We start from the raw sequence: 56,783 nt of genomic DNA on the forward strand, positions 1-56,783 counted from the left end.
CGCCCACGCCCAGCACGAGCCCGTCGCCGAGCCCGTCGCCGTCGCCGAGCGTGAGCCCGACGCCGTCACCCACGCCCACGCCCAGCACGAGCCCGACGCCGAGCCCGTCGCCGTCGCCGAGCGTGAGCCCGACGCCGTCACCCACGCCCACGCCCAGCACGAGCCCCACGCCGAGCCCGTCGCCGTCGCCGAGCGTGACCCCCACACCGTCACCGACGCCGTCGCCCAGCACGAGCCCGACCTCTTCGCCCGGTCCGACCGCGACGCCGTCGCCCGGTCCGACGGTGACGCCGAGCCCGTCGCCGTCCGGCAGCGCGGATCCGACACCGGCACCGAGCCCGACGCCGCCGGACGGTCCGGACGGCACTCCGTCGCCGGATCCCACGCCGTCGCCGGAGCCTCCGCTCGCCGCGACCGGCATCCCGCTGGGCCTCCTCATGGCGATCGCCGCGGCCGCGGTGGCGGCCGGGAGCGTCCTGCTGCTGGGGTTCCGCCGGCGCGACGCCTGAGGGCAGGGTGACGTCGGTCGCGGGGTTCCCGCGACCGGCGTCACCCGATAACCTCGCAGGTCAGTCCGCGTTGCTGTGGCAGAGTAGGCGCGTGGAACCCTTTGTCCTCGCCAACGAGTCCGTCCGGTTGTCCGTGCCCACGGTCCGTGACATCGACGCGATCATGCTGGCTTGCCAGGACTCCGCCATCGCGGACTGGACCGTGGTGCCGTCGCCGTACCGGCGCGAGGACGCGGAGGTCTTCGTGCAGCGGTTCGTCCCGGAGGGCTGGAGCCGGGGCAGCGCGTACAACTGGGCGGTCCGCGAGGCCGGCACGGCCGACGGGCCGCTGCTCGGGATGGTGGGCGTCCACTTCGAGGGGCGCGCGGGATCGCCCGATCACGAGCAGTGCGCCGAGCTGGGCTTCTGGACCGCGCCCGCCGCGCGGGGCAAGGGCCTTGCCACGGAGGCCGGCCGGCTGGTCGTGGACTGGGCCTTCGATCCGGAGGGGCTGGGGCTCGCCGTCCTGCAGTGGGTCGCGTACACCGGGAACTGGCCCTCGCGGCGCGTGGCCTGGAACCTCGGGTTCCGCGTCGAGGGCACGATCCGCCGGTACGGGCTGCAGCGCGGCAGGCGCCGTGACGCCTGGGTGGGCACGCTGCTGCCCGGGGACCCGCGGGAACCGAACGAGGAGTGGACGGGGCCGTCGGAGGCGCATCGTTCATTCGGGTGAAAAGGAATATTCACACTGATGCCGCGAGCGCAACACCATCTCATATCGTGAGATGTGCTCCCGTTACTGCTCTGCGCTCCAATAGGTTCCCTGAACGTGTTCAGTGAACAGGTTCAGCCGCAAGGCCGCGCGGCCCAGCGCGAGGCGACCCGGAGGCAGGTGCTCCTCGTCGCCGCGCGCCTGTTCGGCGAGCACGGCTTCGAGGGCACGAGCATCCGGCAGATCGCCACCGACGCCGGCGTCAGCGTCGGCACCGTCATGGCGATCGGCGACAAGAAGCACCTGCTCGTCGAGGTCTTCAGCGACTGGATCGCCGAGATCCACCAGAAGGCCGCAGAGCTGCCTCCGGTGGCGCCGCCGGACGACCTCACCGACGCGCTGTGCGCCGTCGTCGGCCCGTTCCTCGACATGTTCCTCGACAACGGCGAGCTGGCGCGCCACTACGGCGCCGCGCTCATCCACGCCGGGGACCGCACGCGGACGCTGAACCTGCTCGGCGACCGTCTCTGCGCCGAGGCACGCGCGGCGATGCTGCGGTTCAGCACCGACGCCGAGCAGGCCGACGCCGTCGCGGACCTGCTCTACCACCTGTACCTCGGCCACCTGTTCGCCTGGGCGATCGGGCGGTTCGGGGACGACGAGCTCCACCGGCGGATGCGCGGCTCGATCGAGTTCGTCGTCACCGTGCACCGCCCGGAGACCACCGTGCGGTAGCCGGCCCCCCAGACCGGATATCCGCACCCCAGCACCACCAACACCCCAGCACCACCGCACTTCCCCCCCCCAGCACCATGTGAAGCGGAAGGAAGCACTGCCCGATGACACCCCCCAAGAACATCGGCGTTCTCTACGACTGGCAGGCCGAACGCGGCCACCGGACCGTCGTCCACGCGGACCGCCCCGCCGACATCGCCCCCGGTCTCGGCACCTCGTTCGACGCCGCGGCGCTGGCGACCCTCGTGGCCGACACCTCCGCGTGGCTCGCCGCCGCCGGGGTCGAGCGCGGCTCGCGCGTCGGCATCGTCAAGGAGAACCACCTCGACATCCAGCTGCTCGCCGCGGCGACCGCCCGCATCGGCGGCCTCCCGGCGACGATCTCGGCCCTGAACCGGCCGGACGACATCGCGATCATGCTCGGCAAGCTCGAACCCGCCGTGGTGGTGATCGGCACCGGGGCCCTGGAGAAGATCAGCCGCGTCGAGAACTACCCGCTCGCCCACGTCCCGCACGTCGTGCTCGGCGCGGACCCGATCCCCGCGACGTCCGTCCGCACCGCCCGGATCGCCGACTTCTCCGGCGCGGCCACCCCGGCCGTGAACCTGCGCCCCGACGACGAGCCGATGATGGTCACCCACACCTCGGGCACGACCAGCACGCCCAAGCTCGTGGTGCACACCGCCGACACGAACCGGGCCGGGACGCGCGTCGAGCTGCTCCCGATCCCCGGCGGGGTCAGCAACCACCGCGACACCGTGCTGACCTCGATCTCGTTCGCGCACTCGCGTGCCTACCCGTTCATGATCGCCCAGTTCCGCTGGGCGCCCGCGAACATCGTCATGGTCGGCGACCACTCCGCGGCCGTGGCCGAGCGGATGTTCGAGCGGCACCGGCCCACCACGGTCGAGGCGACCCCGAACGTCTACCAGCACTGGGTGCCGATCGTGCGCCGCCGCCCCGAGCTGTTCGGCCAGGTGCGGATGTACATCAACACCTTCGACACCATGCACAGCTCCATCGCGCGCCCCTTCGTGGAGGCCTCCCGCAACCCCGCCCTCATGTGGGGGCACAGCTGGGGCCAGAGCGAGGTCGGCCCCATCGCGCTGGGCATCTACACCAAGCGCAGCCTCCGGCCCGGCGCCCAGGGCACCGGCACGCACATGAACCGGCTCGGCATCCCGTGGCCCGGCATCGCCAAGGTCAAGGTCGTGGACCCGGTCACGATGCGCGAGCAGCCCCGCGGCACGCCCGGCATCCTCATGGTCAAGGCCACCTCCGTCTGCGTCGACTACCTCGGCGACACCGACCGCTGGCAGGACAAGCGCGACGGCGACTGGTGGAACACCGGCGACTACGGCACCAAGGACCTCCTCGGCCGCATCCACTTCCTGGACCGCGGCGTCGACCGCATCGAGCACTCCAGCGCCATCGAGATCGAGACCACCCTCCTGGAGCGCATCCCCGACGCCGAGGAGGTCGTCGTCCTCGCGAACGGCGACGACGCCCCGCTCGCCGTCGTCGCCATGCGGGACGGCACCGCGTTCGACCGCGACCACTGGACCGAGATCACGCGCGACCTGCCCGCCCTGGCCGAGCCCGTCGTCATGCCCTGGGCCGACCTGCCGCGCACCTCGACCTGGAAGATCCGCCGCAACGAGCTGCGCGAGCTGCTCGGCGAGAACAAGGTCCTGGCCGCCCATGCGCTCGACCAGCGCTTCATCTGACCCGGACGCACACCCGGCTGCCTCACCCACGAGCAGCACACACGAAAGGGACGCCCCGCGTTGACCAGCCTCTACGACACCGCACTGACCGAATCGCTGCGTGCCATGCCGTACAACAGCGCGTCGCAGTTCCAGACGTTCGTCGCCGGAGACACGCCCGACCCACGGTTCGGCGCCGCCTGCCTCTTCCAGACGATCGACGCCGCCGACCGCGCCATCGCGGCCGGCGCCCCTGACCCCGTCTACCTCAAGTCGGGCCGCCACCTCGCCGCCGTCTTCGACGACGGCGAGTCCCTGGTGGTCCTCGACCCCTACCTGCTGCACCGCGAGCCGCTCGTCTTCGACCTCGCGGCGCTCCGCGAGGCCGGGGAGCTCACCGTCACGTCGCCGGCCGTCCAGACCCGGTACGACGACGACGGCGCGCGCAAGGACTCCATCCTGACCGGCACGGTGCGCACCCGCGACGACGGGTACGTCCTCGCCCTGGAGTACCGCCGGTACAGCCCCACCCGCCGGCACTACGTGGTGAACCGCTTCTTCGAGCTCGCCTCGACCGGGGCGATCTCGCGGGACCTGTCGGCCTTCGACGCCGACATCCACCTCACCCACCCCGAGCAGACCAGCCTGTCCATCCGCACCCTGAACCACGAGCTCACCGACACGGCCGAGGTCATCCTGCCGCTGCGCGGCTGGCAGGACACCGTTTTCGGGGTCGCGGACCTGTGGACCAGGGACAACCAGGGCGTCAGCCGCCCGGCGTCGTCGGACGCCTCAGGGCCGGTCTGGGAGAGCGTCACCGCGAACACCGGCCTGACCCGGATCGAGATCGAGGAGCACCTCGTCGAGGCGTCCGAGCTGTACCGGAAGAAGGCCGACCCGGCCGTCGCGATCGACCCGTACAAGCTGGACCCGGAATGAGCGGCCACCCGACCGGCGCCACGACCGGCGCCACGACCGGCCCCCGCGTGTTCGTCGCCGGCACCATGCAGGGCGCCGGCAACGGCCTCGACATCGCTGACCAGACCTACCGCGACGTCATCCGGGACGCCGTCCTCGCGCGCTTCCCGGACGCCGAGTGCCTCGACCCCGGCAGGCCCGTCCAGGAGCTCGTCGCCGGGATGGCGGCCCGGCCCGACGAGTTCGCGGCGCTCGCCGCGCAGCTCGGCGCCGAGCGCGTCGACCTCGACGCGCTCGGCGCGGACGTGCAGCGCATCCGCGGCGCGTTCCGGGAGATGACGGCGCTCGCGGCGGAGTGCGACCTGGTGATCGCCTATCTGCCGGGCACGACGCCGAGCATGGGCACCGCCATGGAGATGTACCAGGCGTACCTGGCGGGCGTGCCCGTGCTGGCGATCACGGAGCAGCGGATGAACCTGTCCCTGCTGTCGACGGCGACCTGGGTCATCTCCGGCCTCGGCGGCCTGGGGGCCTGGCTCGAGCGCCACGAGTTCCACGACGACGCACAGGAAGAGGACCAGGAAGGTGACGATGAGCGCTGAGCGCCTGACGCTGTTCGAGTACCTCAACGAGTACAACCCCGTTCGTTACGAGGCCGTCGACGCCGACAACACCGTCGTCGACTCCATGACCGCGCCCGAGCTGCGCGAGCAGTCCCTGCGGCTCGCCGCGGCCCTGCGCGAGGTGGCCGAGCCGGGCGATCGCGTCGTCATCCCGCCGCTGTCCGGGCTCGACTTCGAGCGAGCGTTCTTCGCGTGCGTCGCCGCGGGCATGATCGCGGTGCCGCTGCCGAAGATGCCCTCGGTGGCGTCCAACAAGCTGCGCCGCGTGGAGAGCATCCTGGCGGACTGCGACGCGCGCGTGATCGTGTCCCCGCCCGACGAGGTCGCCCTCGTCGCCGAGCGGACCGGGGTCCGCGCGCTGGACCCGGCCGTGGCCCGGCAGCCGGCCGGCGACGACGGGCCCGGCCCGGCCGAGCCGGTCGCGCGCGACCCGCACGACATCGTGCTGCTGCAGTACACGTCCGGCTCCACGGGGGACCCCAAGGGCGTGGAGATCAGCCAGGCCAACCTGGTGATCAACCAGCGCGAGATGGGCTCGCGGTGCGACGTGACCGCCAGCACCGACATCGTGGCCTGGCTGCCGTCGTACCACGACATGGGCCTGTGCTCGATGGTGATCCAGCCGGTCGTCACCGGCGCGCGCGTGGTCAAGATCCACACCACGGACTTCATCCGGCGCCCGCTGCTGTGGCTGGAGGCGATCTCGGGGCGCGGCGAGGTGTGGTCGGCCGCGCCGGACTTCGCGTACCGCACGTGCCTCCAGGCGCTGGAGCGCGCGGAGTCGTTCGACGCCGACCTGTCGGGCTGGCGGACCGCGGGCAACGCGTCCGAGCCGGTGCGGGAGTCGACGATGGTGGCCTTCGAGAAGGCCATGGCACCGTACGGGTTTCGCAGCACGGCGTTCCGGCCGGGCTACGGGCTGGCCGAGTCGACCGTCTGCGTCGCGGTGAACGCGCCGGTTCAGGCGCGCACGGTCCTGTCGGTGGACCTGGCCCAGCTCGCCCAGGGCGTCGTCGTCCCCGTCGAGCCGGCGTCCGGACGGGCGCCGCTGGTCGGCTGCGGCCGGCCGATCGACGACAGCGACGTGGTGATCCTCGCGCTGGACGACGCCGTGGTGCTCGGCGAGGACCGGGTGGGCGAGCTGGCGGTCGCCGGGCGCTCGAACGCGCGCGGCTACTGGAAGAAGCCGGAGGTCTCCGAGGCCACGTTCGGCACGCGGATCGACGGGCGCAGCTACCTGCGCACGGGCGACATCGCGTTCCTGCACGACGGCGAGGTCTTCATCTGCGACCGGCTCAAGGACCTCATCATCGCGGGCGGCGAGAACTACTTCCCGTCCGATCTGGAGGCCGACGTCACCGCTCGGGTGGCCGAGCTCGACGGCACGACGGTCGCGGTGTTCCAGGACGCCGGCGGGGACGTCGTGTTCGCGTTCGAGGCGGCGTCGTCGGCGTCGGCCGGGGACCTCGAGGCGCTGATCAAGAGCGTCGTGCGCGCGGCCGCGCAGACCTACCCGGGGCGGCTGCGCGGCGTCGCGCTGCGGCGCGGCCTCATCCCGAAGACGACCAGCGGGAAGGTGCAGCGCACGCGCTGCCGGGACCTGCTGGCGACCGGTTCGATCACGCCACTGCACACGTGGCCCGAGAGGGGATGACATGACCCAGGAGAAGGACATGACGGCCGCGCGGACGCGGGAGGAGCTCGAGGACCTGGTCGCCGGGCTGCTCGAGGACAAGATGATGGTGGCGCGGGGGCACGTCGACCGGGAGACGCCGGTCGGGGTGTACGGCGTGGACTCGGTCACCCGCACGTCGCTGATCTCGGAGATCGGTGGGAAGCTCGGGGTCGGGCTCGACATGTCGGCGTTCGGCGACAACCTGACCGTGCAGCAGATCGCCGCCCGCCTGCACGAGGCGCTCGGGGCCGGCGGCGAGGCCGACGACACGTACGAACCGGTGTGAAGCACGGTGCGAGAACAAGGGAGAGCGGCATGAGAGTTGCGGTCATCGGCGGGGGATTCTCCGGCGAGGCGTTCGAGCGGGCGCTGACCGAGCGCGGGGCCGAGGTGGTGCGGCTGTCCCGCGCGACCGGGTTCGACGTCCTGACGGACGACGCCGCCGCGTCGATCGGCGAGGCGGACGCGATCATCGAGGCCACGGGCCACTTCACGACCAGCAGGAAGGTCGCGGTGGACTTCTTCACGCGCTCGGCGCGGAACGTGGCCACGGCCGCGGGCAAGCTCGGCGCGAAGCACGTGCTGCTGTCGATCGTGAACTGCCACCTGCCCCTGGCCATGGAGTACGGCTACTTCGCGGGCAAGGCCGAGCAGGAGCGGGTCGCGCGTGAGGAGGGCACGAACCTCACGATCGTGCGCTCGACGCAGTGGTTCGAGTACCCGCGCCAGAACCTGGAGCGGATGAAGTTCGGGCCGATCGCGCTGGTGCCCGCGATGACGATCCAGCCGGTCGCGGTCGACGCGGTCGCGGGCGTGCTCGCCGAGGTCGCCCTGGGCAGCCGGGGCGGCGACGTCGTCGAGGTGGCGGGCCCCGGGACGACGACGCTGTGGGACATGACCAAGCCGCTGGAGAACAAGGGCGCGGCCCCGGTCCCGCTCCCCATCCCGGGCGCCATGGGCAAGGCCTTCCGCGACGGCCTCCTCACCCCGGGCCCGGACGCGGTCATCGCGGGCCCGGCCTACGGGGAATGGCTCGCGAGGCAGGCGTGACCCCCTCCGCGGGGTAGCGGGCACGGGGCAGGGCTCTCGGGAACGAGGGCCCTGCCCCGCCTTCGTGCGCCCTGCCCGGCGCCGGGCAGGGCCGGGCGCCGAGCCCTGCCGCGCGGCAGCACTACCCCGCGCCGCAGCCCCGGGTCTCCTGGAAGGCCTGCAGCAGGGCGCCGTCGTCGGTGCCGGGGCCGGCGTCGAGCATCCGGCCGCCGGTGAGGTCCGCGATGCGCGTGAGCTCGGCCGGGTCGGCGTCGCCGTAGCGGATGGTGTAGGCGGGGACCGCGCGGACCTCGGCGGGCAGGGCCTCGTACCGGCGGGTGAACGCCTCCGGCGTGGTCCCGGAGTTGTTCTCGCCGTCGGTCATCAGGACGACGGTGACCGGGCCGTCGCCCGCCGCGACCGCGTCCGAGGCGACCGCGTACGCCTCCTCGAGCGCCGACCAGACGGCGGTGCCGCCGTCGAACTCGTCGGCGGCCGCGAAGGCCTCGATCCCGGCCAGCGAGGCGGCGTCGTCGACGGCGAACTCCCGCCGTTCGAGCACGCCGCGGCCGAAGCGGAGCACGACGACGGTCTCGCCGCGGTAGAACCGCACGAACCGGCCGGTCGCGGACCGGTCCTGGCCCGCCAGCCCGCCGAGCGTGGCCCGCAGCTCGGCGATGCGCCCGCCCCGCATCGAGCGGGAGAAGTCGAGCGCGAGGACCGTGGTCCCGGGGCCGGCGTCGCGCGCGGCGGCGACGAGCTGGTCGACGACGCCCGGGTCGCCCGGGAAGTACAGCGCGTTGCCGAGCTCGCCCCGCAGCACGTCCAGGCGTGGCACCTCCGGGTCCACCGGGCGGCGCAGGGTGGTGGTCATGAGCTCGCGTTGCGTCCGCGGGGCGGTCAGGTGGCCGACGACGGCGTCGAACGCGGTGCGCCGCCGCGGGTCGAGCAGCATCAGCGGGTAGTCCGCCATGACGATGCCGTCCTGCGGCTGGATGATCTCCAGCGGTTCGGCGAGCTGCTCGTTCAGGCCCAGCAGCACGGACTCGTAGCCGATGAGGCCGTCCGCCGCGGCGGGGTCCGCGCGGTAGGCGTCGGCGAGCCGCCGCGAGTCCGGGGCCTCGAGCGTGCGGCCGGCGAGGAACCCGCCGAGCCGGTTGCAGGCGACGTCGTCGGCCCGCAGCGCGGTGCCCGTGCCGGCCGCCGCCGTGGCGACGCCCACCATCGCCGCCAGGCCGCTGAAGCTCCGGGCGGGGTCGGCCATGCCGTAGCTCAGCGTGCCGGCGGCGGCCTGGTCCGCGACGTCGGCCCACGACAGGTGGTCGGGGTCCGGCGCCGTCCGGCGCAGGGCGTCGGCGGCCTCCGGGCGCAGGCCGAGGACGACGGGCGTGCTCATGATCGGCTCGCGCAGGGGCAGGGGCCGGTCCTCCGGCCAGTCGCCGGAACGGAGCTGGAAGTACGCGTCCGAGGCGAGCCAGGCGGCGTCGTACCGGTCCGGCTGCTCCAGCACGACGCGGGTCGCCTCGAGCGTGCCCATGTACTCGAGGTCGATCCGGACGCCGGTGGCCTCGCTCAGGCCGGCCAGCAGCGGCTCCAGGTCGCTGAGCTCGGAACTGGCCACGACGTGCAGGGCGGCCTCGTCGCGTTCCAGGGCGGTGGTGCACGACGCGGCGGTCAGGGCCAGGGCGGCGGCGAGGGCGGCTGCGGCGGCGCGGGTGACGGCGGGGGTTGTGTGCGGGCGGATCCGTCGTGACCTCACCTCTCGACCTCCGAGTTCGTGGCGTTCTCGATGAGCTCGGTCAGCGCTCCGGTGTCGGCCGGGAACTGCGCCTGGGTCAGGCTCGCCGGGTCCGGCGGCACCGGGACGCCCTGCTGCTCGAGGTAGGCGTAGAGCTGGTCGGTCCCGCTCGCGCCGGCGGTCGCGTCGACGTAGACCCGGAACCCGAGCTCGGTCATCCGGTGCCGCAGCTCCGGGTCCTCGGCCAGCACGTCCTCGGCGAACGTCTTGCCGCGTTCGGTGAGGAAGACCAGCTCGGGGTCCGTGATGAACTCGCGGTCCGGGTAGAGCAGGACGCGCTCGCGGTCGAGCCCCTCGTTCCGGGCCTGGCCGACCTGCCAGTCGAAGTACTGGTGCTCGTAGATCACGGCCACCGGGGTCTGGCTCAGCCCCTCGTCGGAGAAGTACTTGGTGCGGATCCCCGGCTGCGGCAGGCCGGCCCCCTCGAACAGCGGCCGGATCCGGCGGCCCAGGCCCGCGACGTCTCCGGGGGTGGGGGCGGTGTCGCCGTTCGCCACGAAGGCCACGAGGGCGAGGTAGGTCGCGGCGGAGTTCGACCGGCCCGCGCCGGTGGTCTGCGCCAGCACCACGTTCCCGTTCTGCCGGCCCTCGCCGGAGGGGGTCCGGCCGAACCCGATGTCGTCCCACGTGCGGCCCTCGAGGCCCAGCTCGACGAACTTGTCGACGTCGAGGTCGTAGTAGAGCGGTTCGTCGTCCTGGCCCTCGCGGGGCGTGGCGACGCCGTCGGCCACCAGGGCCTCCGCGTACGGCCGGAAACTGGCCAGGACCAGCGGGCTGGTGAACAGCGACCGGCTGCCGACGAACAGGTCCCGGGAGCGGCGGTCCTGCGTGATCAGGTTGGCGGGCGGGCGGCCCGAGGGGAACGCGAAGTCGTACTCCCCGCCGCCGATGACCTCCTGCGCGACCTCGAAGGAGCCGCGGCGGGTCACGTCCACCCGGTAGCCGCGCTCCGCCAGGAGCCGGATCACCTCGGCGTCGTTGAAGTAGTCCTCCTTGGAGGCCATGATCCCGCTCACCACGGTCGGGCCCGCCCCGGGGGACGAGGGGCCGCCCGGGAGCGCGTCGCCGATCAGCACGCCCAGGGCGACGGTCAGCGCGAGCACCCCCGCGCCGATGGTCGCGGCGGCGACCTTCGATCCCGGCCCGCCCCGGAACAGGGCGAGATAGCGGGAGAACGCGTCCCGGACCGAGGCCCGCAACGCGCTGGGCCGGCTGAGGGCCGACCGCAGCGTCTCGTAGGGCAGCACCCGGGCGTCGCGGCGGCCGCCGCTGCCCGCGGTCACGAGCATGCCCACCACGTGGCCGCCGACGACGGCCGGGCCGCCGCTGAACCCCTGCTGCAGCGCGAGGGTGGCCTCCGGGGCGGTGTCCACCTGGACGAGGCCGCCGGCGACCCGGCCCCGGAGGGTCGCCGGGACCCAGCGGCCCCCGCTGTCGGCGGGCGGGTGCCCGAACATGGACACCTCGGCGTCGGCGACGTGGCGTCCGAGCCGGAGCGGCCGCACGCCCCGCGGCCGTCCCTCGCCGGGCAGCAGGTCGAGCCCGGCCAGGTCGTGCGCGGGGTCCCAGTGGGACACGCGGGCGTCCCGCGTCGCGGCCCGGGCCCCGGGCAGGTGGGCGAAGGTGACGGTCAGGATCTCGCCCGTCGCGCCCGTGGCGCGGTCCAGGCCCAGCGCGTCGCTGACGACGTGGGCGCACGTGATGATCCGGCGGCGCCCCGCGACGAAGCCCGAGCCGATCGCGTCCCCGCCGCCCGGCGGCGTGAACGCGACCATCGCGGACTCCCACTCGGTGCGTCCCCGCAGCCTCACCGGTCCGTCCGCCAGGTCATCGTCACCGCGAAGTTCACCTCGGAGGTGCCGCTGGTGATGACGGCCGACGTCGTCGCGCCGAGCCGCAGGCCGAACTCCACGGTCACCTCGTCGGGCCCGGCCTCCCTGGCCCAGCGGGCGACCGCGTGGGCGGTGGGGGTGACGGCGTCGAGCGCGGCGGCGACCGAGCGCGCGGCCCGGCCGACGGCGCCCGCGCCGCCGCTCGCCGGGGCCAGCTCCTCGGCGGGACCGGCCACCTCGACGAGGACGACGTCGGTGGTGCCGGCGTCGTCGTCGACGGGAAACTCCAGGACGCGGACGCCGTCCGTGCTCATGCGCGCGGGGTGGGGCGGGGGGCGGGGGAGGGGAGTGCAGGACGAGCGGGTCTCATGACGGATCTCCGATGCGGGACGACGAGTCGGGCCGGTGCGTCGAGCGGCTCGATCCTATGGCCGGCGGGCCTCGCGGGAAAGGAAAATGAGGGGGTATCAGCTCGCGAGGGGAGCCACGGGCTCGGCGACCGCGGTCTCGGCGCCCTGGGGGAGCGCCGAGGCCGGATGGCCGGGATGATGTCGACCCATCTGATACCCCACCCCGCGGATCGTGACGATCCAGTCGTTGGACCGCAGCTTGCGCCGCAGGCTGCGGACATGGGTGTCGATCGTGCGGCTCGGTATCGGCCAGTTCGTGCCCCAGACGCCGGCCATGAGTTCCCGGCGGCTGAGCGTGTTCCCGGCGTGCTGCGCGAGGGTGAGCAGCAGGTCGAACTCCTTCGCGGTGAGCTCGACCGGCTCGCCGGCGAGGAACACCTTGCGGGTGTCCGCGTCGATCTGCAGGGGCGACAGGTCGATGGCCTGCCCGGACCGCCGGTGCGGCGCGACCCGGCGGAGGATCGCCTCGATCCGCGCGACGAGCTCCCGGCGGCCGATGTTCTTGTCGATGCAGTCGTCGGCGCCCGCCTGGAGCGCCAGCACCCGGTCGAGCTCCGATCCGTCGCGGGCGATCGCGATGATCGGGGTGTCGCACGCGCGCCGGATCTCGCGGCAGAGCTCGATGCCGTCCGTGTCCGGGAGATCGAGGTCGAGCAGGACCAGCTCCGCGTCGTGGTGGTGCGCCGCCATGAGCTCGGCGCCGGTGCGGAAGACGTCGACGGAATGACCCAGGCGCTCCAGGTCCAGTGTCTTCGCCTCGGCCTCGCTCGGTTCCTCCACGATGAACACATGCATTGTTTGATCTCCTTTGACCGGACAGTGCTGCGACGAGGTCTTGAATTGTGGCGAGGTCGTTCGTGGTGCGAGGATGAATATGAGGCGTTGTCCTGGTGCGCGATAACGTGCTCCGGGTCCGTCGTGATGGCCGGACACCGGAGACCGTAAGCATTGATGGGGGACGGCGGAAGATTTTGCCATCTCCCGCCGCCCCACGATAGCTCAGAGCCATCTAGCCAACAAGACCCCTCTGACCTGCGATGACGAACACGGATGTGGCGCTTGTCACAGGCCTTGACGGCCATCCGGCCATGCGGTCGAGCGCCCCGATGATGCCGGGCGCGCACGTGAACCGAACCCGTTCCTCTTTCGCCGGACGGCGTCGAGGAACAGGTTCGGTTCGGCTGTTCAAGATGTTCGGGTATGAATCGCTGCGAAGGCCTCCGCGATTTATTCCGTCACGGTGGGACGTTTTGCGGGGAAAGCGTGCGCGCGAGCCGCCACGACCACCGCGACGACCGGCGCCATGAGGGCGACCACGCCCCACGGGAAGGACGCGGGCCCGAGCAGCCCGAGCATGATCCCGCCCACCGCGCCCCCGCCCGCCATGGCGGTGTTCCACGTCGTGACCAGCAGCGTCTGGCCGCGCTCGCCGCCGGCGTCCGTGACCGCGGTCTGCAGGAGCGTCGTGACGCCGCCCCACCCGAGGCCCCACATGATGACGGCCGTGTACACGAGGGCGGGGTTCCCGGCGAGACCGGTCAGCATCCCGGCGGCCGCCAGGAAGAGGCCGGAGCTCACGATGGTCAGGATCCGCAGCCTGCGGTCCACGAGCGCGCCGGTGACGAAGATGCTCACGACGGACGCGATCCCGAAGACGAGCAGCACGAGGTCGCGGTCCCCGTCCATCCCGTTGGCCTGGAGGAACGTGGCGATGTAGGTGTACAGGATGTTGTGGGCGAGCACGTACGCGGCCACAGTGAACAGCACGGGCACCACGCCGGGCAGCTTGAGGGCCGCGACGATCGGCTCCCGCTTGCCCGGGAGCTGGCCGGGGGCCTCGGGGACGGAGAGGCGGATCCAGGCCATCAGCAGCACGGAGATGACCGCGACCAGCCCGAAGGTGAGGCGCCAGCCGAACAGCTCGCCGAGGAACGTGCCCACCGGGATGCCGAGCGACAGCGCGAGCGGGACGCCCGCCATGGTGATGGCGATTGCCCGGCCCTGCAGGTGCGGGGGCGCCAGCCGCCGCGCGTACCCGACGAGCCCCGCCCAGACCACGGCGGCCGCGACGCCCGCCGCGAGGCGGAAGCCCATGGTCAGGACGTACGAGGGGGAGACGGCGGTGACAACGTTCGCGACCGCGAAGGTCAGGACCGCCAGGAGGAGCAGACGCCGCCGGGGCCACGTCGCCGTGGCGGCCACGACGGGGATGGCCGAGAGGCCCGTGGCGAGGGCGTAGATCGTCAGCGTCTGGCCCGCGGCGGACTCGCTCACGGAGAGATCACGTGCCATCTCGGGCAGGACGCCGGCCGGCAGCGCCTCCGTGAGGATGCCCATGAAGGCCGCCGTCGTCAGGGCCAGCAGCGGGGACCAGGGCAGGCCGCCGCCCTCGCGGGTCTGTGGATCTGGTGTGGGGCTTGTGCGAGTCGTGGTCACAATCAGCTACTCTCCAACCATCACATCAATGTGATGGTCAATCGGTGTGAGGTGAGGTGGGTCACATGCGGATCGGTGAGCTGTCAGCACTCACGGGGATCCCCCGGCGCATGCTGCGCTACTACGACGAGGCGGGGCTCCTGATCCCGGACCGGTCGGCGAACGGCTACCGGGAGTACGACGCGCAGAGCGTGGACCGGGCGCTGCAGATCCGGGGCCTGATCGAGGCCGGGCTGCCCACCCGCGTCATCAAGCAGGTGCTGCCCTGCCTCAAGCAGTCCCGGGACATCCTGGTCGCCGGCGCGACCCCGGAGACGCTCGCCCTCCTGGAGGGCGAGCGGGACGCCATGACCGAGCGGATCGAGCGCCTGACCCGGAGCCGCGACGCGATCTCCCGTTACATCGGCACGGTGCGGCGGATGCGGCTCCACGAGGTGTCCGTGGCCTCTTGACCGTAGCGGACGGGGTTCGCGAGCACGACGCCGTGGCTGGTGACGTCGATGACGATCCGGTCCCCGTCCTCGATGCGGAACCCGTCGTGGAAGCTGGCCTTGTCCGCCCCCAGGAGCAGGTAGTTCACCGTCCCGGGGTGCCGCAGGAGCGGGTAGGACAGCAGGTGGTCCACCATGTCCGGGATCCGCTGGAAGATCGAGTCCGCGCCGCACGAGAAGGGGCCCTCCCACGCCTTGGCGCCGTCCCGTTCGATGGTGACCCGCCCCGTGGCGGTCTCGGGCGGGTCCTCCAGGAAGAGGTGCGGCACCACGGAGGTCTCGCACAGCTTCGCGTACGGGGTCCAGGCCCACGGGTTCTCGCGGTGCAGCCCGATGTCGTTGAGGTCGTTGCCGAAGGTGTAGCCGGCGTAGTGGGGCACCCCGTCGTCGTCGTTCACCCAGACGAGCGTGACCTCCGGCTCCTCGAGCAGCCAGAGGGGCTCGTGCGGGACGACGAGATCCTCGCCGGGCACCCGCAGCCACGATCCCGGGCCCTTCAGGTAGTAGTTCGGGCGCGCGAACGGCTCGTCCGGCGCCGGCGGCCGGTCGAACTTCGAGCGGTGCGTCCCCATGAACCCGTTGACCAGGGAGTCGCCGGACGCGGGCGGCAGGAGCGGCGGCAGGAACCGCAGGCCCGCGCTGCCCGGGTCGACGGTGATCGTGTCGTGGATCTCCTCCAGCGCCGTGGCCAGCGCGGCGGGGCCCCCGCCCTCGAAGAGGGCCTTGCGGTACCAGCCGTCCTGGACGGGACGCAGGGTCAGGGGCGCGCCCGGCTCGGGGATCCCCGTGCCGGCGTAACGGCGTCCCTGGTACTCGCACTCGAAGATCGTCGTCATCGGTGTTTCCTCCTTGAGCTCGGGATCGTCAGGTCGTCAGGTCGTGCAGGGCCGTGGCGAGGTGGTCGAGCGCCCGGCCGATCCACGGCAGCCGGAGCGGGAGGTCGGCCGACAGGGCGGCGTTCCGCTCGGCCTCGGCCTGCCCGTACAGGCGGCTCGTGGACACCCGGACCGTCAGCGATCCGGCGGCCTCCCCGAAGAGGCTTCCGGGCAGGACGCCGATGCCGTGCCGCTCGACCAAGAGGCCGGCGAGGCCGGCGCCGTCGCGGACGCCGTGGACGGCCGCGAGCCGGCCGCGCAGCGGCTCGAGGTCCGGGTAGAGATAGCAGGTCGCGCGGACCGGCGGCACGGGGACGCCCGCGGCCCGGAACCGCTCGGCCGCCGCCCGGGCCACCGTCTCGTGGAGCCGGCGGGCCGCCCGCAGCCTGCCGACGACCTCGGGCGGTTCCCGGAACGCGCACGCGGCGGCGGCCTGGACGGGCGCCGCCGTCGCCGACCAGAGCTGGCTGGCGATCGCGACCAGGCGTTCGTGCAGCCGTCTCCCCAGCGGCCCGGCGGGCAGGCGGCAGACCCCGATCCGCCAGCCCCCGAGGGCCAGGTTCTTCGCCAGGCCGGTGGTGACCACCGTCCGCTCGGGGGCGAACCGGGCGGGTGAGGACGCCCGTGCCCGCTCGTCGTAGACCAGGTCGCCGTAGATCTCGTCCGACACGATGACCAGGCCGAGGTCGCGGCACACCTCGGCGAGCGCGCGGACGGTCTCCGGGCCCGCGACGGTCCCTGTCGGGTTGTCCGGGACCGTCACGATCACCGTCCGGGGGTCCCGGCCCCGGGATCTCGCACGGAGGACCGCCGCGCGGAGCTCCGCCGGGTCGGGGACCCCGCCCTCGCCGGGCGGCGCCGGCACGGCGATCGGCTCGCCGCCCGCGAGGATCGCGTGCTGGCGGTAGCTGACCCAGCTCGGGACAGGGACGACGACGTCGCCGCCGATCGCGAGCACCAGCGCGAACAGCAGCGGCTTGCTCCCGGGCCCGCAGACCACGAGGCCCGGGTCCGTCGGCAGCCCGCGACGCTCCCAGTAGCCGGCGGCCGCGGTCCGCAGCGCGACGGCACCGGCCACGGGCCCGTAGCCGTTCTCCGGCGCGGCGTCGGCCAGCGCCCGCCGGAGCAGGGGCAGCACCGGGAGCCCGATCTCCCCGCTGGTCAGGGAGAGCACGGGCAGCCCCTGCCGCCGGCGCGCGTCGAGCGCCGCGTCGGCGGTCAGGGTCGGGGAGACCTCGACGGGTCGCGCTTCCGTCGCGGTCATCGCACCGGGTGCAGACGTCGTAGCTCGGACTTGCGGACCTTGCCGGTGAGCGTCTTCGGCAGGCTCTCCACCACGGCGATCTCCTCGGGCAGGAACCGTGGCTCCACGCCGCCGGAGATCAGGTGGGCCCGGATCGCGCCGAGCAGCTCGTCCGGCAGAGGGGAGTCCTGGCCGGCCGGCGCGACGACGGCCCGGATCGGGTCGCCGGGGTTCCCGTCCGGGCCGAGCACCGCCGCCTCGGCGACGTCCGGGTGCGTGGCGATCCGGGCCTCGAGCTCCGCGACGGGGACGAACGCCCCGTCCCGGACCAGGGCGTCCTTCGCCCGGCCGAGGATCCGGATCCCGCCCCGCCCGTCCTCGTGGGCGACGTCACCGGTGTCGAACCACCCGTCGGCGTCGAGCGCCGCGTCGAACTCGGCCTGCCGGTGGAGGTAGCCGAGCGCCTGTGACGCGCCGCGGATCCGCAGCCGCCCGGCGGACGCGCGCCGGCCCGGGTCGTCGAAGTCGTCGATCCGGAGGGCCATCGGCTCGATGGGGCGCCCGTGGGACCGGCCGGCCTGCGCCGGGTCGTAGTCGAGCCGGCTGATGGTGACCGGCCCGAACTCCGACATCCCCCACAGCGAGCTGGTGCGGGTGCCGAGCGACTCCCGCAGTTCCTCGACGAGGTCGGGGACGACCGGGGCCGCCCCGGCGATCGTGTGGCGCAGCGCCAGGTCGCGGGGCGCGGACCGCTGGGCGGCGGCCACGCCCCGGAGGGTCGGCGGCGGCCCGTACAGGAGCGTCGCGGAGTGCCGCTCCATCAGGTCCAGCATGCCCGCGTGGTCCCGCCGGTCCTGGAAGAGCGCGGTGCCCCCCAGCATGACGGCCGCCAGGATCCCCTGGGCGAACCCCGAGTAGTGGATCAGCGGGGTGGTGATCGCGACCGTCAGGTCGTCGGCCCAGAGGAAGGTGTCGACGTATCCCCGGACGCCCGAGTGCACCGTGTTCTGGCTGTGCACGACGCCCTTGGGGAAGCCGGTCGTCCCGGACGTGAACAGGACGACGAACGGCTCGTCGGGCGTCAGGGCCCGGCTCGTGAGCTCCGGGCCCGTGAGCTCCTGGTCCGCGAGCCCGGGGCCGGCACCGAACAGCCGGTGGAAGCTCTCGCCGTGCTCCTCGCCGTGCCCGGCGTGCTCGCCGTGGGCGCCGATCACGAGCAGGCGTTCCAGCGGGAGCTCGTCGCGCATCCCCGCCGCCGTCGCGGCGAGCGGGTACCCGTCCCACTCGTCCATGGTCACGAGCACCCGGGCCCGGGTGTACGAGAGCCGGTGCCGCAGGTCCTCCGCCCGGCAGTCCGGCGCGATCGGGCAGATGACGGCGCCGGTGATCATGCAGGCGAACATCAGCGGCGCCAGCTCCCAGCGGTTGGGCAGCTGGACCGCGACGACGTCGCCGCGCTCCACGCCCAGGCCGAGCAGCCCGCGGGCGTACCGGTCCGCGAGCCGCGACAGCGCCGCGTAGTCGAGCGCCTCGGTCCGGGAGTCGCCCGTGCGCTGCCCGACGACGGCGAGCTTGCGGGGCCGCGTGCGCGCCTGCCGGCGCAGGTCGTCGAGGAACGTCTCGTCCCGCCACCACCCCTGGCGCCGGTACTCCGCGGCGGTCCGCTCGGGCACGGCCGGCGTCATCACAGCTCCCGCGCCCGGACGGCCAGCAGCTCGCCCAGGGCGTCCGCGGAGCCGCCCGCGATGATCTCCAGGAGCTGCCCGGTGTTGGCCCGGACCCGGTTCGCCACCCAGTCGAACACCCAGTCCTTGCGGGCCGCGGCGGACAGGTCGAAGGGCACCACGCGCGTCACGGCCAGCGCGGCCGCGGCGGCGCCGCCGATGTTGGCGATGACGCCGGGCACGAGGATCGCCCCGGCCGCGGCCGTCTTGGCCCGCGCCTCGTCGCTCGAGGCGAGGTTGGCCCCCTCGACGACGATCTCCGCCCGCAGGCGGTGCACGTTGCCCGCGTCGAGGGCGTGCTTCTGCGCCGCGAGCACCAGGACGTCGGCGTCGAGGTCCAGCCAGGCGTCCGGCTCGCCGGAGACGGTGACCGACCCGGGGAGCCGGGAACGGTCGATGTTGCCGTACTCGTCCGTGATCGCGATCAGGTCCCCGACGGGCAGCCGGTCCGCGCTGACGGTGCCCTGGACGTCGGCCACGCCCACGACCACGTGCCCGCGGTCCTCCAGGAATCCCGCGACCGAGCGGCCGACGGCGCCGAACCCCTGCACCACGACCCGCGCGCCCGTCGTGCCGCGCGCGTTCAGCGCGCTGACCACCGCGGTGCCGACACCGTAGCCGGTGACGTCGATCAGCGGCTCGTAGTAGGTGCGCCAGTCGACCGGCATGTCGGGCACCCCGGCGCGGTGGCGCGGGTCGTACCCCGCCTCGTCGAAGAAGATCGCGCGGTCCGCGGCCGTCACCCCCATGTCGATGCCGAGGTGGATGCCGCCGTGCAGGAGCGGCTTGACGGTACGGCCGAACGTGCGGAACGTCGCCTCGCGGTCCGACGACGTCCTGACGATCCCGGCCTTGGCGCCCCCGATCCGGAGGCCGGCGAGCGTGAACTTCTGGGTCATGTCCCGGGCGAGCCCGGCGACCTCCTCCTGCGTGACGTCCGCCGTCATGCGGGTGCCCCCCATGGCGAGGCCGTCGACGAGCGTGTCCGCCACGACCCAGCCCTGGAGGTCGCCGCCGCTGCCGTTGAGGTGGACGGTGAAGGCCGGTCGTTCGGCGTCGTGCGTGTTCATGTGCGGTGCCTTTCGACGTCGGGTGGATGGGAACCGGGTGGATGGGACGAGACCGGCCGGGAATCAGCCGTAGAGCCGTGCGAAGCCGCGCAGGATCGCCATGCCGTCGCCACGGAACTCGAGGTGGGCCTGCGAGCCGAGGATGCGGCCGTCGTCGGAGCGCAGGAACTCGACGGGCGCCGCCTCGGACCGCCCGATCGTGGTGAACCCGGGGGGCGCGGCCTCGAGGTAGAGCGTGTGCCGGTGGAACACGGTGACCGACTCGCCCACCTCACGGAACAGGGGTTCGCCCTGGTCCACCTGCGCGGTGTGCCCGCCGACGCGCTGGGGCCCGGGGATGAGCCGGCCCCCGGCGGCGACGGCGATGAGCTGCATGCCCCCGCAGATCCCCAGGACCGGGACGCCGGCGTCCCGGACGAGGTCGGTCAGCGGGCGGTAGAAGCCGGTGTCGTAGGCGCGGACCTTCGTGCCGCTGAGCACGACGGCCTGGTACCGCCCGCCGAGGCTGCGCGGGACCGAGGCGACGTCGACCGTCTCGGTCTCGGAGCCGAGCTTCTCGAACCGGGCGCGGAGCTGCGGGAGGGACAGGGTTCCGTTGTTGATGACGAGGACACGGGGACGTGCCATGCCAGGGCTCCTCACTTCTGGAAGACGACCGTTCCGGTGCGACCCGCGAGCAGGTCGGAGATCGGCGCGCTGCCGATGACGACGCGCTCGGCGCCGCGCTCCAGCGCCTCGCCGGCGGCGCGGAGCTTCTTGCGCATCCCGCCGGTCGCCCCGCGGTCGCGGAACGCGGCCGCGTCCCGCGCCGAGATCCGGTCCACCGGCTCGCCGTCGATCAGCAGATGGGACACGTTCGTCACCAGGACGAGGTCGCGGGCGCCGGCGGCTCCCGCGATCGCGGCGGCGGCCCGGTCGCCGTCCGTGTTGACCTCCTGCCCGGCGGCGTTCCGGGCCAGCGGCGTGACGAGCTGGGCGTGGCCGGGGCGCGGCCGCGGCAGCGCCGCCGGGTCGGCGCCCGTGATCGGGCCCACGAGGTTCTCGAGCTCCACGAGCTCCTTGCCGCGCCACCACCAGCGTTCCCCGGCGCCGGCGCGGATCAGGCCCTCGCTGCCGAGCACCCGCTCCGCGGTGATCCCGCCGCGGCGCAGGCGGTCCAGGATGTCGTCGCCCAGGCGGGCGCTGACGGTCTTGATGTCCCGGATCACCTCCGGCGTGGTCCACCGGCTCTGGTTCCCGTACCGGTCCCGGAGCATCGTGTCCGGCCGGTCGTGGCGCTCGCCGAGCTGCCGCAGCGGCTTCGACCAGCCGTGCACCAGGACCAGCGGGTGCTCCCGGCCCTGCCCGGTCAGGTCGTCCCACCAGCCGTCGGACAGGTCGTCGAGGCAGCTCCCGCCGACCTTGACGACGACCGGGACCGCGTGCGGGGCGCTCATGCGGGCATCACCGGCTGCATCGTCAGGCCCGTGGTCTGCGGGAGCCCGAACCGGAGGTTCACCGCCTGGATCGCCTGGCCGGCGGCACCCTTGACGAGGTTGTCGAGGGCGGCGAGGACGACGATCCGGGAGCCGTCGTCGTCGAGCAGGGGGGTCACGTCGCAGTAGTTCGAGCCGAGCACCGCCTGCGGGTCCGGGACGGGGATCAGCGTCTCGGTGTGCCGCCGCACCCGCACGAACGGCTGGTCCTTGTAGTAGCGCACGTAGGTGCGGTGCAGTTCCTGCGGGCTGATCTCCTGGTCGGTGAAGACGTAGCTGCTGGCGAGCAGGCCGCGGACGTGCGACACGCCGTAGGCCGACATCGCCAGCCGGCCGATCGCCTCCGACTTGCGCTGGGCGAAGAAGTCCCGGACCTCGGCCGCGTGGCGGTGCCCGGCCGGGGCGTACGGCGCGATGGCGCCGTCGCGCAGCGGGTGGAGGTCCGCCGTGCGCAGCTGGAGCCCGCCGCCGCTGGACCCGGTCTTGCCGTCCACGACGACGGTGTCCAGGCGCAGGCCCGCGTCGACCAGCGGCGCCAGGCCCAGGGTGATCGCCGTGGCGAAGCACCCCGGCAGCGAGATCAGCAGGGCGTCCGCCATCCGGTCCGCCACCAGCTCGGGGACCCCGTACACGAACCGGTCGGTCAGCACCGTGTCCCGCGCGACCCGGGGGTACCACCGGGCGTGCAGCTCCGGGTCGTGGATCCGGAACGCCCCGCTGAGGTCGACGACGGCGGCGACCTTGTCCGCGAGCAGACCCGCGAGCGAGGCCGAGACCGGTGCCGGCGTGGCCAGCAGCACGACGTCGCAGCGGTCCGCGACCTCGTCGGTGACCGGCTGGATCGTCAGCCCGCCGAAGGGCAGGCGCAGCCCGGGATGGAGCTCCGCGGGCCGCCTGCCGACGTTCGAGGACCCGCCGACGAAGGTCAGCTCCAGGTCCGGGTGCTGGCTGACCAGCCGGAGGAGCTCGCCTCCCGCCAGCCCGGAAGCTCCCGCGATGCCGACGCGGATCATGCCAGGACCTCCTTCACGTACTCGACGACGATCGCGGGGACGTCCGTCCCGGTGGCCTCCGTGACGCCCCTGAAGGCCGGCGCGTGGTTGACCTCGTTGACGACGTGCTCGCCGCCCACCCGGAACAGGTCGATCCCGTAGATCCCCGGGCCGATCACGTCGATCACGTCGTCGACGATCTTGGTGACCGCGGGGTCCGTGTCCAGGGCCGTGCGCCGGTTGCCGAGTGCGGCGTTGCTGCGCCAGTCCTCGCCGGCGCTCGCGAACTCGGCGGTGGCCACGACCTGGCGCCCGACCACGAAGCACCGGATCGAGGTCCCGGCCGCGAGATAGGGCTCGGCGAGCGAGGCCTGCTCGAACCCGTGGCCGAGGTCCTCGACGTAGTCGTAGACGGACTGCGCGACGTCGGCGCTCCGCACGAGCGTGACCCGCTTGCCCATCCCGCCGAAGATCGGCTTGAGGACGAACGGCGTGCCGAGCTCCGTGATCGCGCGCCGGTAGTCCTTGCGGGACAGGACGAGCCGGAAGTCCGCGACGGGGACGCCCGCGTGCCGCAGGGCGGTGCGCAGGTCGAGCTTGTTCTCGCAGGTGCGGATCGCCGACGCCGTGTTCAGCGTCGGGATCCCCGCGGCCTCGGTCAGGGTGGCGACCAGCCCGCCGCGGGTGTAGCTCCGGCTCCGGACGAGGACGGCGTCGAACCGGTGCAGGGGCGCGTCCTGGCCGCCGAGGCACAGCGACTCGTCGTTGACCCATTCGGCCGTGAGGCCCTGGCCGGCCGCCGCCTCGATCAGCCGGCGCTCCTCCCAGCCGATCCGGTCCGCGACGACGGCGACGCGACCGGTCACGCCGGGAGCGCCCCGGCCGGGGGCGCTCACTGGCCCCAGTCGCGGAGCTCGACCGCGACCATCTCGAGGGTGATCCGGCCCTGGTCGATCGTCTCGATGCGGAGGGTCAGCATGCACTCCGGGCAGGACAGCGTCTCGCCCTGGACCATCGGGGGCAGGGAGAGCTCGGTCTCGCACTCGGGGCACGTCCCGGTCAGGGTGGTGGTGGTCATGACGGAACTCCTTCTGGGGTTCGGTGTCGGGTTGCGGAGGTGACGGAGGCGGGGTGCTCAGGCCGCCGCGAAGTCGACGGCGGCCTTGCGGATCGCGTCCCGGTCGAGGGCGGGCCGCCCCTGCGCGTCCTGGCGCTCGGTGAGCCAGGCGATGAAATCGGGCACGTCGACGGTGTCCGCCAGCTCGTCGAGCGCCCAGGTGACCAGGGCCGGCGTGAACCGGGTCCGGACGCGCAGCCGGCGCTGGTTGCCGACCAGTTCGGGGGGCAGCGTCTCGTACGCCTCGGGGTGCGTGAGCTGGCCGGGGAGCTCGTAGGCGAAGGCGTGCGGCGTCGTCGGCCCGGACTGGAAGGCGTCGCCCATGCGGGCGCCCTTGAGCGCGAGCGCGGAGAGCTCGGTGAGGTGCCGCAGGTCGAAGCGGTCGTCGCCGTGCACGACGCGCAGCGCCGTGAGGATCTCGGCGAGCGGCGCGTTCCCGCCGCGCTCGCCGATGCCGCCGACGGTCGCGGAGATCCACCGCGCGCCCGCCCGGACGGCGGCCAGGGAGTTGGCGACCGCCATCCCGAGCATGTTGTGCGAGTGGATCTCGATCTCCGCCCCGTCGACGGCGGTGAGGTCCGCGATCAGGTCCTGCATCTGCCACGGGGAGAGGTAGGCCACGGTCTCGGCGAGGCGGAAGCGGTCCGCGCCGGCCTCGAACCCGGCCGTGACGTAGGGCACCAGGCGCTCCGCGGGCGTGCGGGCGCCGTCCTCCCCGCTGAACGTGACGTGGAACCCGCGCTCCTTCGCCTCCGAGATCGCGGCGCGGGCGACCGAGTGGAGCAGCTTGGCGCTGGGGGAGCCCAGCTTGAGGGCGGCGTGCGCCTCGGAGGTCGGGATGGAGTACATGACGTGCCGGACGCCGAGCCGCTCGGCCTCGTCCAGCGCCGTGGACACCTGGCGCCGGTCCCGGACGACCAGGAGGGTCATGCTCCGCTCCGGGCCGACGGCCTCGTGCACGGCGGTCACGAGGTCCGCGTCCTTCGAGTCCGGTCCGGACACCATGCCGACCTCGACCAGGTCGATGCCCGTGGCGACAAGGAGCTCGGCGATGGCGCGGGCGTCCCGGGGGCCGAACTCGACGCCGCCCATGTGGGCGGAGTCCCGCAGCGTCGCGTCGGACACGTGCGGCCGTGCGGCCGTCGAATTCTCGGGCGATTTCTCGTTCATTGTCGTCGCTCCTTCCGTAACGCCTGAAGATTCGAGATGAACGTGCGGCGACAGCGTATGGAGTTCGCGCGTGAAACAGCAATGCCCGTGCGTCAATCCTGTGTCAGGGATGTGTGATCGAATGTGAACCGCGGTGAAGGTCTGTGACGACGGGAAATGCCTGTCAATACTTCGCCCGGACGCTTTCGAAAGGGGATGGCGAGGGGTATGTTCGCTCCCGTCGGGAATCAGACCTCTCGAAAGTGGTGATCTGCGATGGGAACAACTGCCCGGTTGCCGGGGCTGGATCCGGAACTGTTCGACGCGACGGGGTCCCGGATCGAGACGTCGCACCTGATCGGCCCGCTCGTCCCGGTGGAGCTGGGCGGCGCCGGCCTCTCGGCCGCCGAGACCTCCGCCGCGCTGGAGGAGCTCGGCGCGGGGACCCGCGACCCCGGCCTGGCCCTTGCCGTCGTCGCGCACGCGGCGCTCGCCGCGGTGCCCGTCCGGGCGTTCGGGACGGCCGCCCAGCGGGAGCGCTACCTGCCGCGCATGGCCTCGGGGGAGTGGATCGGGGCGGTGTCGCTGCACCAGACGCAGGGGGCGGCCCTGGGCGTCCCGGTCACGGCGCGGCGGGTGCCGGACGGCTGGGTGCTGGACGGCGCGCTGGAGCTCGTCGCGGGCGGCGCGGCCGCGCACCATTTCGTGGTCGTGGCGGCGCATCCCGAGGGCGGCCGGACCGCCTTCGTCGTCGACCGCGACACCCCCGGGCTGCGGGTCGAGGAGTCCGGGCCCGGCGCGCTGCGCGGCTGCGGCTGGGCGCGGCTCCTGCTGGGCGCGTGCCCCGTGGCCGGCGACGCCGTGTTCGGCACTCCCGGCGGCGCGCGGACGGAGGTGGAGCCGCTGCTCATGGCGCTGGACGGCGTGTTCACGCCGGCGCCGTGGGTGGGCCTGGCGCGGGAGCTGCTGCGGGAGGCGTCCGACGGCGCCGGGCAGCGGGAACTCTTCGGCAGGCCGCTGCGGAACTCCCAGTCGGTGCGGTTCACGCTCGCGGACATGGCCACGAGGGTCGAGCTCGCGCGCGGCATGGTGCTCCGGGCGGCGGCGGACCTCGACGCCGGCGGCGCCCGGTCCGCGGCGAGCGCCGCCGCCGCGAAGCTGTTCGTCGTGGACTCCGTGTCCGAGATCGTCGCCGGCGCGCTGCGGCTCTCGCCCGCCTGGTCCGGCACGGAACCCGGGCTCGCCCAGCGGATCCAGCACGACGCCGCGTTCTTCTCCACCGCCGCCGGCACCACGGAAATACTGCGCTCCGTGCTCGCGGCATCCCTCTCCGAACTCGGCTGAATGATCCTGGAGGATTCATGAGCGTGATCACCGATTCACCGATCCGGTCGTCGGCCCGCCGGTTCACGGGAATCGCGGGCCGGGCGGGCCTGGCAGATTCCGCGTGCGCCATTCCGGCGCAGAACTGGCGTGAGGTCGCCGAGAGCGGGTATATCCGGTTGTTCCATCCGCAGGAATCCGGCGGCACCGGAGCCGGCGCCGACCTGATGGTCGGCCGGATGGAGGAGCTCGCGCAGGCGTGCCCGAGCACGTACTGGTCCGCGACGGTGTCCGGGCTGCTGTGCGCACGGCTGGTCTCGGCCTACGGGAACACCTCCGGCGCCGGAGCGCCCCACGAGGAGCTCCTGAGCTCCCTGGTGAGCGGCCAGCGGCTCGGCGCGTTCGCCGTCGCCGAGACCACGGCGGGCAGCGACGCCTCGACGCAGCGCACCACCGTACGGCGCGCGCCCACGGGCGGCGGTTACGTGATCAGCGGTGAGAAGTCGCGGATCGCGAACGCGCCGGCCGCCGACGTGGCGGTGGTCCTGGCCCGCCTGGGCGACCGGGCGGACGAGCGCTGGTGCCTGGTCTTCGTGGATCTCACGCAGCCCGGCGTGCACCGCTACGAACTGCCGCACCTGGGGCTGCGCGGGATGCCGTGGGGCGGGCTGGTGTTCACCGACACGCCGGTGCGGGCCCAGGACGTCCTCGAGGTGCCGCTCGGCGAGCTCTCGAACGGCATGACGTGGGGCTGGCTGCTGACCTCGGTGTCCGCGATCGGGATCGCGGAGGCCGCGCTGGCGGCCTCGGTGCGGCACGCGGCGCGGCGCGTGTCGTTCGGCCTGCCCCTGGCGCACATGGAAGGGGTGCAGGCGCAGCTCGCCCAGTCCCGCGCGGAGATCGACGCGGCGAAGCTCCTGGCCCGCCGCGCGGCCGCGGAACGCCTCGCCGGGTCCCCGGCGCGGGGCCTGATCGCCATGCTCAAGGTGTACGCCACGGAGCTGGGGGTGCGGGTCGCGCAGCGGGCGGTGCAGATCCACGGCGCGTTCGGCGTCACCACCGGCCACGAGGTCGAGCGCCTGTACCGGGACGCCCAGATGAACGTGATCGGGGCGTTCTCGTCGAACCGGCTGCGGGAGGTGATCGCGGAGGAGATCGGTCTCGGGGCCGCGGTCCACGAGCCGTTCGACTGGGTGCGTCCCGCGGGTCTCGCGAGCGACCCGGCCGGGCTGGACGGCCCGGCCGGATCGATCTAGGGCGCCGGCGGTACCCCGTGGCGCGCGGCGCTCAGCCGCGCGCCACGAACCGGTCCGCGAGGGCCTCCGAGCCGCGCGCCAGCAGGGCCACGTCGGCCCCCACCAGGGCGAACGAGGCGCCCGCGGCGAGGTAGGCCTCGGCCTGCGCCGGGTCGAACGAGTTCACGCCGGCGGGCGTGCCGGCGGCGCGGACCGTCTCCAGCGCGTGGAGCACCGCCGCGACGACGTCCGGGTGGGACGGCTGCCCGATCAGGCCCATGGACGCGGCCAGGTCGCTGGGGCCCACGAACACGCCGTCGACCCCGTCCACCGCGGCGATCTCGCCGGCGTTCCGGACGCCGGCGGCCGACTCCACCTGGAGCAGCAGGGAGACGTGCTCGTCGCCGTGGGCCAGGTAGTCCTCGACGCGGTTCCACCGCGCGGAGCGCGCCAGGGACGAGCCCACGCCGCGCACCCCGCGCGGCGGGTACCGCACGGCCCGGACGGCCGCCTCGGCCTGCTCGGCGGTGTCGATCATGGGCACCAGGAGGTTCTGCGCGCCCAGGTCCAGCACCTGCTTGATCGTCACGGGCAGCAGGCCCGGCACGCGGACCACCACGGACGGCGGGTACGCGGCCGTGGCCTGCAGCTGGCGCAGGACGCCCTCGATGCCGTTGGGCCCGTGCTCCATGTCGACGAGCAGCCAGTCCAGGCCGCTGCCGGCGCAGATCTCGGCGACCAGGGGGCTGCCGGAGCTCACCCACATGCCCGCCAGGGGGCGCCCGCCGTCGCCGGCCCGGGACTGCCCGGCGAGCGCCTCGCGGAACGTGGCCTTCAGCTGAAACGGCATGTGATCGTCCCCATCTCCCGGTAGTCGCAGAAGACGGTGTCGCCCGCAGCCACCCACATCGGCCGGGTGAACGACCCCGCCAGGATGATCTCGCCCGCCTCCAGCCACGCCCCGTGCGCCGCGAACTTGTTCGCGAGCCAGGCCACGCCCGTGGCCGGATGGTTGAGCACTCCCGCGGCGACCCCGGTCTCCTCGATGGTCTCGTTCCGGTACAGCAGCGCGGAGACCCACCGCAGGTCGACGTCGTCGGGCCGCCGGGGCGTCCCGCCGAGCACCATGCCGCCGTAGGCGGCGTTGTCGGCGATGGTGTCGACGATCGTGCGGCCCTCCAGCTCGACGTGCGAGTTGAGGATCTCCAGCGCCGGGGTGACGTACTCGGTGGCGCGCAGCACGTCGAACACCGAGCAGTGCGGCCCCGCCAGCGGCTCCTTGAGCACGAACGCCAGCTCCACCTCGATCCGCACGTTCGAGAAGTTCTCCGCGGGGATCGTGGCCCCGTTCTGCCACACGGTGTCGTCGAACATGACGCCGTAGTCCGGCTCGGTGATCCCGGTCGCGGCCTGCATGGCGCGCGAGGTCAGCCCGATCTTGCGGCCCACGAGCCGCCGCCCGGCGGCGAGCTGCCGGTCCCGCCACACGTTCTGGATCGCGTAGGAGTCCTCGACGGTCGCCCCGGGATGCCGCGCGGTGATCCGCGGGATCACGGTCCGGCGCCGGTCCGCGTCGGCGAGCTCGGCGGCGAGCGCGGCGACGGTCTCGGCCGAGAGGCTCACGCGGGATCACCTGCTTCGTCCGAGGAGGACGGCGCCGGCGCGGCGGTCAGCTTTGCCTCGCTGGCGCGGGACGACGTGCCGTCCGCCGGCACCGCCGCGGAGGTGAGGAGGGACGACGTCGTCGTCCGTGTTATCTGTTCGCGCGCCTCGAACCGGGCGCGCCACTCCGCGTTCATCGGGAACAGGCCCTCGATGTGGTGACCCTCCGCGACGCGTTCTGCGATCCAGGCGTCTTCCGTCTCGCGCGCGAGGGCGGCGTCGGCGACGTCGTCGGCGATCGACGGCGGGATGACGACGACGCCGTCGGCGTCGCCCACGAGGATGTCGCCCGGCTGGACCGTCGCGCCGCCACAGGCGATCGTCAGATCGCTGTCCCAGGGGACGTGCCTGCGGCCGAGGACCGCGGGGTGGCCGCCCGTGCAGTGCACCGGGATGCCGACGGCGGTGACGGCCGCGAGATCGCGGACGCCGCCGTCGGTCACGATCCCGGCCGCGCCGCGCGTGTGCGCCCGGATCGCGAGGATGTCGCCGAACGTCGCGGCGGTGGTCTCGCCGCGGGCCTCGATGACGATGACCTCGCCCGGCCCGACGGCGTCGAACACCTGCTTCTGGGCGTTGAACCCGCCGCCGTGGGTGGCGAACAGATCCTCACGGTTCGGCAGGAACCGCAACGTGCGGGCCGTCCCGACGAGCTTGGCGCCGGGATGGAGCGGGGTGAGGCCGTCGATATGGATGTTCTCCAGACCGCGGGCCCGCAGCTGCGCGGACAGAGCGGCGACGGGTGTCCGGAGGAGCTTGGCGCGGAGATCGTCCGCCAGGGGTGATGGCATGAGCGTCCTTGCTGCTGTGGGTCGGTGGTTACTTCTTATCACCTGCGACCCGGCCGCCGCGCTCTTGGGAAAATCCCAAGACCGGCGTAGTCTTGGCGTATGAACGAGGAGATCGGAAGGCGCGTCCGGGAGGTGCTGGCCGGGCTGACGCCGCCCCGTACACAGGCGTCCGTCGCGGAGACAGTCGAGATGACGCCTGACGCGTTCTCGCGTGCGCTGAGCGGGAAGCGCGGGTTCTCGTCCATCGAGCTCGCTCGCCTCGCCGAGTTGCTCGAGGTCGACATCTACTGGCTGATCACGGGAGCCGAGGACCCTCATCGACTGCGCGTGGCCGCCCGCCACGACTTCGATCCGACGACGGGTGGGCGGTCCACGCCGACCTGGGAGTCGGACCTCAGGGTGCTGGAGAAGGTGCGTCTGGCGTACCGGCAGGCTTACCCGGGTGCGTCGGAGGCGCCGTCGCGCCTGCCGTCGACCCCCGATGCGGTCCGGACCCTGCTCGGTGAGGATTTCGTTCGCCCGTTCGCCGCGCGGCTGGAACTCGAGGCCGGTGTCGATGTCGTCCGCGTCCATGAGATCGGCACCTCCTACCTGCTCAGGATCGGTGGTCGTCACGCTGTCGTGATGCCGACGACCGGAAGCTGGTTCCGCGAGAACTGGGCGCTCGCGCATGAACTCGGTCACCTCGCCCACCAGGATCTCGAGGACGATGTGCTGGGGCACAGCGCACCGAGGCCGGTGAGCGAGGAACGCGAACGTGCGGCCAACGCCTTTGCAGCGGAACTGCTGCTTCCCGAACCGGCGCTACGGCGGATCGACTGGCGGCGCGCCGGCCCGGACGTCGTTGCCGACGTCGTCTGGTCACGCGGCGTCTCCACGAAGGCGCTCGCGAACCGCCTTGTCTCTCTCCGGATCGCGGCCTCGCGTGACGTGTCGGATGTCCTGACCTGGCCGACACAACGAGTGCTCCGACAACATCCTCCGGCGGAACCCGGCGAGTTCGACCCGATAACGCTGCGTATGGAGCAGGCCGCCTCACGGCGATTCCCCGTGACGTTGCAGGAGCGTCATCGCGAGGGCATTGCGTCCGGACGCCTGGGCGCGGCCACCCTGGCCTGGATGCTCAACGTCTCCGAGGACTCGCTCGACGTCGACGAGCCCAACCCTGCCGACCCGGTGGAACCCGACGATCTCGCCGCGACGCTGGGCCTGGCGGTGCCGTGATCCAGTTCTTCCTTCCCGACAACACCGTCCTGAACAACTTCGCGATCATCGGTCGCATGGATCTCCTGGAGACCCTGCTCCGCGGCAAGGGCGCCTGGTGCGCCACGATCGCATCCGAGTGCGCCAAGGGCGCCCGCGTCCCTGGGCGCGAGGCGATGTCTTCGGCGCGCCACTTCCTCGGCGACCCCTGGTACCCCGAGACCGGTGCCGAGCGTGTGAGCGTCCAGCTGATCCAGGACGAGCTCCTCGGCCCGGGCGACCCGCGCACCGCCCACCTCGGCGAGGCCGAGACCATTGCCCTGGTTGAGTCGCGCGGGGCGGCGGCACGTTTCATCACCGACGACAAGGATGCCCGGCGCGTCGCCGAGGCGCACCAGATCGGGGTCGTCACCACCTTCGACCTGTTCCGCCTCGCGCTCAAGGTCCGCCTGGTGACGCCGGCAGAGGTGTACGGCTTCGCCCAGGCGCTCCACCGCGAACAGCGAGGCGTCCCGGTGTCGCTCCTCGGTGGTGTCACGGCGGTCGAGGTGTGGGCGGCCGCGGCGGCGTGAGAGGGAGCGTGGCGGATATCCTGGCGATGACAGTCCGTCTTGCCGTATTCCGTGACCGCGCCGCTCTCGACAGGGAGTGGGAGATGATGTTTCCCGGACCGGGGAACGCCCGGCGCGCCACGTGATGGCCGCCTCCCTGGACCGCGGCCGGCCGATCGATGCGATCCGCTCGCCGCGCCGCCCGGCGACGACACGTCGTCCTACGGCGGCAGGGCGGGTCCGCACACCCGCGAGACGAAGGAGTCCGAGCACCCATGACCGAGTCGCACCCGACCGGACCGCAGCTGACCGAGCGCGAGACCCAGCTCCTGGCCGCCGTCCCCGACGGCCTGTACGTCGACGGCCGCTGGCGCCCCGCGTCCGACGGCGCCACCCTCACCGTCACCGACCCGGCGACCGGCGCCGAGCTCAAGAGGATCGCGAGCGCGACGGTCGACGACGGCGTCGCCGCCCTCGACGCCGCCGCGGGCACCTTCGACGCCTGGGCCGGCACCCCCGCCCGCGAGCGCGCCGAGATCCTGCGCCGCGCCTTCGACCTCCTGATCGAACGCGCCCAGGACGCCGCCCTGCTCATGACCCTCGAGATGGGCAAGCCGCTCGACCAGTCCCGCACCGAGGTCGCCTACGGGGCCGAGTTCCTGCGCTGGTTCTCCGAGGAGGCGCCCCGCGTGACCGGCCGCTACGGCCCCAGCCCCGAGGGCACCGGCCGCGTCATCGTCACGCAGCACCCCGTCGGGCCCGCGTTCCTCATCACGCCCTGGAACTTCCCGCTCGCCATGGCCACCCGCAAGATCGCGCCGGCGCTCGCGGCCGGCTGCACCGTGGTGCTCAAGCCCGCGTCGCTGACGCCGCTGACCACGCTGTTCGTCGCGAAGATCTTCGAGGAGGCGGGGCTGCCCGCAGGCGTCCTGAACGTGGTCACGACGTCGAACACCGGGCCCGTCTCCGAGCGCATCATCCGCGACCCGCGCCTGCGCAAGCTCTCCTTCACCGGGTCGACGCCCGTGGGGCGCAAGCTCCTGGAGCAGGCGGCGGGCGGCGTCCTGCGCACGTCGATGGAGCTCGGCGGCAACGCGCCGTTCCTCGTGTTCGACGACGCCGACCTCGACAAGGCCGTCGAGGGCGCGCTGGTGGCCAAGTTCCGCAACATCGGCCAGGCGTGCACGGCGGCCAACCGCTTCCTCGTGCACCGTTCCGTGGCGGACGAGTTCGCCGAGCGGGTCACCAGGCGCGTCGCGGAGTTCCGCATGGGGCGAGGCACCGAGGACGGCGTGACGATCGGCCCGCTCATCGACGCCGCCGCCGTCGCCAAGTCCGCCACGCTCGTGGCCGACGCCGTCGGGCGGGGCGCGACGCTGCGGCTCGGCGGCACGCCGGCCGAGGGGGCGGGGACGTTCTTCCCCGCCACGGTGCTCACGGACGTGCGCCCCGGCAGCGACCTCCTGCGCGAGGAGATCTTCGGCCCGGTGCTCGCCGTCGTCCCGTTCGACGACGAGGACGACGCCGTCCGGCTGGCCAACGACACCGAGTACGGCCTCGTCTCCTACGTGTACACGGAGAACCTGGCCCGCGGCCAGCGCATGATCGAGCGCCTGGCCACCGGGATGATGGGCCTGAACGTCGGCGTCATCTCCAACGCGGCGGCCCCGTTCGGCGGCTGGAAGGCCAGCGGCCTGGGCCGTGAGGGCGGCGCGGAGGGCATCCACGAGTACCTCCAGACCAAGTACACGCTGACCCCGGACCCGCGCCTCTGACCGTCCGCCGGATCCGCGGCCGGACGCCGCGCGGGCAGGGGCGTGCCCGCGCGGCGTCCGCCTGACCGCTGCCCGCCGGCCCGCCGGGGCGGTGGCTCCCACCGGAGCCGCCGCCCCGGCGTCGTGCTGCCCGGGATCGTCCGCCTGGGGCAACTTCCTTTACCGCAGCGCTCTGACCTGTGATGATGTGGACGCGTTGCCGGATCCGGGCAACGCGGGAAAATCACCGACCTGACCGGCCTGACAGTTGCGTGCCCTGGATCGTCAATCTGAGTGACGGACCCAGTGACGTCCATCCTGCGCGGCCCTGACAACCCGGAGGTGCAACCCGAGATGACTCGTGGGATCGAGGAGGGCAACCCCCAACTCTCCACCGTCCACAGCGAACGCTCCCGGCTCCTCGGCGTGGCATATCGGCTGCTGGGGTCCGCCTCCGAGGCGGAGGACGTGACGCAGGAGACCTATCTGCGCTGGTACCGGCTCACCCCGGCCGAGCGGGACGCGGTCAAGGTCCCCGCCGCCTGGCGCACGCGGGTGCTGACCCGCATCTGCATCGACCACCTCCGCTCGGCCCGCGCCCGCCGCGAGGTGTACGTGGGGGAGTGGCTTCCCGAGCCGCTCCCGGACGCGGACCTCGCCCGGTCCACCACGCTGCCGCGCGAGTCCGCGGCGCACCGCGACCCCGTCGAGCGGGTCACGCTCGACGAGTCGGTCTCGATGGCGCTGCTCGTCGTCCTGGAGAAGATGACGCCGGCCGAGCGGGTCAGCTTCGTGCTCCACGACGTGTTCCAGTACTCGTTCAACGAGATCGCCGAGATGGTCGGCCGCACGCCGCAGGCCTGCCGCCAGCTGGCGTCGTCGGCCCGCAAGCGCGTGCAGGACGCGCGCTCGGTCACGACGTCCCCGGGCGAGCACCGGCGCGTCAACGACGCGTTCAAGGACGCCTGGGTCAGCGGGAACATCCGCGGCCTCATGGCCCTGCTCAACCCGGACGTCACCGCGGTGACGGACGGCGGCGGCGTCGTCAGCGCGGCGGTCGAGCCGCTCACCGGCCACGAGCAGGTCGCCCGGTTCTTCGTCGACGTCATGACGCGGCAGCCGGACCTGCGGGTGCGCGCGGTGACCGTGAACTCGGAGCCGGGCCTGGTCGGGATCGTCGGCGACAAGGTGCTCTCGGTCGTCTCGACCGTGGTGCGCGACGGGCGGATCGCGAGCATCTGGGCGGTCCGCAACCCGGAGAAGTTGTCCCTGTGGGAGACCGCGATCGCGAAGGAGACGTCCCTGTGATGGATCAGCCGGAAACCGCGGGTAGGGCTGCGGGCGGCCCGCGGCGCCGGATCGCCGTCGTCGGCGGCGGGATCGGCGGGCTCACGCTCGCCAACGCGCTGGACGAGTCGTTCCAGGTCGACGTGTTCGAGAAGCGCGCCACGGGGGCGCGCGAGGGCTTCGGCCTGAACGTGCAGCCCGCGGCCGTCGCCTGCCTGGACCGGATCGGCCTGGCGGCCGGGCTCGTCGCGAGCGGCATCGAGACGCGCGCGCACCGGTACGTCGACCATCACGGCACGCAGCTGCACGAGGAACCGCGCGGCATCGCCGCCGGGGAGGCGACGCCGCAGGTCTCGGTGCTGCGCGACGAACTGCGCGGCGCGCTGCTCGGCGGCCTCGGGCCGCACGTGCGGCTGGTCGGGGACCGTACGGTCGACGACGCCGAGGTGGCGCGGTGGGCCGGCCTGCCCGACGCCACGGGGACGACGCCTGAGGACCCCTCCGGGGACGCGGCCTACGACCTCGTCGTCGGCGCCGACGGGATCAACTCCGTCGTGCGCACGCACGTCGCCGGGCCGCGCGAGATCCGCTTCGGGCCCATGATCATGTGGCGCGGGATCACGCCGATGCCGCGGTTCGCGGACGGCCGCACGTTCCACCTGGTCTCGGACCCGCACGGACGCCGGCTCGTCATCTACCCCGTCTCCGCCGCGGCCGACGCCGCCGGCGAGAGCCTGCTGAACTGGGTGCTGCTGGTCCCCACCCCCGTGACGGACGACTCGGCGCTGGCGCTGTCCGACGACGACGCCCGGGACCACCTGACCGGCCTCGTGAGGGACTGGGACCTGCCGCAGCTGGACATGCCGCGGCTCGTGCGCGGGGCCCGCTACCTGCGGGCCGACCGGCTGCGCGACCTGGACCCGCTGGACGTCTGGTCCCGGGGGAAGTTCGTGCTGCTCGGCGACGCCGCGCATCCCATGTACCCGATCGGCGCCCAGGGCGCGTCCCAGGCGATCGTCGACGGGTGGGCGCTGGCCGCCGAGCTGAACGCGGGCCGCGACCGGGGTGAGGACCCCGTCGCCGCGGCCGCGCGCTTCGAGTCCGCCCGGCGGCCCGTCGTCGGCCGGATCGTGCTGGCGAACCGCGAGATGAACCAGCGCGAGCTGGTCTCCCGCGGGCTGGGCACGACCGAGAAATCCGCGGAGCTGGCCGAGACGGCCGCCCGCTACCGGCTTGCCGTAGCGGGCAAGGACGCACCGCGCTGAGCCGCCGGCGGCGGCCGGCGGAACCACAATCCGGGAAACCACTGGAGGGATCGAACGACTGATGAGTGACGCATCGCAGCACACCGACTTCGACGTGATCGTCGTCGGGGGCGGGGTGGCGGGGATCTACGCCGCGCACATCCTCAAGAACAAGCTGGGCAAGAAGGTCCTCGGGATCGAGCGGGGCACGGGCCTGGGCGGTACCTGGCACTGGAACCGGTACCCGGGGGTCCAGGCCGACACCGACGGCATCGTCTACCGCTACTCCTTCGACCAGGAGACGTCCTCGGAGTGGGACGAGCAGGCCCGGTACCAGAAGGGCGCCCAGATCCGGAACTACCTCAACGAGGTCGCCGAGCGGCACGGCGTCGACGAGGTGTACCGGTTCGGCCAGGCCGCCGCCGAGGCGCGGTACGACGACGCCACGGCGACCTGGCGGGTCGAGATCGAGGGCGGCGAGGCCTTCACCGCGCGGTACATCGTCAGCGCGGCCGGGGTCTTCGCGCGGCCCGTGTTCCCCGACATCCCGGGGTTCGACGACTTCGCGGGCGAGGTCATCCACAGCGCGCGCTGGCCCGAGGACGCGGTCCTGGACGACAAGCGGGTCGGCGTCGTGGGCACCGGCTCCACCGGCGGCCAGCTCATCGTGGCCGCGGCGAAGGTCGCCGACCGCCTGACCGTGTTCCAGCGCACGGCGCAGTACGTCGTCCCGGCGGGCCAGACGCGGCTCGGCGCCGACGAGGTGCGCGAGTACCAGGAGAACTTCGACGCGAACTGGGCCGCCTGGCGCCAGACGCGCCTCGCCTGCGGGTTCGACGAGCCGGAGGCCGGCGCGATGGACGTGCCGGCCGACGAGCGCGAGGCCGTCTTCGAGCGCGCCTGGGAGCGCGGCGGCGGCTTCGAGTTCATGTTCGGCACCTTCGCCGACCTCGCGTTCAACCGCGAGTCGAACGACGCCGCGGCCGAGTTCATCAAGCGCAAGATCCGGTCGATCGTCAAGGACCCGGACATCGCGGAGCGGCTGATCCCCAGCGAGCCGTACGCGAAGCGCCCCGCCTCGGTCGACGGGTACTACGAGACGTACAACAACGACAACGTCGAGCTCGTGGACGTCAAGGCCAACCCGATCACGCGCATCCTGCCCCAGGGCGTCGAGCTCGCCGACGGCACCGTCAAGGAACTCGACACGCTGGTGTTCGCCACCGGGTTCGAGGCGATCGAGGGCGCCTACCGGCACTTCGAGGTGGCCGGGCGCGACGGCACGCGGCTGCTCGACCAGTGGGGCGAGGCGCCGGCGTCGTACCTCGGCATCGCGACGCCGAAGTTCCCGAACTTCTTCACGCTGCTCGGCCCCCAGGGCGTCTTCTCGAACCTGCCCCCGGGCATCGAGGCGCAGATGGACTTCGTGGCGGACCTGATCACGTGGTCCGGCGAGAACGGCGACGCGCCCGTCGAGGTCTCGGCCGAGGCGCTCGCGCAGTGGCAGCAGATGTGCAACGAGATCGCGAACGCGTCGATCTTCGCGCAGGTGAAGTCGTGGATCTTCGGGTCCAACGTGCACACCGACAAGCCGCGGCCGCTGTTCTACTTCGGCGGGCTGGCCTCGTTCCGCGAGGTGCTGGACGGCGAGCGGGCCAAGGAGTTCGAGAGCTTCCGCGCCGGCTCGTGAACGCCGCCGTCACGTGGTGACGGGCACGGCCCGACAGGGAAAGCAGACACCGAAAGGAAGTCAGCCATGACCGAAGCATCCGACGCCCTTCGCAGGCGCAACCTCCAGACCGTCGAGACCTACATGGCCACCAAGGGCCAGGACCGCCTGCGCCGGCACGAGCTGTTCGTCGAGGACGGTGTCGGGGGCCTGTGGACCAACGACACCGGCCGCCCGATCGAGATCAAGGGCCGCGAGGCCCTCGAACGGCACGCGGTGTGGTCGCTCAAGTGCTTCCCCGACTGGGAGTGGTACGACGTCACGATCCACCCGGAGATCGACCCGGACCACTTCTGGGTCGAGTGCCAGGGCCGCGGCGCCATCCGCTTCGACGGCTACCCCGAGGGTCACTACGAGAACCACTTCCTGTTCTCGTTCGAGATGAACGACGGCAAGATCGTGCGCTGCCGTGAGTTCATGAACCCGGTGCGCCAGTTCTGGGCGCTGGGGATCGAGGTGCCGAAGATCAAGCGGGCCGGTATTCCCACCTGACGGACGGCCGGCAGCCGGCCGGCGGCCGGCTGATCCAGGCAGGTCCCTGCCGCACCACCAGCTCACCCGCGTGACGATGCCGGGTGGCCATGCTTCCGCGTGACCACCCGGCATTTCGGTGCCCTGATCCTTCGGCCGGGCTCCCGGCCGAACGTCACCCGCATCCTTCGGAGGTGTCAGATGTCCCATCCGTACGTCGTCGTCGACGCGTTCAGTGACCGTCCGCTCCTGGGAAATCCCGTCGCCGTGATCTTCGAGGCCGGTGATCTCGACGCTGCCACCATGCAGCGGATCGCCGCCGAACTGCAGCTGTCCGAGACGACGTTCGTCGACGACACCACGACACCCGGCGAGGTCCGCGTGCGGATCTTCACGCCCGTCAACGAACTGCCGCTCGCCGGCCACCCCCTCATCGGCACGGCGCGGGCCTGGCTCGACCGCACCGGGCACCCCGCGGCGCGGTTCGTCACCAAGCGCGGGCCGGTCGAGGCCCGCCGCGAGGCGGCCGGCTCGTGCGTCATGTCGGTCACCCAGCCCGCGCCGTTCGTCGCGGACTTCGACCAGCAGGACGTCGTGCTCGGCGCCCTCGGCATCACGGGCACGCCCACGCCGATCACCCTGTACGACGCCGGCGCGCGCCACCTGCTGGTCCAGCTGCCCACACCCGACGAGCTCCTCGCCCTGGTGCCCGACCAGCGGGCGCTGGCGGTCCTGGAGGACCTCGCGGTCAACTGCTTCGCCGTCGACGGCGCGGGCCTGATGAACCGGATGTTCTCGCCCGCTTACGGCGTCGTCGAGGACGCGGCGACCGGCTCGGCCTGCGCGCCGCTCGCCCTGCACGCGATCGAGCACGGCCTGCTGCCCGGCGACGAGATCGTCTCGATCTGCCAGGGCGAGCTGCTCGGCAAGGGCTGCGAGATGTTCGTCGACGTCGGTGCGGTGGCCGGCGGCGGCGCGGCGATCCTGTCCGGCGCGACCGCCGTGGTCGCCAGTGGCGTGCTGACCGTGTGACCCCGGCCGTTCCGTTCCCACCCGAGCCATTTGTGCAAGCCCACCACGCGAAAGGCGATCCCATGGCCAGAGGCATGTCCGAGACGCTCACCGGTTCCATCGAGGTCGATTTCCCCGAGTTCCTGGACCCGCCCCAGGACCCGATGGCGCTGCTGGCCGCCCGGGTCGAACGCGCGACCGCCCTGGGCGTGCGCGAGCCGCGCGCCCTGACGCTCGCCACGGTGCCCGCCAGCGGGCAGCCCTCGGCCCGCATCGTGGCGATCATCGGCCTGACGGCGCAGGGCCTCCTGTTCGCCTCGCACGAGACGAGCCGCAAGGGCCGCGAGATCGCGGAGAACCCGCGGGTCGCCGGCCTGCTCTACTGGCGGGAGACCAGCGAGCAGATCGCGATCGCCGGCGAGGCCGTGCTGCTCGACGAGGCGACGGCCGACGAGCGCTGGGCCGCCCGGCCGCCCGCGACGCACGCGATGTCCGCGGCGACGCGGCAGAGCCAGCCGCTGGACGACGTCGAGGACCTGCGCCGCACCGCCCAGGAGCTCGCGGGTCAGGCGCCCCTGCCGCGCCCGGCCCCGTATCGCGTGTACGAGATCCGGCCCACGGAGATCGAGTTCTGGGCCGACGGCCAGGAGCGGCTCCACGAGCGGCTCGTCTACCGGCGGGAGCCGGGCCGCTGGACGACCGTGCGGCTGCAGCCATGAGCGCCGCGGCGGGCCCCGTCGTCACCCGCGGCACGCCGGACGCGGCCGGCGTCGCCCGGTTCCTGGGCGACGCCATGCGCCGCCACTTCGGCGAGGCGACGGGTTCCCCCTTCTGGCTGAGCGTGGCGGGCGAGCTGGACTTCGACCCGGTGCGCGACGTCGTCGGCTGGCGCGACCTGGAGCGCTTCCGTCCCTGGGCGCGGCGCGCCCGCGCCGCCGCGCCCCGGGACCTCCTGGCGGCCGCCGGTACGGACGACGACGAGATCGTGGCACCCGAGCTGCCGTTGCCGCGCACCTGGCTGGAACAGGTCGTGGACTGGCGGGTGGCGCGGTACGCCCGCGGCCCCGGCCGGACCGTTGGGGACACGCTCGTGCTGCTGCCCGCCGGGTACGGGTTCGCCCGCGCGGTGAGCACGGCGCGGGCGGGCCGCCTGGGTTCCGGCGCGGTCTTTGCGAACCGGCCCGCCGAGGCCCCGCGGATCCTGGACCGGGGCGGCGTCGCGTACGTGGTGACCACCGTCGAGCTGCTCGAGGGACTGCTCGACCAGGCCCCGCCGCAGGCGCCCGTGTGGGGCCGGATCCGGCACATCACCCTGTACGACGCGCACCGGTGGCCCGCCCGGGCGCGGCGCCTGCGCGAGGTGCTCCCGGAGAGCTGCGAGATCAGCGCGATCCTCAGCTGCCCGGGCGTGCTCGCGGAGTTCCGGACCGGCCTCTTCGGCCGGGACGGCGGGCCGCTGGTCTACGAGGGGTTCGACCCGTACGTCCGCTGGGAGCTGGCCGACGAGACCGGCCGGCCGGCGGGCGGCCCGGGTGACACCGCGACGTCGTCCGCTCCGGGCGTGCTGGCGGTGTCCCACCTCAGCGACAGGCTCTTCCTGCCGTGGGCCGGCCAGCCGGTGCGGGCGGTCCCGGCCGACGGCGGCCGGCCGGGCCCGGGAGGTGTGCGCAGGTTCGAGATCCCCGGGTGATCCCAGCTGGTCCCCGGGCGGGAGCGGAACACGGCAGTGACGTATCCGCAGTGACACATCCGACGAGGGGCAGACATGTCGCAGGTCTTGGAAATCGATTCGGCACTTCTTTCCCGTGCGCCCGGCGATGTGCCCGCCATGGATGGGAGCGCTCCCGGGATCCCGCGCGGCGGGCGCGGCTCGCACGCGGGCCTCCTGCGCGAGCTGGGGCCGGAGCTGTTCCGTTCCCTGGAGCGCAGGGACCAGCAGACCAAGGCGATGCAGTACGTCCACGCCCTGCTCACGACGCCGGGCCGCAAGTCGGTGCGGAACATCGCGCGCGCGGTCGGGGGCGCCGCGGCGGCCCAGAGCCTGCACCACTTCGTGAGCCGGTCGCCCTGGGACTGGGGGCCGGTCCGGGCCGCCAGCGCGCGGCAGCTGGTCGAGGGCGTCTCGCCGCGGGCCTGGGTGGTCCACCAGACGGTGATCCCCAAGGCGGGCCGGAACACGGTGGGCGTGCAGCGGGCCTTCGACCCGGGCAGCGGGCGCACGGTCAACGGGCAGCGCACGCTCGACCTCTGGGCGGCGTCGGCGACGGCGTCCGCGCCCGTGGACTGGCACCTGCGGCTGCCCGACTCCTGGCTCGGCGACGCCGGGTCCCGGCGGGCGGCGGAGATCCCCGATCACGTCGAGCCGGTCGACGTCGCCGGGGCGGTGCTGGCGATGCGGGCCCGGCTGGTCGAGGAGTGGCGGCTGCCCGCGCTGCCCCTCGTGCTGGACTCCCGGGAGCTCGACTCGGCCTCGCTCCTGCCGCTGCTGGCCGCCCGGGGCATCGGGTTCGTGGCGCGGATCTCCCGCGACCTGCCGCTGCGCCTCGACGGGGTGGCGCGCACCGGCCCGCCGCGGCGCGCCCGCGACCTCCTGGCGGAGCAGGCCCGCCGCCGCCAGGTGATCGCGGGCGCCCCCGCCGGGGCCGGCGGGAAACCGGTCATGGCGGTGACGCTGCCCGTCCGGGCCGCGGTTCCGGCGGGTCCGGGCGGCGGGCCGGCGGGCACGGTGACCCGCGCGGGAGGCGGCCCGGGTCGCGTGGCCGCCGGCGTGCCGGGCGCCGGCACCCCGCTGATGCTCCTGGGCCTGGGCGAGCTCGGCGGGCCGTGGCCCGGCGAGGCCTGGCTGACCAACCTCCCGGACGCGCGGCCGACGACCCTCCACGCCTATACCCGCCTGATCGACCAGGTCGAACGCGACTTCGCCGCCGCGAGCCGCACGGTCGGCCTCTGCGACTTCACCGGCCGCACCTACGGCGGCTGGCACCGTCACATCACCCTGGCGTCGACGGCCTCGGCGATCATCCGCCTGAGCCGGTAGCCGTCGAGGGGCCGCCCGGCGGCGGGCGGCCCCTCGGTCAGCTGTCCGTGTCAGATGCTCGTGTCAGCTGTCCGTGTCAGATGTTCGTGTCCGGATGCCAGGCACGAAGCTTCTCCGGGTTGCGGACCACCCAGATCTCGTGGATCCCGGTGGCGTTCATCGAGATCGTGATGACCGCCATGATCCGGTCGCCGAGGTGGGCGACCAGGCCGAGGCGGCCGTTGACCGTCTCCGTGCGGACGGCGATCTCGGGTTCGCGGTGGAGCACGTCGAGGAACAGGTCCGCGACGGCCGGTGCGCCCAGGATCGGCGCGACAGGGGCGGAGACCAGCCCACCGCCGTCGGTCACCGCCTTCGCGCCGGGATCCAGGAGGGCGATCATCGACTCGACGTTGCCGCGCTGCCAGGCGTCCTTGAACGAGCGCACGACGGCGTCGTGCGACGCGCGGCTGACCCGCCGCGCCTGCCGCGGCGCCCTGCGCCGCGCGGACGAGGCCAGCTGACGGCACGCCTCGGGGGTGCGGCCGACGATCTCGCCGACCTCCCGGAAGGTGTACCCGAAGACGTCGTGCAGGACGAAGGCGACGCGCTCGGCGGGCGTCATGGATTCCAGTACCACCAGGAGCGCCATCGAGACGGACTCGTCGAGGCTGATCCTGTCGGCCGGGTCCCCGGCCGAGGCGTCGGCGGGCCGGCTGGTCCAGGCCCCGGCACCCGGCACGGGCTCGGGGAGCCAGTCGCCCACGTAATGCTCGCGGCGCACGCGTGCCGACCCGAGGATGTCGAGGCTGATCCGGCTCGCGGTCTTGATGAGCCAGCCGCGGGGTGAGAGGACTTCCTCCCGTTGCTCGTCGCTGAGCCGGTACCAGCGGATGTAGGTCTCCTGGACGGCGTCCTCGGCGTCGCTGAGCGAGCCCAGCAACCGGTAGCAGAGACCCAGGAGCGTGTCGCGCTCGGCGATCGCCTGATCGAGGCGAGGCGGTTCATCCTGATATGAGTCCATGTGTGACCGTTACTTTCCCCCCTGGGCCAGGTGAATCCCAGAGGTTGTCCGCCGGGATTCACGGGGCCGTGTGTTTGTCGCCTGCGAAAAGTCTCTTCCTGAAAGAGACGAGACAGCGAGCCGGGTTGTGAGGTCCGAGGTGAGAGGCGCCCCGGTGGGTGAACCTCACATCCGCAGCGGCTGTGTCGTCTAACAGGTAGGCGGCGCGAGAGTGCGGCGCCGGGAGCCCGGGCCCCGCCCGAACTCCAGTACTAACCGGAAAAAACGGAAGGACGCAACCGATGACTGCACCTGTCACCTTCGTGAACATCATCGAGGTGGAGCCCGAGAAGCAGCAGGAGGCGATCGAGATCCTCAAGGAGGGCACCGAGAAGGTCATCTCGCAGCAGCCCGGCTTCGTCTCGCTCGAGCTCCTCGCGAGCGCCGACGGGAAGCGCGTCCTGAACGTGGCCCGCTGGGAGAGCGTGGACGCCCTCAAGGCCGTGCAGACGAACCCCGAGGCCGGCGAGTACGTGAAGCAGCTCCTGGCCGTCGCCACCGCGACGCCGGGGCCGTACCAGGTCGTCGCCACCTACTGAGCTGACCTGCCCTCGGGGCCCGTCCCGGACGACCACGTCCGGGGCGGGCCCCGATTCCTGTGCGGCGGACCGCGGTTCCGGCGCGCGAATCCGGTGCGAGTTGCATACCTTCGCCATGTGATAGCACTATTCGAGGGTGGCTTGCTCGCCGCGACATTCGGCTGCATTCTCGCCAATGCGTTCGAGGTCGTGGCGAAGATCGTCAGGGCGCAGTTCGTGATGCGGAACTCGGCGGAGGTGGGGGTCGGCGAGAAATGGATTCCCTGCCTGGCTCTGCTGGAAGGCGCGGGAGTCGCCGGGCTGGTTATCGGGCTGGCCGGGATGCCGTTGCTCGGATTCGCCGCGGCCGGAGGTCTGGCGCTGTTCTTCGTGGGGGCGCTTCTCGCCCATGTGCGGGCGCGCGTGTTCCGTAACATCGCCTTTCCCGCGGCATTCCTCGTGCTGGCCGTGGCCTCGGCGGCGCATTTCGCCGCGCTGCTCGGCTGACCGGCGCGGGCCGGGCCCGCCAAGCCCTGGGCCCGGGCGAGGCGGTGCCAGGAGTCCGGCGCGGTCCGGGGGCGGCGTCGCGGAGATCGCGACGCCGGTCCCCTCGGAGCCCCGCCTGAGACCCCTGGCTCAGAGCCCCGCGTCAGGACCCGGCGTCGAGGCGCCGGCCGCCCGCGGACTCCAGGGCACCGGCCCCCTGCACGGGTGCGTGGGCCTCGATGTACCCGCCCTCCGGGGTGCGGATGATCCGGCCCGTCGGCATCCCGTGCTCGGCGATCTCCGCCTCCCTGCGCCGCAGCCCCGCGCACAGGAACCAGGTGACCGCGAAGCCCAGGAGCGGGCCGAGCAGCAGGGTGAGCTGCAGCACCTGGATCACGCGGGCGTTGCTGAGCTGGAACAGGAGCGCGATCACGTCCGAGCCCGCCGCGGCCCAGAGCGTGCCGTAGAAGACGATCGCGGCCACGCCCACGGAGGTCCGCACGGGGTGGTGGTGCGGCTTGCCGCCCGGCGCGCGCCGGGCGCGGCCGCGGGCGAACCGGGACTCGAGGAACGGGTAGGCCAGGGCCGCGACGAAGAACACGCCCACGAGCGTGATCGGCGCGAGGAGCGCGAGGACGACGGTCCGGTCGGCCACCACCAGCTCCCAGCCCGGCGGGACCAGGCGCTGGGCGCCGTCGAGGAACGCGAGGTACCAGACCGCGCCGGCGCCGGCCGCGGCGTTGCCCGGGTCGGCGGGGCCGTAGCTCCAGACCGGGTTGACCGAGACCGCCGCCGAGAACCCGGTCACGATCGCGAAGGTGATCAGGATGGTCCCGCCGGTGCGCGCGGCGATCAGGCGCAGCGGGCGCGGGCGTGCCGCGGCGCCGGGCCCCGCGGCGTCCTCGAGCACGTCCCCCCGCAGCACCGCGAGCCTGCCCGGCCGATCCGGCAGGCCCAGGTACGCGATCGCGGCGAACAGGACGGCCATCAGCGTCGGCAGCGCGTACAGGTGCAGCGGGTACATCGTGCCGATCGCGCCGCTGGGGAACTGGCCCTGGAACAGGGTGTCGGACATCCGCAGCCCGATCAGCGGTATCGCCTTCAGGATGCCGTCCAGGACGGCGAGGCTGCTGCCCGAGAGCATGTCGTCGGGGAGGATCGAGCCGGTCATCCCGGCGCCCATGGCGACGAACAGCAGGGCGAAGAGCGCGAGCCAGCGGAGCCGCGCCGGGGCGCGGAACCTCCCGGAGAAGTAGATGTGGAGAATGTGCACGATCAGCGTCGCGATCATCAGCGACGCGCTCCAGTTGTGGACCTGTCGCAGCAGCAGGCCGCCCTGTACCTCGAACGAGATCTGCAGGGTCGATTCCAGGGCGCGCGACATGCCGATCCCGTGCAGGGGCTCGTAGGGCCCCGCGTAGAAGACCTGTTCGGTCGACGGGTCGTAGAGCGTGGCCAGGAGAATGCCGCTGAGGCCGCAGACGACGAAGTTCGCGAGGGTGATCTCGCCGAGCAGCCCCGCCCAGTTGTCGGGGAAGATCCGTGCCCTCAGGGCGCGTATTCCCCGGGCCATTCCTGGTACCACCGTCGCGCGAATGTCCCGGATTCCGATCCGGTGCCGATCGCGGCGGGCTTCGTGAACCATCGTGTTCCCTCTTCGCCTCTCGTGAAGGTGCCCTTCGAGAACATGACGACGAAGCCCGCCGGAACGTGACCGGGTGACAGCGGATCGTGAGTGAACTCACGCCGGCCGTGCCTCGCGGGCGTCAGGCGGTGCGGCGGGTGCGGACGGCCTGGGCGAGGGTGTGCAGGAGGTTGTCGGTGGTGGTCCAGTCCATGCACTTGTCGGTGACGGACCGGCCGTAGGTGAGGGTGTCCAGGGGGCCGGGCTTCTGAGCGCCTGCCTCCAGGAAGGACTCCATCATCAGGCCGGTGATGCCCTGTTCGCCGTCGGCGAGGCGGGCGGCGATCTCGGTGACGACCTCGGCCTGGCGCAGGTGGTCCTTGCCGGAGTTGCCGTGGCTGGCGTCCACGACGAGGCCGTGTCCGACGGCGCCGCCGAGCCCGCTCCTGCGCGCCACCTCCAGCGCCGCGGCGACGTCGTCCCGCCGGTAGTTGGGCCCGCCCCGCCCGCCGCGCAGGATGATGTGGCAGTCCGGGTTGCCCGAGGTCTCCACCGCCGCCGCGCGGCCCGCGGGGTCGACCCCGAAGAAGGTGTGCGGGCTCGCGGCCGTGATCGCGCCGTCGACGGCGACCTGGACGTTGCCGTCCGTGGCGTTCTTGAACCCGACGGGCATGGACAGGCCCGACGCGAGCTGCCGGTGGACCTGGGACTCGACGTTGCGGGCGCCGATGGCGCCCCAGGTCACGGCGTCGGCGATGTACTGCGGGCTGGTAGGTTCCAGGAACTCGCACGCGGTCGGCATCTCGGCGTCGAGCACGCCGAGCAGCACCTCGCGGGCCAGCCGCAGGCCGTGGTGGACGTCGTGGCTGCCGTCGAGGTGCGGGTCGTTGATGAGGCCCTTCCAGCCGACGGTGGTGCGGGGCTTCTCGAAGTAGACCCGCATCACGATCAGCAGGTCGTCGGCGAGCTCGCGGGCGGTCTTGGCGAGCCGTCCGGCGTAGTCCAGGGCGGCGGCCGGGTCGTGGACGCTGCACGGCCCGACGACGGCGAGCAGCCGGTCGTCGGTCCCGGTCAGGACGTCGCGGACCTCCCGGCGGGAGGTGTCCACGAGGTCGCCGTACCGGGTGTCGAGCGGCAGCTCGGCGAGCACGTCGGCCGGGGCGGGCAGCGGTTCCAGGGCGCGGACCCGGGAGTCGGAGGTCGGGGCGAGGATCTCGGGGGACGATGGCAAGGGGGTCATTGCTCGGTCTCCTGTGGCTCGTTCACTTCCGGGGGCGGGGTGCGGGGTGTTCGACGTCGCGGGGCGGGGACGATCAGGGCACCGGGGCGGGCGACGTCGGCTCGAGCGTGCGCGCGACGCGTCCGGCCAGCTGGGCGATGATCCGGTCGCCGTCGATGGTGAGCACGGACTCGGCGTGGAACTGCACCGAGGCGAAGCCGGGTCCGTGCAGGGCGTGCACCTCGCCCGTGGCCGTGTCGCGGCAGACGTCGACGCGGCCGATGCCCGCCACGTCGAGCACGTCCGACGGCGCGACGGCCGCGAACGAGTTGTAGAAGCCGACCCGCTCGGTGCTGCCGAACAGGTCGATGGTGTGCTGCACGCCCTGGTTCGGGCGCTCCCGCCGGCGCACGGGCAGCCCGAGCTCCCGGCTGAGGACCTGGTGGCTGAGGCACACCGCCAGGAACGGCCGGCCGCTCGCGAGGAAGCGCCGGACCTCGCCGCGCAGGTGGCGCATCTTCGGCGAGCCGGGGTCGTTCGGGTCGCCCGGGCCCGGGCCGAGCAGGACCAGGTCGTGCCCGGCGTCGTCGTACGGCTCGTCGAACCGGCGCACGGTCACGTCCGCGCCCGTGGTGCGCAGCTGCTGCACCATCATGGCGGTGAAGGTGTCCTCGGCGTCGACCAGCAGGATGCTGCGCCCGGCGAGCTCGGGCATGGGGTCGCGGGTGGTGGCGGCGTCGAGCCAGAACCCGGACAGGTGCTCGTTGCGGCCCTCCAGCGCCCCGCGGACCTCGGGGTGCAGGGCGAAGCCGCGCCGCGGCCGCCCGCGCAGGGCCGTCAGCAGTCCCTCCGCCTTCGCACGGGTCTCGGCGGCCTCGCCGTCGGGATCGGAGTCCCGCACGATCGTGGCGCCGACGGCGAGGTCGAGGTGGCCGCGCGCGTCGATGTCGGCCGTGCGGATGAGGATGGCGGAGTCCATGGCCGGCGCGCCGTCGTCGTCCCGCCCGATGAGCGCGGCGACGCCGCTGTAGTAGCCGCGCCCCTCCGGCTCGTAGCGGGCGATGACGCGGCACGCGCTCTCCAGCGGGCTGCCGGTGACGGTGGGGGCGAAGAGCGTCTCGCGCAGGATCTCGCGCGGGTCGCGCGTGGTGCGGCCCGAGATGAAGTACTCGGTGTGCGCGAGCGCCGCCATCTCCTTCAGGTGCGGGCCGGACACCCGGCCGCCGTCGGGGCAGATGCGGGCCATCATCTTGAGTTCCTCGTCCAGCACCATGGCGAGTTCCCCGGACTCCTTGCGGTCGGCGAGGAAGCCCATGACCGAGGGCAGGTCGGCGCCGCCCGGCGGATAGCGGAACGTGCCGCTGATCGGGTTCATCACCGCGACGCCGCCCTCGAGGCTCACGTGCCGCTCGGGGCTCGCGCCCACGAGGTAGCGGTCGCCGGTGAACACGACGAACGTCCAGTGGGCGCCCTGCTCGTGCTCCAGGAGGCGGCGGAAGAGCGTCAGGGCGGCGGTGCGGCCGGTGTCGCCGGAGCCCTCCGCGGTCAGGTCCGTGGTCAGGTCGGCCGAGAACGTGCGGCGGAGCACGAAGTTCGCGCCCTGGCCGGTCGCGATCTCGTCCTCGACGACCCGCCGGACCCGGTCGGCGTACCCGGCGTCGTCGGGCGCGAAGCGCGATCCCGACAGCGCGACGGGGACGTCGGGGATGCGGTCGAGGATCTCGCCGAGCGGGACCCTGGCCTCCGCCCGGACGGTCAGGGCGACGAGCGGGGTGCCGTCGTCCGGGGCGTCGAAGCCGCGTTCCGCGAGCTGCCGGTAGGGCAGGAGGACCAGGACGTCGTGGGCGCGGCGCGCGGGCCCGGCCGAGGGCGCGGCGCCGGCGGGACGAGTGCCGCCGTCGCCGGCGTCGCCGGACGCCCCCGGGAGGACGACGCCGGACAGCGTGCCCGGGAACGAGACCTCGCCCGTGATCACGTCCACGACGTGCCGGCCGCCGGTCACGGGGCGGTGGAGCAGGGCGAACGGCCCGGGCGCGGCGCCCAGGACCTGTGCCAGGAGGTCGGTCACGCCAGCACCTCCTTCGCGCACCGCACCGTGGCGCAGCGCGCCGCGGCGTAGCCGAGGGCCTGGTGGTGCTCGGCCTCGGAGAAGTCCGCGGTGGCGTCGGCGACGAGGAACGTCTCGATGTCGTGCGAGAAGGACTCGATCGCCGTGGCGAGGATCCCGACGTGGGCGTACACGCCGCAGATGATCAGCTGGTCGCGGCCGGCCGCGCGCATCCGGTCCAGCAGGTCGGTCTTGAAGAAGGCGCTGTAGCGCCACTTGGTCAGGAGCCAGTCGTCGTCGGACGGCGTCAGTTCGCCGACGACGGCGCGCTCGGCCGGGGAGCGGTTCATCCCCGGGCCCCAGAAGTCCGCGAGCAGCCCGCGCTGCTCCGGCGTCATGGAGCCCGGCTGCGCGGTGTACGCGACGGGTACGCCCTGGGCGACCGCGCGTTCGCGCAGCAGCACCACGTTGTCGACGAGCGGGCGCCGGACTCCGTCCGGGAACGGATCGAGGAAGTACCGCTGCATGTCGTGGATCAGCAGGACAGCGCGGCCGGGGTGGGCGGTCCAGTCGGCGGTGTTGACCGGGAGATCGGACACTTCGGGTAGGACGTATTCGGCGATCTGAGGAATGCCAGCCATGACCCCTTCTCCGTGTGAGGTGAGAGATGCCGCACACGAGCCTGCCGGATGGCCTGGGATGTCCCAAAAAGTCGATTGCGAGTTTGTCAGGTCGCAGGTCAAGACGGAAATTGTCCGTCAGCCGCGAGCCGTGGCCCGGCGGCGATCCCGGCGAGGGCGGTGACGGCGTACGCCGCCGACGCGAGCGTGAGGTGGCGGTGCCAGCCGTCCGCGGTGCGGCCGGTGAAATCGCGGAGCCCGACCCGCGTGCACGCCGACCAGAACTCCTGCCGGGTCCGACCGGCCAGCTCGGTCAGGCCGTGCAGCTCGGGGAGCGTCAGGTGCGTGAGGTTGGTCAGCCAGGCGTCCGGCGGGGCGTTCACGGACCGGCGCAGGCCGAGCAGGCGCAAGGGCGGCTGATCCTGGGCGGGCTGCCCGTCGTGGAGCAGCACGGGGTGCGTCGTCCCGAGGACGACGGTCTGCGTGCCGCCGGAATGACTGACCAGGCGTCTCAGCGCTCCCCGGTCCGAGCCGAGCAGCTGCTCCGGGCTCGTCGGCCGGGCGCCGGCGGCGGGAACCCGCAGGCGGAGGCCGGCGTCGACCCTGAGCAGGAACGGGAGGCCGAGGGCCCGCAAGCGGGCGAGGAGCGGTGCGCTGTCGGCGAGGCGCAGGTCGATCACGAGTGGGCGGCGAGGGCCGGACTGCCTGACGGCGCGGTCGCCGAGCCGGGCGACGACCGCGGGCAGCTCGTCCGATCCGGTCTGCTCGGACGTGACCGCGGCGTCGTGCGGCGGCTGCGCCGGGTCCGGGGCGCCCGGCATGAGCAGGTGCCAGTCGGCCGGGACCCCGAACCCGGGCGAGGCGGCCCACACGCCGAGGACGCGCTGCCCGACCAGCGTCCGGCCGTGATCGGGGTCGTAGATGCGGTCGACCCCTGCCGACAGGCGCCCGGTCTTCGGGAACACCGACTGCTGGATCACCCACGCGCTCGGGGGCTGGAACCGCCCCACGGCGCGGACGACCGCGCGGCGCACGGGGATCCAGTCCCACGGCGAGACGTTGACGAAGTGATGAAATCGCTGGGCCGCGGCGGACTCGCCGACGGTGCGCGCGATGTTCCGGGCGGACTTCCGGCCGGGTGTCGACAGCAGGCCGGAGACGTAGAGGACGGCCGCGCGGCGCTGGTCGGCCCGCCGCAGCGAGGTGAAGAAGTCCGGGCCGATGTGCTCGAGGAAGGCCTGGGGCCCGGCGATGCCGTCGTCGGCGAGGGCCGGATCGGCGCGGCGGGACGGCCCGGGGGGCTCCGGGGCGCGGGCGGCCCGCCGCCCCGCCGTGACGCGGGGCGACGGACCGAGGGCCGGGGAGGAGGTGGTCACCCGTTCTGCCGGGCCGGCTGCGGGTCCGCCCGGGTGGCCGGCGGCGTCGTGTCGTCCTGTCCGGCCCTCGGGATCCAGCGGATCGCGAGGACCGCCAGCCCGAGACACGTGGCGGCGGCCACGACGGCGACGGCGTGATAGCCGGTGAGGAAGGCGGCCTGAGCCTCGGCGAACAGCGGGTCGCCGGTCCCGTGCTCGTCGATGAACTCGGCGATGCCCGTCGAGTCGCCGGGGAAGGTGAGCCGGAACACGACGGTGAGCAGCGAGCCGAGCAGGGCGATGCCCAGGGCGTTGCCGATCTCGTTGCTCGTCTCCGCGATCGCGCCGGCCGCGCCGGCCCGGGACTCGGGCACGGCGCCGACGGCGGTGTCCGCGACCAGGCTGAACGAGATCCCGAAGCCCAGGCTCGCCACGACGGTCGAGGCGATGTAGGCGGCCACCCCGGACTCCGCCCCGGTGAGCAGGAGCAGGAGGACACCGCCCGCCATCGACAGATGGCACAGGATGAGCGCGGTGCGGGGCCCGGTGCGCTCGACGAGACGCGGCGTGAACACGCTCGAGAGCGTCAGGACGACGGCGCCGGGGACCGCGTACAGCGCGGAGGCGAGCACCGAGTAGCCCAGGACGGACTGCAGGTAGGTCATGCTCAGGTAGGCGGCCGCGGACCAGACGAAGAGCGAGAGCAGGCCGGTGAGGATCGCGACCGAGAAGACGCGTTCCCGGAACAGCACGGTCTGGAGCAGGGGGTTCGGGATCCGCGTCTGACGCATCACGAAGGCCGTCAGGAGGCCGCCCCCGGCGACCATGATCAGGGCATGCGTCAGGTCGATGCCGTAGGTGGCCACGTGCTTGATCCCGTAGATCGCCAGGAGCAGCCCGCCCGCGGACAGCACGACGCTGGCGAGGTCGATCTTCCCGGGCCGGGTTCCCCGGACCTCCCGCAGCAGCACGGGCGCCGTGCAGAGGAACACGACCACGACCGGGAGGTTGATGAGGAACACCGATCCCCACCAGAAGCTGCTCAGGAGCAGGCCCCCGACGATCGGCCCGATGACGAAGCCCGCCGCGAACGTGGCGGCGAAGATGCCGATGGCGCGAGCCCGCTGGACCGGGTTCTCGAACAGCTCGCTGATGACGGCGAGCGCCGAGGGCAGGAGCGTCGCGCCGCCGAGCGCCATCAGGGCCCGGCACGCGATCAGGATCTCCGGGCTCGGCGCGAAGGCCCCGGCGAGGGAGCCGGCCCCGAAGACGGAGGCCCCCACGAGCAGCAGCCGCAGCCGCCCGAACCGGTCGCCGACGTTGCCGAACGTGATCAGCAGGGAGCCGACGACGAACCCGTAGATGTCCAGGATCCACAGGCTCTGGTCCGTCGTCGGCGCGATGGCCTCGTTGATGCTCGGCATCGCCAGGAAGAGCACGGAGCCGTCCATGGCGACCAGGAGCACGGGACCGAGGGTGACAAGGAGCCCGATCCAGGACCGCCGCGGTGCCGCGGGCGGGGTGTGCCGGGTTCGTTCGGCTGATGCGTTCATGTTTCCCATGCTGGAGGGGGCCGGTGAGGACAACAAGGACACTGCCGTGGGTATCCCGGGCAGGGGTACCCAGCGGCGGCAGGGGACTCAGCGGCGCAGCGTGCGCGAGAACGCCAGTTCGAGGTCGGCGAGCGACTTCTCGGCGAAGCCGGGGTCGAGGCTGCGGATCCGGTCCTGGTCGCCGTGCGCCCGCAGGTGCTCGGTGAACCTCTCCGCCGGGATCCTCGACCCGGGGATCGCGGGCTCGGGCGTGGCGAAGTTGTCCAGGAGCGGGAGCACGGACGCCCGCCGGTCGTCGTCCGCCAGGGAGCGCAGGCTCGAGGAGAAGCGCTCGAACCACTCCGCGTGGTCGGCGATCCGCGTGATCCGGACGCCGGCCTCGGCGAGCCAGTCGACCACGGAATCGAGCGAGACGCCGTCGTCGAGCGGATTGACGAGGTGGCAGACGGTGTGGCCGGCGCCGGCCGGCCGGCTGACGTCGACGATCGAGGCCGCCACCACGTCGACCGGCAGGCCGTCGTAATGGGCGCGCCGGCCCGTCCCGCCGGCGTAGAAGGACGCGGGGGCCACGCCGGTGAGGGCGAGGCTGTAGAGCAGCCGGGAGAAGGTGTCGGGGACGTTGATCTGGCCGCGGTAGGTGGAATGGGCGAGGATCATGCTCGCCCGGATCACGGTGACCGGGAGGCCGAGGTGTTCGTGGGCCTCCCGCAGGAGGACCTCGCCCGCCCACTTGCTGGCCGCGTAGCCCTCGACGTTGCCGCCCCGCGGGGCGATCCGTGCCAGGGCGTGCCGGATGTCGGCGTGCTCGTCGAGCGGCGGCCCGCCGGCGGCCAGCAGCGCCGTCGCGATGCTCGAGACGAAGACGACGGGCGTGCGGCGGGTCGTCGCGGCGAGCCGGATGATCTCCGCGGTGCCGCCGACGTTGGCGTCGAAGAGGTCGTGGTACGACAGGGCGTGGTTGACCATGGCGCCGGCGTGGTAGATGCGGTCGACGTCGCGGGCCAGGCGCTCCCAGGCCGCGGGGGCGAGCCCGAGGCCCGGCTCGGCGAGGTCGCCGGCGAGCACCTCGAGGTGCGGCGCGAGCCGGTCGATCTCGTCGGCCAGGCGGTGGTCGGTCGCGAAGACCTGACGGAGCCGGTGCCGGGCCGCGTCGTCGTCGTGCGCGCGCACCAGGCAGACGACCCGCCCGCCGGACCGCGCGGCGCGCCGGAGCAGCTCGAGGGCGAGGAAGCGGCCGAGGTACCCGTTGGCTCCCGTGACCAGCACGGTCTCGCCGGTGACGGCGGCGGCGTCGGCGTCGGCGACGGCGGCGCGGTCCGCGCTCGCGGGGCGGAAGTCCTGGCCGAGGAAGCGCGGCAGCGAGAGCTCGCTCGCCAGCAGGACGCCGTCCGGGCGGGTGTGGATCCCGCCGGGCGACACCGGGGCGTGCGCGGAACGACGACGCGCGTCGAGGACCCGGGCGATCCCGTCGATCGTGCCGGTCTCGCTCGTCAGCGTGTTGACCGGGACCCGGACGCCGAGGACCTGCTCCAGCAGCCGGGACAGCTCCACGGCGGTCAGGGAGTCGCCGCCGAGGTCCCGGAAGCGCGCCGCCGGCGAGATCTGGTCGAGGGCGCCGCCGAGGGTGATGCCGACGGCCGCCCGGACGGTGTCGAGGACCGGCGCGGAGGCCGCTGACTCCCGCAGGGCCGCGAGGCGGGCGGTGGCCGAGGAGCCGAGCTGCTCGTAGAGCGCCTCGAGGGCCGGCCCGTACTTCTTCGTGAGTGCCGGGCGCACGATCTTGCGGTGGTCGGAGAGCAGGCCGTTCGCCTCGCTGAAGGGTTCGGTCTCGACCACCAGGTCCCGGGGGATCTCGTAGGAGTTGAGCGACGTCTCCTGCGCGACCCTGCGGAACTCGGCGAGCAGCCGGTCGTGCAGGGCCGGGGTGTCGCCCCCGGTCTCGCCGACGAGTTCCGGGCTCGGGACCGCCACCGCCAGGGTGTAGGGGCGCGCGCTGTTGCCGTAGAGGAACACCTGGCTCAGCGCGGGGCTGCGCGACGCGTAGGTGGCCTCCAGCGAGGGGAGCGCGACGAACTCGCCCTGCGACAGCTTGATGATCGCGTTCCGCCGGTCGACGATGCGCACGGTGCCGGTGGCGTCGACGGCGGCGATGTCACCGGTGCGGTAGTAGCCGTCGGGGGTGAACACCCGCGCGTTCAGCTCCGGGCGGCGGAAGTACCCGGGAACCGTCGAGCGGCTCCGGACGAGGAGCTCGCCGCGGGCGTCGGGGAGGTCCGTGGAGTGGTACCCGAGTTCCGGGACGTCCTCCAGCCGGTAGTCGATCACCGGCGGGCTCAGGAAGGATCCGTCCGAGAGGACGCCGCCGATCTCGGTCGTCCCGTACAGCTCGTGGACCTTGATCCCGAGCAGGTCCTCCATGAATTGCTTCAGCTGCGGCGAGACGGGTGCCGAGGTGCAGCTGGCCCAGCCGACCCGCCCGCCGAAGACGTCGGTGCGCATCGCCGCGCGGACCGACGCCGCCGTCACCTCGTCGTCCCGCGCGCCGGCGTCGCCGTGGGCCTGCAGCCTGCGCTGGTACTCCTGGAAGATCAGCTCGCAGATCCGCGGGACCAGGGACAGCTCCGTCGGCTCGGCCAGCCGCAGGTCCTCGAAGAAGTCGGCCAGGTCGTGCGACGAGGCGAAGTGGGTCAGGCCCCCGCGCGCCAGGGTGCCGCGCACCGACGAGTGCCCCGCGACGTGGCTCATCGGCATGTAGTGGAAGTTGGAGACGTCGGACTGCATCGCGAAGAACTCCGCCCAGCCGTCCCCGCCCCACATGGCGGCGACCAGGTGCTCGGGGTAGATGGCGCCCTTGGGCGCACCGGTGCTGCCCGACGTGTACAGGAGCATGGCCGGGTGGTCGCCGCCGGGTGCGTCGCCGGGTGCGGCGGCGGTGAAGGGGGCCGGCGACAGGTCCAGCGTCTGCGGGACGATCCCGCGCTCGGCCCGGAAGCCGGCGAGCCGCCGCCGGTGCTCCTCGTCGCCGCCCCGGTGGTCGGTGACGAGCACCCGCTCGACCGTCGGGGTCGCCGAGGTCAGCACGGCCGCCCGGGCGAGCAGCGCGGAGGTGACGACGATCGCGCGGGGCTCGATCTCGTCCAGGATCGCCTGCTGGGTCTCGGCCGAGGCGCTCGTCTGCAGCGGCACCGTGGTGAGACCCGCCAGGTTGCAGGCGAGGTCCGCGGTGACGTAGTCGATGCCGGCGTAGCCGAGGAAGGCGACGACGTCGCCGGCCGCCAGCCGCGGCTCGGCGGCGGTGAGCTGGGCGGCGACCGATCGCACCCGCGCGGACAGCTCCGCGTAGGTGATCGCGTCGTAGTGGTCGAGCTGCCGGGCGTCGAGGCTCTGGACCTGCTCGTTGGTGCGGGGGACGGGCCGGCGTTCGGCGAGGGCTGGGCGTGCAGAGTACTGGTCGAATGCTCGTGTCATGAGGCGCGCGAGGTGCATGTGATGACCCTTCGGGCGTGGTGGTGAGCGTTCTTGGCGGGGGTGCGCGGCGGGTTCCCGCGCGGCGGGTCAGGCTGTGCCGCTGATCCGGCTCGGCAGGAGGCGGAGCGCGTCACGGGACGCGGCGTCGTTCGGCGTGTAGACCTCGAGGCGGTGATCGGTCGACTCGGGTTGCAGCCAGACCTGGTAGTCGATGTTCATGCTTCCCAGGGTGGGATGCGCCAGGAGCATCGTCCCGACGGTGCAGTCGGCGACCTCTCCGCGTGTCCACAGGTCGGCGAACTCGTCGCTCTTCATCGTGAGCTCGCCGATGAGCTCGGCGAGGCGTGCGTCCCGCGGGTGCCGCCCGGAGGTGAGCCTCAGGTAGGCGACATGCGTCCGGGCGAGTTCGTCCCAGTTCTGGTAGAGGTCGCGCGTCAGCGGGTCGAGGAAGAACGCGCGGGGGACGGACGGGCGTTGCTCGGGGTCCAGCGGCGCGTCGAACGGGGTGTGCTCCGACAGCAGCTCGTGGCCGGAGTGGTTCCACGCGAGGACGTCGCCGCGCCGGCCGAGGACGATCGCGGGGATCTTCTCCTCGAGGGACTCGAACAGCGCCAGCACGCGCCCGTGCGGGTGCTCCGGCTCGGGCCGGGTCATGCGCGTCGGGCGCCCGGAGCCCGCGAGGTTGAACAGGTGGGTGCGCTCGGCGTCGTCGAGCTGCATCGCCGTGACCAGGGCGTCGAGCACCTGGGGCGAGGCGGTTCCGGTCTGGTCCTGCTCGATGCGGGTGTAGTAGCCGACGCTGACGCCGGCGAGCCTGGCGAGCTCCTCGCGGCGCAGGCCGGGGACGCGGCGCGCGGCGCCGTCGGTGTCGATCCCGATGAGCCGGGGATCGGTCCGGTCGCGTCGGGTCTTCAGGAAGCTTCCCAGGCTTTCGGCGGGCACCCTTTCGACGTTAGGCGCCGCTGCGGCGTGCGGGTAGTGGTGAGGGTGACCCTGTGAGAGGTAGTCGGTGTGCGTCCGGTCTGCCACGGCGTTCCTCCTTCCTGGCCCGATGC

General features: G+C 73.1%; 50 protein-coding genes and 2 pseudogenes. 24 read left to right on the forward strand and 28 right to left on the reverse strand.

What is annotated here, in order from left to right; translation table 11 throughout:
- Positions 1-439: pseudogene (locus tag ABD208_RS05075) on the reverse strand (hypothetical protein); the annotation flags it as partial.
- A 161-nt stretch (positions 440-600) separates the two neighbouring features.
- Here ABD208_RS05075 and ABD208_RS05080 point away from each other — a divergent pair.
- The 8 genes from ABD208_RS05080 to ABD208_RS05115 all read left to right on the forward strand — a co-directional run bounded on the left by ABD208_RS05080 (position 601) and on the right by ABD208_RS05115 (position 7,907).
- Positions 601-1,221 carry a GNAT family N-acetyltransferase gene (locus ABD208_RS05080; RefSeq protein WP_344100200.1) on the forward strand — a complete coding sequence of 207 codons (621 nt, stop codon included), beginning with the start codon at positions 601-603 and terminating at the stop codon, positions 1,219-1,221.
- Between the two features lie 96 nt (positions 1,222-1,317).
- On the forward strand, positions 1,318-1,935 hold the full coding sequence (locus ABD208_RS05085) for a TetR/AcrR family transcriptional regulator (RefSeq protein WP_344100202.1): 618 nt from the start codon (positions 1,318-1,320) through the stop codon (positions 1,933-1,935).
- Between the two features lie 104 nt (positions 1,936-2,039).
- Positions 2,040-3,662 carry a class I adenylate-forming enzyme family protein gene (locus ABD208_RS05090; protein ID WP_344100204.1) on the forward strand — a complete coding sequence of 541 codons (1,623 nt, stop codon included), beginning with the start codon at positions 2,040-2,042 and terminating at the stop codon, positions 3,660-3,662.
- Positions 3,663-3,722: 60 nt separating this feature from the next.
- A complete protein-coding gene (locus ABD208_RS05095; protein WP_344100206.1) occupies positions 3,723-4,580 on the forward strand; it encodes a hypothetical protein in 858 nt (285 codons plus the stop codon).
- Positions 4,577-5,161 (forward strand): hypothetical protein, encoded by a 585-nt coding sequence (locus tag ABD208_RS05100; RefSeq protein ID WP_344100208.1) that lies wholly within the window; start codon positions 4,577-4,579, stop codon positions 5,159-5,161. The genes ABD208_RS05095 and ABD208_RS05100 overlap by 4 nt, the downstream gene beginning before the upstream one ends.
- Positions 5,151-6,836, forward strand: a complete 1,686-nt coding sequence (locus tag ABD208_RS05105) for a fatty acyl-AMP ligase (protein ID WP_344100210.1) — start codon at positions 5,151-5,153, stop codon at positions 6,834-6,836. Before ABD208_RS05100 ends, ABD208_RS05105 begins: the two co-directional genes overlap by 11 nt.
- Before the next feature lies 1 nt (position 6,837).
- Entirely contained in the window at positions 6,838-7,143 is a 306-nt protein-coding gene (locus ABD208_RS05110; protein WP_344100212.1) for an acyl carrier protein, read from the forward strand.
- A gap of 29 nt (positions 7,144-7,172) precedes the next feature.
- Positions 7,173-7,907 carry an SDR family oxidoreductase gene (locus ABD208_RS05115; RefSeq protein ID WP_344100214.1) on the forward strand — a complete coding sequence of 245 codons (735 nt, stop codon included), beginning with the start codon at positions 7,173-7,175 and terminating at the stop codon, positions 7,905-7,907.
- A 121-nt stretch (positions 7,908-8,028) separates the two neighbouring features.
- Here the strand turns inward: ABD208_RS05115 and ABD208_RS05120 are convergent, their stop codons facing one another.
- From ABD208_RS05120 to ABD208_RS05140, 5 genes are all read right to left on the reverse strand, one after another.
- Positions 8,029-9,645: a vWA domain-containing protein gene (locus ABD208_RS05120; RefSeq protein ID WP_344100216.1), complete on the reverse strand. Its 1,617-nt coding sequence runs from the start codon at positions 9,643-9,645 to the stop codon at positions 8,029-8,031.
- Positions 9,642-11,495 (reverse strand): S1 family peptidase, encoded by a 1,854-nt coding sequence (locus ABD208_RS05125; protein WP_344100218.1) that lies wholly within the window; start codon positions 11,493-11,495, stop codon positions 9,642-9,644. Before ABD208_RS05125 ends, ABD208_RS05120 begins: the two co-directional genes overlap by 4 nt.
- Positions 11,492-11,830 (reverse strand): CU044_2847 family protein, encoded by a 339-nt coding sequence (locus ABD208_RS05130; protein WP_344100220.1) that lies wholly within the window; start codon positions 11,828-11,830, stop codon positions 11,492-11,494. Before ABD208_RS05130 ends, ABD208_RS05125 begins: the two co-directional genes overlap by 4 nt.
- Positions 11,831-11,983: 153 nt before the next feature.
- Positions 11,984-12,721 carry a response regulator transcription factor gene (locus ABD208_RS05135; protein ID WP_344100222.1) on the reverse strand — a complete coding sequence of 246 codons (738 nt, stop codon included), beginning with the start codon at positions 12,719-12,721 and terminating at the stop codon, positions 11,984-11,986.
- A 432-nt stretch (positions 12,722-13,153) separates the two neighbouring features.
- Positions 13,154-14,362, reverse strand: a complete 1,209-nt coding sequence (locus ABD208_RS05140) for an MFS transporter (protein WP_344100224.1) — start codon at positions 14,360-14,362, stop codon at positions 13,154-13,156.
- A 65-nt stretch (positions 14,363-14,427) separates the two neighbouring features.
- Between ABD208_RS05140 and ABD208_RS05145 the strand changes: the two genes are divergently transcribed.
- Entirely contained in the window at positions 14,428-14,814 is a 387-nt protein-coding gene (locus ABD208_RS05145) for a MerR family transcriptional regulator (RefSeq protein WP_344100226.1), read from the forward strand.
- On the opposite strand, the gene ABD208_RS05150 is transcribed toward ABD208_RS05145, so the two are convergent.
- From ABD208_RS05150 to ABD208_RS05195, 10 genes are all read right to left on the reverse strand, one after another.
- On the reverse strand, positions 14,760-15,689 hold the full coding sequence (locus ABD208_RS05150) for a hypothetical protein (protein WP_344100228.1): 930 nt from the start codon (positions 15,687-15,689) through the stop codon (positions 14,760-14,762). The genes ABD208_RS05145 and ABD208_RS05150 overlap by 55 nt on opposite strands.
- Before the next feature lie 28 nt (positions 15,690-15,717).
- A complete protein-coding gene (locus ABD208_RS05155; RefSeq protein WP_344100230.1) occupies positions 15,718-16,992 on the reverse strand; it encodes a pyridoxal phosphate-dependent aminotransferase in 1,275 nt (424 codons plus the stop codon).
- On the reverse strand, positions 16,989-18,656 hold the full coding sequence (locus ABD208_RS05160) for an AMP-binding protein (protein ID WP_344100232.1): 1,668 nt from the start codon (positions 18,654-18,656) through the stop codon (positions 16,989-16,991). Before ABD208_RS05160 ends, ABD208_RS05155 begins: the two co-directional genes overlap by 4 nt.
- Entirely contained in the window at positions 18,656-19,765 is a 1,110-nt protein-coding gene (locus ABD208_RS05165; protein WP_344100234.1) for a Glu/Leu/Phe/Val dehydrogenase dimerization domain-containing protein, read from the reverse strand. The genes ABD208_RS05160 and ABD208_RS05165 overlap by 1 nt, the downstream gene beginning before the upstream one ends.
- Before the next feature lie 63 nt (positions 19,766-19,828).
- Positions 19,829-20,392, reverse strand: coding sequence for a type 1 glutamine amidotransferase (locus ABD208_RS05170; protein WP_344100236.1), 564 nt, complete (start codon positions 20,390-20,392; stop codon positions 19,829-19,831).
- Between the two features lie 11 nt (positions 20,393-20,403).
- The gene (locus ABD208_RS05175; RefSeq protein ID WP_344100238.1) at positions 20,404-21,201 is read right to left on the reverse strand and encodes an amino acid kinase family protein; all 798 of its coding nucleotides are present in this window, start codon (positions 21,199-21,201) and stop codon (positions 20,404-20,406) included.
- Complete coding sequence (argC, locus tag ABD208_RS05180; RefSeq protein ID WP_344100240.1) at positions 21,198-22,253, reverse strand: N-acetyl-gamma-glutamyl-phosphate reductase; 1,056 nt, start codon at positions 22,251-22,253, stop codon at positions 21,198-21,200. Before argC ends, ABD208_RS05175 begins: the two co-directional genes overlap by 4 nt.
- Complete coding sequence (locus tag ABD208_RS05185; RefSeq protein ID WP_344100242.1) at positions 22,250-23,098, reverse strand: ATP-grasp domain-containing protein; 849 nt, start codon at positions 23,096-23,098, stop codon at positions 22,250-22,252. The genes argC and ABD208_RS05185 overlap by 4 nt, the downstream gene beginning before the upstream one ends.
- A gap of 26 nt (positions 23,099-23,124) precedes the next feature.
- The gene (locus ABD208_RS05190; protein WP_344100244.1) at positions 23,125-23,310 is read right to left on the reverse strand and encodes a hypothetical protein; all 186 of its coding nucleotides are present in this window, start codon (positions 23,308-23,310) and stop codon (positions 23,125-23,127) included.
- 57 nt (positions 23,311-23,367) lie between these two features.
- Entirely contained in the window at positions 23,368-24,519 is a 1,152-nt protein-coding gene (locus ABD208_RS05195) for a hypothetical protein (RefSeq protein ID WP_344100246.1), read from the reverse strand.
- Positions 24,520-24,774: 255 nt separating this feature from the next.
- Between ABD208_RS05195 and ABD208_RS05200 the strand changes: the two genes are divergently transcribed.
- Positions 24,775-25,842 (forward strand): acyl-CoA dehydrogenase family protein, encoded by a 1,068-nt coding sequence (locus ABD208_RS05200; protein ID WP_344100248.1) that lies wholly within the window; start codon positions 24,775-24,777, stop codon positions 25,840-25,842.
- Between the two features lie 23 nt (positions 25,843-25,865).
- Complete coding sequence (locus tag ABD208_RS05205; protein WP_344100250.1) at positions 25,866-27,077, forward strand: acyl-CoA dehydrogenase family protein; 1,212 nt, start codon at positions 25,866-25,868, stop codon at positions 27,075-27,077.
- A 31-nt stretch (positions 27,078-27,108) separates the two neighbouring features.
- On the opposite strand, the gene ABD208_RS05210 is transcribed toward ABD208_RS05205, so the two are convergent.
- The 3 genes and pseudogenes from ABD208_RS05210 to ABD208_RS05220 form a co-directional block, all read right to left on the reverse strand.
- Positions 27,109-27,906, reverse strand: coding sequence for an HpcH/HpaI aldolase family protein (locus ABD208_RS05210; RefSeq protein WP_344100252.1), 798 nt, complete (start codon positions 27,904-27,906; stop codon positions 27,109-27,111).
- Complete coding sequence (gene hpaH, locus ABD208_RS05215; protein WP_344100254.1) at positions 27,891-28,679, reverse strand: 2-oxo-hept-4-ene-1,7-dioate hydratase; 789 nt, start codon at positions 28,677-28,679, stop codon at positions 27,891-27,893. The genes ABD208_RS05210 and hpaH overlap by 16 nt, the downstream gene beginning before the upstream one ends.
- A gap of 143 nt (positions 28,680-28,822) precedes the next feature.
- Positions 28,823-29,497 (reverse strand): annotated as a pseudogene (locus tag ABD208_RS05220) (RraA family protein); the annotation flags it as partial.
- A 144-nt stretch (positions 29,498-29,641) separates the two neighbouring features.
- Here ABD208_RS05220 and ABD208_RS05225 point away from each other — a divergent pair.
- From ABD208_RS05225 to ABD208_RS05275, 11 genes are all read left to right on the forward strand, one after another.
- The gene (locus ABD208_RS05225; RefSeq protein ID WP_344100256.1) at positions 29,642-30,733 is read left to right on the forward strand and encodes a helix-turn-helix domain-containing protein; all 1,092 of its coding nucleotides are present in this window, start codon (positions 29,642-29,644) and stop codon (positions 30,731-30,733) included.
- Positions 30,730-31,284, forward strand: coding sequence for a PIN domain-containing protein (locus ABD208_RS05230; protein WP_344100258.1), 555 nt, complete (start codon positions 30,730-30,732; stop codon positions 31,282-31,284). Before ABD208_RS05225 ends, ABD208_RS05230 begins: the two co-directional genes overlap by 4 nt.
- A 254-nt stretch (positions 31,285-31,538) precedes the next feature.
- Complete coding sequence (locus tag ABD208_RS05235) at positions 31,539-33,038, forward strand: NAD-dependent succinate-semialdehyde dehydrogenase (RefSeq protein WP_344100260.1); 1,500 nt, start codon at positions 31,539-31,541, stop codon at positions 33,036-33,038.
- A gap of 333 nt (positions 33,039-33,371) precedes the next feature.
- On the forward strand, positions 33,372-34,325 hold the full coding sequence (sigJ, locus tag ABD208_RS05240; RefSeq protein ID WP_344100263.1) for an RNA polymerase sigma factor SigJ: 954 nt from the start codon (positions 33,372-33,374) through the stop codon (positions 34,323-34,325).
- Positions 34,325-35,569, forward strand: coding sequence for an FAD-dependent monooxygenase (locus ABD208_RS05245; protein ID WP_344100265.1), 1,245 nt, complete (start codon positions 34,325-34,327; stop codon positions 35,567-35,569). Before sigJ (ABD208_RS05240) ends, ABD208_RS05245 begins: the two co-directional genes overlap by 1 nt.
- A 61-nt stretch (positions 35,570-35,630) precedes the next feature.
- A complete protein-coding gene (locus ABD208_RS05250) occupies positions 35,631-37,238 on the forward strand; it encodes a flavin-containing monooxygenase (RefSeq protein WP_344100267.1) in 1,608 nt (535 codons plus the stop codon).
- A gap of 66 nt (positions 37,239-37,304) precedes the next feature.
- Positions 37,305-37,769: a PhzA/PhzB family protein gene (locus tag ABD208_RS05255; RefSeq protein WP_344100269.1), complete on the forward strand. Its 465-nt coding sequence runs from the start codon at positions 37,305-37,307 to the stop codon at positions 37,767-37,769.
- A 180-nt stretch (positions 37,770-37,949) separates the two neighbouring features.
- A complete protein-coding gene (locus ABD208_RS05260) occupies positions 37,950-38,780 on the forward strand; it encodes a PhzF family phenazine biosynthesis protein (RefSeq protein ID WP_344100271.1) in 831 nt (276 codons plus the stop codon).
- 62 nt (positions 38,781-38,842) lie between these two features.
- Positions 38,843-39,478 (forward strand): phenazine biosynthesis FMN-dependent oxidase PhzG, encoded by a 636-nt coding sequence (phzG, locus tag ABD208_RS05265; RefSeq protein WP_344100273.1) that lies wholly within the window; start codon positions 38,843-38,845, stop codon positions 39,476-39,478.
- Entirely contained in the window at positions 39,475-40,449 is a 975-nt protein-coding gene (locus ABD208_RS05270) for a hypothetical protein (RefSeq protein WP_344100275.1), read from the forward strand. The genes phzG and ABD208_RS05270 overlap by 4 nt, the downstream gene beginning before the upstream one ends.
- Before the next feature lie 138 nt (positions 40,450-40,587).
- Positions 40,588-41,796, forward strand: coding sequence for an IS701 family transposase (locus ABD208_RS05275; protein ID WP_344100277.1), 1,209 nt, complete (start codon positions 40,588-40,590; stop codon positions 41,794-41,796).
- Positions 41,797-41,872: 76 nt separating this feature from the next.
- Here ABD208_RS05275 and sigJ (ABD208_RS05280) read toward each other — a convergent pair whose 3' ends face one another.
- Positions 41,873-42,799: an RNA polymerase sigma factor SigJ gene (sigJ, locus tag ABD208_RS05280; protein ID WP_344100279.1), complete on the reverse strand. Its 927-nt coding sequence runs from the start codon at positions 42,797-42,799 to the stop codon at positions 41,873-41,875.
- A 281-nt stretch (positions 42,800-43,080) separates the two neighbouring features.
- Between sigJ (ABD208_RS05280) and ABD208_RS05285 the strand changes: the two genes are divergently transcribed.
- Together ABD208_RS05285 and ABD208_RS05290 are read left to right on the forward strand one after the other, a co-directional pair.
- Positions 43,081-43,377 carry an antibiotic biosynthesis monooxygenase family protein gene (locus ABD208_RS05285; protein WP_344100281.1) on the forward strand — a complete coding sequence of 99 codons (297 nt, stop codon included), beginning with the start codon at positions 43,081-43,083 and terminating at the stop codon, positions 43,375-43,377.
- A gap of 117 nt (positions 43,378-43,494) precedes the next feature.
- On the forward strand, positions 43,495-43,863 hold the full coding sequence (locus tag ABD208_RS05290) for a DoxX family protein (protein WP_344100283.1): 369 nt from the start codon (positions 43,495-43,497) through the stop codon (positions 43,861-43,863).
- 142 nt (positions 43,864-44,005) lie between these two features.
- Here the strand turns inward: ABD208_RS05290 and ABD208_RS05295 are convergent, their stop codons facing one another.
- The 8 genes from ABD208_RS05295 to ABD208_RS05330 form a co-directional block, all read right to left on the reverse strand.
- Positions 44,006-45,415, reverse strand: a complete 1,410-nt coding sequence (locus tag ABD208_RS05295; RefSeq protein ID WP_344100285.1) for a cytochrome b — start codon at positions 45,413-45,415, stop codon at positions 44,006-44,008.
- A gap of 193 nt (positions 45,416-45,608) precedes the next feature.
- Positions 45,609-46,706: a 3-deoxy-7-phosphoheptulonate synthase gene (locus ABD208_RS05300; protein WP_344100287.1), complete on the reverse strand. Its 1,098-nt coding sequence runs from the start codon at positions 46,704-46,706 to the stop codon at positions 45,609-45,611.
- A gap of 73 nt (positions 46,707-46,779) precedes the next feature.
- Positions 46,780-48,753 (reverse strand): anthranilate synthase family protein, encoded by a 1,974-nt coding sequence (locus ABD208_RS05305; protein ID WP_344100288.1) that lies wholly within the window; start codon positions 48,751-48,753, stop codon positions 46,780-46,782.
- On the reverse strand, positions 48,750-49,373 hold the full coding sequence (locus ABD208_RS05310; RefSeq protein WP_344100289.1) for an isochorismatase family protein: 624 nt from the start codon (positions 49,371-49,373) through the stop codon (positions 48,750-48,752). The genes ABD208_RS05305 and ABD208_RS05310 overlap by 4 nt, the downstream gene beginning before the upstream one ends.
- A gap of 98 nt (positions 49,374-49,471) precedes the next feature.
- Complete coding sequence (locus tag ABD208_RS05315) at positions 49,472-50,728, reverse strand: IS701 family transposase (protein WP_344100290.1); 1,257 nt, start codon at positions 50,726-50,728, stop codon at positions 49,472-49,474.
- Entirely contained in the window at positions 50,725-52,260 is a 1,536-nt protein-coding gene (locus ABD208_RS05320) for an MFS transporter (protein ID WP_344100292.1), read from the reverse strand. The genes ABD208_RS05315 and ABD208_RS05320 overlap by 4 nt, the downstream gene beginning before the upstream one ends.
- Positions 52,261-52,347: 87 nt before the next feature.
- Positions 52,348-55,746: a thioester reductase domain-containing protein gene (locus ABD208_RS05325; protein ID WP_344100294.1), complete on the reverse strand. Its 3,399-nt coding sequence runs from the start codon at positions 55,744-55,746 to the stop codon at positions 52,348-52,350.
- Positions 55,747-55,815: 69 nt separating this feature from the next.
- Positions 55,816-56,670 carry a helix-turn-helix transcriptional regulator gene (locus ABD208_RS05330; RefSeq protein WP_344100296.1) on the reverse strand — a complete coding sequence of 285 codons (855 nt, stop codon included), beginning with the start codon at positions 56,668-56,670 and terminating at the stop codon, positions 55,816-55,818.
- Positions 56,671-56,783 lie beyond the last annotated feature (113 nt).

Source organism: Myceligenerans crystallogenes, assembly GCF_039529775.1.
In the GTDB taxonomy this organism is placed as follows: Bacteria; Actinomycetota; Actinomycetes; order Actinomycetales; family Cellulomonadaceae; genus Myceligenerans; species Myceligenerans crystallogenes.

What these genes read in the sequence shown, in the direction of transcription:
- ABD208_RS05110 (WP_344100212.1), top strand. Translation starts at nt 6,838, where the DNA reads ATGACCCAGGAGAAGGACATGACGGCCGCGCGGACGCGGGAGGAGCTC.
- ABD208_RS05285 (WP_344100281.1), top strand. Translation starts at nt 43,081, where the DNA reads ATGACTGCACCTGTCACCTTCGTGAACATCATCGAGGTGGAGCCCGAG.
- ABD208_RS05200 (WP_344100248.1), top strand. Translation starts at nt 24,775, where the DNA reads ATGGGAACAACTGCCCGGTTGCCGGGGCTGGATCCGGAACTGTTCGAC.
- ABD208_RS05195 (WP_344100246.1), bottom strand. Translation starts at nt 24,519, where the DNA reads ATGAACGAGAAATCGCCCGAGAATTCGACGGCCGCACGGCCGCACGTG.
- ABD208_RS05250 (WP_344100267.1), top strand. Translation starts at nt 35,631, where the DNA reads ATGAGTGACGCATCGCAGCACACCGACTTCGACGTGATCGTCGTCGGG.
- phzG (WP_344100273.1), top strand. Translation starts at nt 38,843, where the DNA reads ATGGCCAGAGGCATGTCCGAGACGCTCACCGGTTCCATCGAGGTCGAT.
- ABD208_RS05090 (WP_344100204.1), top strand. Translation starts at nt 2,040, where the DNA reads ATGACACCCCCCAAGAACATCGGCGTTCTCTACGACTGGCAGGCCGAA.
- ABD208_RS05210 (WP_344100252.1), bottom strand. Translation starts at nt 27,906, where the DNA reads ATGCCGTTTCAGCTGAAGGCCACGTTCCGCGAGGCGCTCGCCGGGCAG.
- ABD208_RS05115 (WP_344100214.1), top strand. Translation starts at nt 7,173, where the DNA reads ATGAGAGTTGCGGTCATCGGCGGGGGATTCTCCGGCGAGGCGTTCGAG.
- ABD208_RS05105 (WP_344100210.1), top strand. Translation starts at nt 5,151, where the DNA reads ATGAGCGCTGAGCGCCTGACGCTGTTCGAGTACCTCAACGAGTACAAC.
- ABD208_RS05100 (WP_344100208.1), top strand. Translation starts at nt 4,577, where the DNA reads ATGAGCGGCCACCCGACCGGCGCCACGACCGGCGCCACGACCGGCCCC.
- ABD208_RS05145 (WP_344100226.1), top strand. Translation starts at nt 14,428, where the DNA reads ATGCGGATCGGTGAGCTGTCAGCACTCACGGGGATCCCCCGGCGCATG.
- ABD208_RS05300 (WP_344100287.1), bottom strand. Translation starts at nt 46,706, where the DNA reads ATGACCCCCTTGCCATCGTCCCCCGAGATCCTCGCCCCGACCTCCGAC.
- ABD208_RS05175 (WP_344100238.1), bottom strand. Translation starts at nt 21,201, where the DNA reads ATGAGCGCCCCGCACGCGGTCCCGGTCGTCGTCAAGGTCGGCGGGAGC.
- ABD208_RS05310 (WP_344100289.1), bottom strand. Translation starts at nt 49,373, where the DNA reads ATGGCTGGCATTCCTCAGATCGCCGAATACGTCCTACCCGAAGTGTCC.
- ABD208_RS05135 (WP_344100222.1), bottom strand. Translation starts at nt 12,721, where the DNA reads ATGCATGTGTTCATCGTGGAGGAACCGAGCGAGGCCGAGGCGAAGACA.
- ABD208_RS05320 (WP_344100292.1), bottom strand. Translation starts at nt 52,260, where the DNA reads ATGAACGCATCAGCCGAACGAACCCGGCACACCCCGCCCGCGGCACCG.
- ABD208_RS05150 (WP_344100228.1), bottom strand. Translation starts at nt 15,689, where the DNA reads ATGACGACGATCTTCGAGTGCGAGTACCAGGGACGCCGTTACGCCGGC.
- ABD208_RS05130 (WP_344100220.1), bottom strand. Translation starts at nt 11,830, where the DNA reads ATGAGCACGGACGGCGTCCGCGTCCTGGAGTTTCCCGTCGACGACGAC.
- ABD208_RS05235 (WP_344100260.1), top strand. Translation starts at nt 31,539, where the DNA reads ATGACCGAGTCGCACCCGACCGGACCGCAGCTGACCGAGCGCGAGACC.
- ABD208_RS05260 (WP_344100271.1), top strand. Translation starts at nt 37,950, where the DNA reads ATGTCCCATCCGTACGTCGTCGTCGACGCGTTCAGTGACCGTCCGCTC.
- sigJ (WP_344100279.1), bottom strand. Translation starts at nt 42,799, where the DNA reads ATGGACTCATATCAGGATGAACCGCCTCGCCTCGATCAGGCGATCGCC.
- ABD208_RS05190 (WP_344100244.1), bottom strand. Translation starts at nt 23,310, where the DNA reads ATGACCACCACCACCCTGACCGGGACGTGCCCCGAGTGCGAGACCGAG.
- ABD208_RS05275 (WP_344100277.1), top strand. Translation starts at nt 40,588, where the DNA reads ATGGATGGGAGCGCTCCCGGGATCCCGCGCGGCGGGCGCGGCTCGCAC.
- argC (WP_344100240.1), bottom strand. Translation starts at nt 22,253, where the DNA reads ATGATCCGCGTCGGCATCGCGGGAGCTTCCGGGCTGGCGGGAGGCGAG.
- sigJ (WP_344100263.1), top strand. Translation starts at nt 33,372, where the DNA reads ATGACTCGTGGGATCGAGGAGGGCAACCCCCAACTCTCCACCGTCCAC.
- ABD208_RS05245 (WP_344100265.1), top strand. Translation starts at nt 34,325, where the DNA reads ATGGATCAGCCGGAAACCGCGGGTAGGGCTGCGGGCGGCCCGCGGCGC.
- ABD208_RS05155 (WP_344100230.1), bottom strand. Translation starts at nt 16,992, where the DNA reads ATGACCGCGACGGAAGCGCGACCCGTCGAGGTCTCCCCGACCCTGACC.
- ABD208_RS05255 (WP_344100269.1), top strand. Translation starts at nt 37,305, where the DNA reads ATGACCGAAGCATCCGACGCCCTTCGCAGGCGCAACCTCCAGACCGTC.
- ABD208_RS05325 (WP_344100294.1), bottom strand. Translation starts at nt 55,746, where the DNA reads ATGCACCTCGCGCGCCTCATGACACGAGCATTCGACCAGTACTCTGCA.
- ABD208_RS05165 (WP_344100234.1), bottom strand. Translation starts at nt 19,765, where the DNA reads ATGAACACGCACGACGCCGAACGACCGGCCTTCACCGTCCACCTCAAC.
- ABD208_RS05170 (WP_344100236.1), bottom strand. Translation starts at nt 20,392, where the DNA reads ATGGCACGTCCCCGTGTCCTCGTCATCAACAACGGAACCCTGTCCCTC.
- ABD208_RS05295 (WP_344100285.1), bottom strand. Translation starts at nt 45,415, where the DNA reads ATGGCCCGGGGAATACGCGCCCTGAGGGCACGGATCTTCCCCGACAAC.
- ABD208_RS05160 (WP_344100232.1), bottom strand. Translation starts at nt 18,656, where the DNA reads ATGACGCCGGCCGTGCCCGAGCGGACCGCCGCGGAGTACCGGCGCCAG.
- ABD208_RS05270 (WP_344100275.1), top strand. Translation starts at nt 39,475, where the DNA reads ATGAGCGCCGCGGCGGGCCCCGTCGTCACCCGCGGCACGCCGGACGCG.